The organism is Candidatus Thiodiazotropha sp. AKAK2, assembly GCF_058244685.1.
The window spans coordinates 1-49,850 of record NZ_JBSYOP010000019.1 but is presented as its reverse complement, the minus strand read 5'-3'; the positions used below and the strand labels follow the sequence as shown (position 1 = coordinate 49,850).

General features: G+C 53.3%; 48 protein-coding genes. 40 read left to right on the top strand and 8 right to left on the bottom strand.

The features are described 5' to 3' along the window. Nucleotides 1-337: 337 nt before the first annotated feature. The 4 genes from AC4IE8_RS07375 to moaA form a co-directional block, all read right to left on the bottom strand. Nucleotides 338-769: a hypothetical protein gene (locus AC4IE8_RS07375; RefSeq protein ID WP_068992863.1), complete on the bottom strand. Its 432-nt coding sequence runs from the start codon at nucleotides 767-769 to the stop codon at nucleotides 338-340. Between the two features lie 216 nt (nucleotides 770-985). After that, nucleotides 986-1,900: a substrate-binding domain-containing protein gene (locus AC4IE8_RS07370; protein WP_490790691.1), complete on the bottom strand. Its 915-nt coding sequence runs from the start codon at nucleotides 1,898-1,900 to the stop codon at nucleotides 986-988. Between the two features lie 15 nt (nucleotides 1,901-1,915). Continuing rightward, on the bottom strand, nucleotides 1,916-2,800 hold the full coding sequence (locus tag AC4IE8_RS07365; protein WP_068993022.1) for a formate dehydrogenase accessory sulfurtransferase FdhD: 885 nt from the start codon (nucleotides 2,798-2,800) through the stop codon (nucleotides 1,916-1,918). A gap of 10 nt (nucleotides 2,801-2,810) precedes the next feature. Next, nucleotides 2,811-3,833: a GTP 3',8-cyclase MoaA gene (moaA, locus tag AC4IE8_RS07360; protein WP_490790690.1), complete on the bottom strand. Its 1,023-nt coding sequence runs from the start codon at nucleotides 3,831-3,833 to the stop codon at nucleotides 2,811-2,813. Nucleotides 3,834-4,112: 279 nt separating this feature from the next. Here moaA and AC4IE8_RS07355 point away from each other — a divergent pair, with 279 nt between their 5' ends. The 11 genes from AC4IE8_RS07355 (at nucleotide 4,113) to AC4IE8_RS07305 (ending at nucleotide 15,586) form a co-directional block, all read left to right on the top strand. Continuing rightward, nucleotides 4,113-4,631: a DUF3305 domain-containing protein gene (locus AC4IE8_RS07355; protein WP_068992856.1), complete on the top strand. Its 519-nt coding sequence runs from the start codon at nucleotides 4,113-4,115 to the stop codon at nucleotides 4,629-4,631. Beyond that, entirely contained in the window at nucleotides 4,618-5,160 is a 543-nt protein-coding gene (locus tag AC4IE8_RS07350) for a DUF3306 domain-containing protein (protein ID WP_068992853.1), read from the top strand. The genes AC4IE8_RS07355 and AC4IE8_RS07350 overlap by 14 nt, the downstream gene beginning before the upstream one ends. Further along, nucleotides 5,157-6,767 carry a 4Fe-4S dicluster domain-containing protein gene (locus tag AC4IE8_RS07345; RefSeq protein WP_083226115.1) on the top strand — a complete coding sequence of 537 codons (1,611 nt, stop codon included), beginning with the start codon at nucleotides 5,157-5,159 and terminating at the stop codon, nucleotides 6,765-6,767. Before AC4IE8_RS07350 ends, AC4IE8_RS07345 begins: the two co-directional genes overlap by 4 nt. A 96-nt stretch (nucleotides 6,768-6,863) precedes the next feature. After that, entirely contained in the window at nucleotides 6,864-7,529 is a 666-nt protein-coding gene (locus AC4IE8_RS07340) for a molecular chaperone TorD family protein (protein WP_083226114.1), read from the top strand. A 47-nt stretch (nucleotides 7,530-7,576) separates the two neighbouring features. Then, nucleotides 7,577-7,789 carry a hypothetical protein gene (locus tag AC4IE8_RS07335; RefSeq protein ID WP_068992850.1) on the top strand — a complete coding sequence of 71 codons (213 nt, stop codon included), beginning with the start codon at nucleotides 7,577-7,579 and terminating at the stop codon, nucleotides 7,787-7,789. A gap of 18 nt (nucleotides 7,790-7,807) precedes the next feature. Further along, a complete protein-coding gene (locus AC4IE8_RS07330) occupies nucleotides 7,808-10,705 on the top strand; it encodes a formate dehydrogenase subunit alpha (protein ID WP_068992846.1) in 2,898 nt (965 codons plus the stop codon). 27 nt (nucleotides 10,706-10,732) lie between these two features. Then, nucleotides 10,733-11,362, top strand: coding sequence for a formate dehydrogenase FDH3 subunit beta (fdh3B, locus tag AC4IE8_RS07325; RefSeq protein WP_069002854.1), 630 nt, complete (start codon nucleotides 10,733-10,735; stop codon nucleotides 11,360-11,362). A gap of 370 nt (nucleotides 11,363-11,732) precedes the next feature. After that, the gene (locus AC4IE8_RS07320) at nucleotides 11,733-12,824 is read left to right on the top strand and encodes a formate dehydrogenase subunit gamma (RefSeq protein WP_068992843.1); all 1,092 of its coding nucleotides are present in this window, start codon (nucleotides 11,733-11,735) and stop codon (nucleotides 12,822-12,824) included. Then, complete coding sequence (locus tag AC4IE8_RS07315) at nucleotides 12,821-13,462, top strand: hypothetical protein (RefSeq protein WP_068992841.1); 642 nt, start codon at nucleotides 12,821-12,823, stop codon at nucleotides 13,460-13,462. Before AC4IE8_RS07320 ends, AC4IE8_RS07315 begins: the two co-directional genes overlap by 4 nt. An 18-nt stretch (nucleotides 13,463-13,480) precedes the next feature. Then, nucleotides 13,481-14,737 carry a (Fe-S)-binding protein gene (locus tag AC4IE8_RS07310; protein WP_490790689.1) on the top strand — a complete coding sequence of 419 codons (1,257 nt, stop codon included), beginning with the start codon at nucleotides 13,481-13,483 and terminating at the stop codon, nucleotides 14,735-14,737. 420 nt (nucleotides 14,738-15,157) lie between these two features. After that, nucleotides 15,158-15,586 carry a DUF4399 domain-containing protein gene (locus tag AC4IE8_RS07305; protein WP_490790688.1) on the top strand — a complete coding sequence of 143 codons (429 nt, stop codon included), beginning with the start codon at nucleotides 15,158-15,160 and terminating at the stop codon, nucleotides 15,584-15,586. A 360-nt stretch (nucleotides 15,587-15,946) separates the two neighbouring features. On the opposite strand, the gene AC4IE8_RS07300 is transcribed toward AC4IE8_RS07305, so the two are convergent. Next, nucleotides 15,947-17,092 carry a putative sulfate/molybdate transporter gene (locus AC4IE8_RS07300; protein WP_490790687.1) on the bottom strand — a complete coding sequence of 382 codons (1,146 nt, stop codon included), beginning with the start codon at nucleotides 17,090-17,092 and terminating at the stop codon, nucleotides 15,947-15,949. 229 nt (nucleotides 17,093-17,321) lie between these two features. Between AC4IE8_RS07300 and AC4IE8_RS07295 the strand changes: the two genes are divergently transcribed. Together AC4IE8_RS07295 and arsJ are read left to right on the top strand one after the other, a co-directional pair. Beyond that, nucleotides 17,322-18,320, top strand: a complete 999-nt coding sequence (locus AC4IE8_RS07295) for an ArsJ-associated glyceraldehyde-3-phosphate dehydrogenase (RefSeq protein ID WP_490790686.1) — start codon at nucleotides 17,322-17,324, stop codon at nucleotides 18,318-18,320. 1 nt (nucleotide 18,321) lies between these two features. After that, the gene (gene arsJ / locus AC4IE8_RS07290) at nucleotides 18,322-19,554 is read left to right on the top strand and encodes an organoarsenical effux MFS transporter ArsJ (RefSeq protein WP_068992823.1); all 1,233 of its coding nucleotides are present in this window, start codon (nucleotides 18,322-18,324) and stop codon (nucleotides 19,552-19,554) included. A 22-nt stretch (nucleotides 19,555-19,576) separates the two neighbouring features. Here arsJ and AC4IE8_RS07285 read toward each other — a convergent pair whose 3' ends face one another. Further along, nucleotides 19,577-19,999: an MAPEG family protein gene (locus tag AC4IE8_RS07285; protein WP_490790685.1), complete on the bottom strand. Its 423-nt coding sequence runs from the start codon at nucleotides 19,997-19,999 to the stop codon at nucleotides 19,577-19,579. Nucleotides 20,000-20,131: 132 nt separating this feature from the next. Between AC4IE8_RS07285 and AC4IE8_RS07280 the strand changes: the two genes are divergently transcribed. The 3 genes from AC4IE8_RS07280 (at nucleotide 20,132) to tsaA (ending at nucleotide 21,703) form a co-directional block, all read left to right on the top strand. After that, the gene (locus AC4IE8_RS07280) at nucleotides 20,132-20,710 is read left to right on the top strand and encodes a TetR/AcrR family transcriptional regulator (RefSeq protein WP_490790684.1); all 579 of its coding nucleotides are present in this window, start codon (nucleotides 20,132-20,134) and stop codon (nucleotides 20,708-20,710) included. After that, complete coding sequence (locus tag AC4IE8_RS07275) at nucleotides 20,703-21,248, top strand: GNAT family N-acetyltransferase (RefSeq protein ID WP_490790683.1); 546 nt, start codon at nucleotides 20,703-20,705, stop codon at nucleotides 21,246-21,248. The genes AC4IE8_RS07280 and AC4IE8_RS07275 overlap by 8 nt, the downstream gene beginning before the upstream one ends. Nucleotides 21,249-21,310: 62 nt before the next feature. After that, nucleotides 21,311-21,703, top strand: coding sequence for a tRNA (N6-threonylcarbamoyladenosine(37)-N6)-methyltransferase TrmO (tsaA, locus tag AC4IE8_RS07270; RefSeq protein ID WP_490790682.1), 393 nt, complete (start codon nucleotides 21,311-21,313; stop codon nucleotides 21,701-21,703). Between the two features lie 321 nt (nucleotides 21,704-22,024). Here the strand turns inward: tsaA and acuI are convergent, their stop codons facing one another. Further along, a complete protein-coding gene (gene acuI, locus AC4IE8_RS07265) occupies nucleotides 22,025-23,011 on the bottom strand; it encodes an acrylyl-CoA reductase (NADPH) (protein ID WP_068992809.1) in 987 nt (328 codons plus the stop codon). A gap of 48 nt (nucleotides 23,012-23,059) precedes the next feature. Further along, on the bottom strand, nucleotides 23,060-23,692 hold the full coding sequence (acuR, locus tag AC4IE8_RS07260; protein ID WP_490790681.1) for an acrylate utilization transcriptional regulator AcuR: 633 nt from the start codon (nucleotides 23,690-23,692) through the stop codon (nucleotides 23,060-23,062). 129 nt (nucleotides 23,693-23,821) lie between these two features. Here acuR and AC4IE8_RS07255 point away from each other — a divergent pair, with 129 nt between their 5' ends. The 24 genes from AC4IE8_RS07255 (at nucleotide 23,822) to AC4IE8_RS07140 (ending at nucleotide 49,122) form a co-directional block, all read left to right on the top strand. After that, complete coding sequence (locus AC4IE8_RS07255) at nucleotides 23,822-23,986, top strand: hypothetical protein (RefSeq protein WP_490790680.1); 165 nt, start codon at nucleotides 23,822-23,824, stop codon at nucleotides 23,984-23,986. Nucleotides 23,987-24,063: 77 nt separating this feature from the next. Further along, complete coding sequence (locus AC4IE8_RS07250; protein ID WP_490790679.1) at nucleotides 24,064-24,354, top strand: hypothetical protein; 291 nt, start codon at nucleotides 24,064-24,066, stop codon at nucleotides 24,352-24,354. Further along, the gene (locus AC4IE8_RS07245) at nucleotides 24,351-25,484 is read left to right on the top strand and encodes an ABC transporter permease (RefSeq protein WP_490790678.1); all 1,134 of its coding nucleotides are present in this window, start codon (nucleotides 24,351-24,353) and stop codon (nucleotides 25,482-25,484) included. The genes AC4IE8_RS07250 and AC4IE8_RS07245 overlap by 4 nt, the downstream gene beginning before the upstream one ends. A 6-nt stretch (nucleotides 25,485-25,490) precedes the next feature. Then, nucleotides 25,491-26,174: an ABC transporter ATP-binding protein gene (locus AC4IE8_RS07240; RefSeq protein WP_490790677.1), complete on the top strand. Its 684-nt coding sequence runs from the start codon at nucleotides 25,491-25,493 to the stop codon at nucleotides 26,172-26,174. 3 nt (nucleotides 26,175-26,177) lie between these two features. Beyond that, entirely contained in the window at nucleotides 26,178-27,185 is a 1,008-nt protein-coding gene (locus AC4IE8_RS07235; protein WP_490790676.1) for a hypothetical protein, read from the top strand. Further along, the gene (locus AC4IE8_RS07230; RefSeq protein ID WP_490790675.1) at nucleotides 27,182-27,682 is read left to right on the top strand and encodes a TlpA family protein disulfide reductase; all 501 of its coding nucleotides are present in this window, start codon (nucleotides 27,182-27,184) and stop codon (nucleotides 27,680-27,682) included. Before AC4IE8_RS07235 ends, AC4IE8_RS07230 begins: the two co-directional genes overlap by 4 nt. Further along, a complete protein-coding gene (locus AC4IE8_RS07225) occupies nucleotides 27,679-28,356 on the top strand; it encodes a sulfite exporter TauE/SafE family protein (protein ID WP_068992798.1) in 678 nt (225 codons plus the stop codon). Before AC4IE8_RS07230 ends, AC4IE8_RS07225 begins: the two co-directional genes overlap by 4 nt. A gap of 128 nt (nucleotides 28,357-28,484) precedes the next feature. Next, nucleotides 28,485-29,168, top strand: a complete 684-nt coding sequence (locus tag AC4IE8_RS07220) for a nitrous oxide reductase accessory protein NosL (protein ID WP_490790674.1) — start codon at nucleotides 28,485-28,487, stop codon at nucleotides 29,166-29,168. A 132-nt stretch (nucleotides 29,169-29,300) separates the two neighbouring features. Then, the gene (locus AC4IE8_RS07215) at nucleotides 29,301-29,813 is read left to right on the top strand and encodes a nitrous oxide reductase accessory protein NosL (protein WP_068992997.1); all 513 of its coding nucleotides are present in this window, start codon (nucleotides 29,301-29,303) and stop codon (nucleotides 29,811-29,813) included. 156 nt (nucleotides 29,814-29,969) lie between these two features. After that, nucleotides 29,970-32,099, top strand: coding sequence for an HAD-IIB family hydrolase (locus tag AC4IE8_RS07210; protein ID WP_068992795.1), 2,130 nt, complete (start codon nucleotides 29,970-29,972; stop codon nucleotides 32,097-32,099). Between the two features lie 338 nt (nucleotides 32,100-32,437). Further along, the gene (locus AC4IE8_RS07205; RefSeq protein ID WP_490790673.1) at nucleotides 32,438-33,337 is read left to right on the top strand and encodes a carbohydrate kinase family protein; all 900 of its coding nucleotides are present in this window, start codon (nucleotides 32,438-32,440) and stop codon (nucleotides 33,335-33,337) included. A gap of 24 nt (nucleotides 33,338-33,361) precedes the next feature. Then, nucleotides 33,362-35,341: an alpha-amylase family glycosyl hydrolase gene (locus AC4IE8_RS07200; RefSeq protein ID WP_068992790.1), complete on the top strand. Its 1,980-nt coding sequence runs from the start codon at nucleotides 33,362-33,364 to the stop codon at nucleotides 35,339-35,341. 155 nt (nucleotides 35,342-35,496) lie between these two features. Continuing rightward, entirely contained in the window at nucleotides 35,497-36,213 is a 717-nt protein-coding gene (locus tag AC4IE8_RS07195) for a response regulator transcription factor (RefSeq protein ID WP_068992787.1), read from the top strand. A gap of 51 nt (nucleotides 36,214-36,264) precedes the next feature. After that, nucleotides 36,265-37,728 carry a sensor histidine kinase gene (locus AC4IE8_RS07190; protein ID WP_490790672.1) on the top strand — a complete coding sequence of 488 codons (1,464 nt, stop codon included), beginning with the start codon at nucleotides 36,265-36,267 and terminating at the stop codon, nucleotides 37,726-37,728. Nucleotides 37,729-38,156: 428 nt separating this feature from the next. Beyond that, nucleotides 38,157-38,651, top strand: coding sequence for a peptide-methionine (R)-S-oxide reductase MsrB (gene msrB, locus AC4IE8_RS07185; protein ID WP_490790671.1), 495 nt, complete (start codon nucleotides 38,157-38,159; stop codon nucleotides 38,649-38,651). Beyond that, nucleotides 38,648-39,397 (top strand): DUF1223 domain-containing protein, encoded by a 750-nt coding sequence (locus tag AC4IE8_RS07180; RefSeq protein WP_490790670.1) that lies wholly within the window; start codon nucleotides 38,648-38,650, stop codon nucleotides 39,395-39,397. Before msrB ends, AC4IE8_RS07180 begins: the two co-directional genes overlap by 4 nt. 253 nt (nucleotides 39,398-39,650) lie before the next feature. After that, a complete protein-coding gene (gene rimP / locus AC4IE8_RS07175; protein WP_490790669.1) occupies nucleotides 39,651-40,139 on the top strand; it encodes a ribosome maturation factor RimP in 489 nt (162 codons plus the stop codon). A gap of 14 nt (nucleotides 40,140-40,153) precedes the next feature. Beyond that, on the top strand, nucleotides 40,154-41,647 hold the full coding sequence (nusA, locus tag AC4IE8_RS07170) for a transcription termination factor NusA (RefSeq protein WP_068992775.1): 1,494 nt from the start codon (nucleotides 40,154-40,156) through the stop codon (nucleotides 41,645-41,647). A gap of 65 nt (nucleotides 41,648-41,712) precedes the next feature. After that, nucleotides 41,713-44,358, top strand: coding sequence for a translation initiation factor IF-2 (infB, locus tag AC4IE8_RS07165; RefSeq protein WP_068992772.1), 2,646 nt, complete (start codon nucleotides 41,713-41,715; stop codon nucleotides 44,356-44,358). Nucleotides 44,359-44,452: 94 nt separating this feature from the next. Further along, nucleotides 44,453-44,812 (top strand): 30S ribosome-binding factor RbfA, encoded by a 360-nt coding sequence (gene rbfA / locus AC4IE8_RS07160; RefSeq protein ID WP_068992767.1) that lies wholly within the window; start codon nucleotides 44,453-44,455, stop codon nucleotides 44,810-44,812. A gap of 31 nt (nucleotides 44,813-44,843) precedes the next feature. Continuing rightward, on the top strand, nucleotides 44,844-45,767 hold the full coding sequence (gene truB / locus AC4IE8_RS07155; RefSeq protein ID WP_068992755.1) for a tRNA pseudouridine(55) synthase TruB: 924 nt from the start codon (nucleotides 44,844-44,846) through the stop codon (nucleotides 45,765-45,767). A 256-nt stretch (nucleotides 45,768-46,023) separates the two neighbouring features. Then, on the top strand, nucleotides 46,024-46,293 hold the full coding sequence (gene rpsO, locus AC4IE8_RS07150) for a 30S ribosomal protein S15 (protein ID WP_068992752.1): 270 nt from the start codon (nucleotides 46,024-46,026) through the stop codon (nucleotides 46,291-46,293). A 39-nt stretch (nucleotides 46,294-46,332) separates the two neighbouring features. Further along, the gene (pnp, locus tag AC4IE8_RS07145; RefSeq protein WP_490790668.1) at nucleotides 46,333-48,435 is read left to right on the top strand and encodes a polyribonucleotide nucleotidyltransferase; all 2,103 of its coding nucleotides are present in this window, start codon (nucleotides 46,333-46,335) and stop codon (nucleotides 48,433-48,435) included. A gap of 210 nt (nucleotides 48,436-48,645) precedes the next feature. Then, nucleotides 48,646-49,122 (top strand): DM13 domain-containing protein, encoded by a 477-nt coding sequence (locus AC4IE8_RS07140; protein WP_490790667.1) that lies wholly within the window; start codon nucleotides 48,646-48,648, stop codon nucleotides 49,120-49,122. Nucleotides 49,123-49,850 lie beyond the last annotated feature (728 nt).

Below are 49,850 nucleotides of genomic sequence, written 5' to 3'. Positions count from 1 at the left end.
CTTCCCACGGCATGACTCATCTCCCATTGAGAATTTGTCATACAGTTTATTTCAGGTGTTACCCATGTCTCCGAACATGTGTTACCTATGTCTCCGGTCTATACACCCATCAAGGGAGAGGGGCTTTAATGCATCGCTTCGGCTGATATTGAGTTAACCAGACAGCAGTGACTGGGGATCTTGAATTATGAGTTCAAACCATCCCCAGAGACTATTTCTATTCGCGTTCATTTGCGGACTGATTCTTCCTATCCATTGGCGATGACTGGCGTCCATTTGCGGCCAATAGCAGAAGAGAGCTATGGTTTATGCGAGTGTGTCTACAGGCCTTGGCAGACTAGACTCCACTGATGAAATTGAGGAACAAAAACAGCAGCACAAAAAAGCCGCCGACGATCATCCAGGTTCGGTTCCAGATGGCGTGGCGACGTTTGAATTGTGCTGTTTCCGCATCGATTGCGGCCCTTGTCTGAGTGTCTATGGTGGGATCGATCCACACCTGTTGATGGCGCAGATCATCCGATTCCACCGCAGAGATGGCATGGGAAACTTCGGTTTTGTAGAGTCGGCTGTCCAGATCGACCAGTCTGTTATGAAGCTGATTATGCAAGTGCATCAGACCCGCTTCGATATCATCAAAACGGGCGATGTATCGAATCTCGGAGCCCGCTTCAGATTCCTGGGTATTCGGCAGCTCATCTCTGATTCTGGCTCTGATCATGCCGACGTGATCAGGGTGGGTTTCCAGTACCAGATAACCTGTTTTCATATTAAGGCCTGTCGATTGTGAAAGCGGCGACGATAAGTGGATGAGCCCATCATACCATTGAGTGTTTTTTTGAGTGAAATCGTGATGCAGTGAGTCGCCAGGCCATGAAGACCTGGATTTATCTCTTCCTATTCATGTTTAGGATTGCGGGAGTTTGCGGAGAATGGCGTCCATTTGCGGACTTCTTTATTCTTAAGATGATAAGAAACTGACAGGCTACTCATCCCCCCACACAAGCTCACCCGCTTCGCTCAGATCATAGCCCCCAAGATGCTCACCCATGGCCTGGCAGTCGGCTGAGCGAAGACGATTGATCAGATCCTGGAACAAGCGACGGAACCAGATGTTTCTCGGTAGTGCCAAGTCGAAGGACTCCCAGCCGAAAGGTATGAAGTCGAGACCATACTCCTGCGCGGCCGCGCGCGCGCCTGGTGCAGCATCGGCCTGATCCATGGCGATACTGGCGGCTGCTTCCCGCTCTGATAGGGCAGTACAGACCGAGTTCAATCGCTCGATGTTGACACTGTATTGGCTGAGTACTTCGAGTAGAAAACGCTGTGCGCCAGCACCGGTTTGTCGCATTGCCCAGCGATGGTTGCCTTCCAGCAGGGTTTTGGTGTCCGGCCTGAGTTCACCCAGTGTGCGATTGACCATCAAGCCCTGTTCCCGGCGAAACAGACGAATCAGCACCCATTGCCTGAACTGGGGATATTGACGCAATAGGGCCGGGTGGCGGGTGTTGCTCTCCTGGTTGGGTCCCCAGTGTATCCCGCAGGCATCGATGCGGTTCGCTTGAAGTAGATCCAGGCCGAGTCGGGTACCGGTCGGAGAGTAGCTGATCAGGGCATGGGCACCGGTCTCTTGGGCAAAGTTCATGATCAGTCGATAGAGCAGGGGGTCGTCACTGCCGGCAATCACCAGCCGGTTGGTCATCAGGCCACCATGGGCGGAATCGAGCATCCAGCGATCTACCAGTTCTCTGGGAAACAGCCACTTGCCGGTGATCTTGGTTGCCGGAATACGCTCCTCGTTGACCAGAGAGTAGATCTTCTTCTCGTTAAGGTGCAGGTATTCGGCAACCTGTTTGACGTTCATGAATACATGCTGGTCTTGCGAGATCACTGCAGCCATATCCTCTCCTTAAATTCAACTCTTGGCGTGTTCCACCGGTTTCTTATGGTTGGTCTGATAACGCACCGGCGGTATGGCGTCAAAAGTAATATTCTCTGCACCGTTATAGATTAAAAAGTGCTTACCCTTGGCTCGTGCGATCAGGGTCACCCCGATCCGCTTGGCCAGTTCCACGCCCATCTGTGTGGCACCCGAACGGGAAAGCAGAAAAGGTATGCCCATCTGCGCGACTTTGATCACCATCTCCGAGGTCAATCGTCCGGTGGTGTAGAAGAGCTTGTCCCTGCCGGGAATATCATCAAGCAGCATATTGCCGGCAATCGCATCCACCGCATTGTGTCGTCCCACATCCTCGATGAACAGCAGGATCTCGGCACCCCGGCAGAGCGCGCAACCATGTACGGCGCCGGCTCGCTGATAGACTTCGTTATAGCTGCTGAGATTCTTCAGCAGGGCATAGACCCCGGATTGCCGATGGGTGGTTTGGGGTAGTTCGATTTTATCCAGATCCTCCATCAGATCACCGAAAACCGTGCCCTGACCGCAGCCTGTGGTCACCGTTTTGCGGGCGGTTTTCTGTTGCAGGTCCGGAATGCCGTCAAAGGTGGTGACGGCGGCTGATTCGGTCTCCCAGTCCACCTGGATGGCCTTGACCTGATCGATTGTCTTGATCAGTCTCTGGTTGTGCAACCAACCCAATACCAACATCTCCGGGCGGGTGCCCAGGGTCATCAGAGTCACGATCTCCTGTTTATCCAGATAGACGGTCAGCGCCCTTTCTGCGGCTACCCGGCCGCGGCGTATCTCACCGTATTCATCTACAGCTGTGGCAGGGTGGGCGGCACTCAGGCCGGCATCGGTAAGCTGCGGGCGATGAGTGTACTCATTTGCCTTGTTCATTGCGGTCACCTCATCCTCCGGTAACATTCATATGCCGGAACAGCACCGGCTGGCTGCTGAGGTCAAACTCATGTCCTTTGGGTTTGATCTCCATGGCATCGATGATGGCTTGACGCAAGGGGGCGTCATCAAGTGGATTGGCGCGTACCACACGGCGCAGATCCATGGAGTGCTCCTGGCCTAGACAGAGCAATAGCCGCCCTTCTGCTGTCAGGCGCACCCGGTTGCAGTGTTCGCAGAAATTGTGGCTGTGAGGTGAGATGAATCCCACCCGGCTTTGCGAACCATTCAGGCGATAGTAGCGGGCCGGTCCACCGGTGGTTTCAGTGGTTGGAATCGTTTCGTAGTGTTGCTGGATATCCTGTAGAACCTGGTCACTAGAGTAGTAGACCTGTTGCCGATCATGATCGCTGATCACCCCAAGCGGCATCTCTTCAATGAAGCTGATGTCCATACCGCGAGCTTCTGCGAAACGCACCAGGTCGACCACTTCATCATGATTGCGATCCTTGAGAATCACCGTATTGATCTTCAGCCGTTTGAAACCGGCCTCCAGGGCGGCGTCGATACCGTTCAGGGTGCGTTGTAGTTCGCCAACCCGGGTCATCTCGTGGAAACGATCCGCCTGCAAGGTATCCAGGCTGATGTTGATCCGGGTAACTCCGGCGGTCTTCAGAGCCTTGGCATAGCGGGGCAGCTGGGTACCGTTGGTGGTCAGGGTCAGGTCTTTCAGGCCGGGCAGTCTGCCGAGTGCCTGAAACAGCTGCATGATACCCCGTCGAGTCAGAGGCTCGCCGCCGGTGATGCGGATCTTATGCACCCCCATCTCAACGAAACTCCGGGCTACCCGATAGAGCTCTTCCAGGGTCAGCAGCTGCGACCTGGGGACAAACTTCATATCTTCAGACATGCAATAGACACAGCGTAGATCACAGCGGTCAGTGACCGAGATACGCAGATAGGTGATCTGACGATTGAAGCGGTCAGTCAGGCGATGGGTTTCAGCGGCCGGTTTATTATTTGTTTCGGACATGGATCAGGGTCTCTCAATAAGCGCTTGTTCTCTATGAGCAAGAGTCATACCGGATTCCTATACCCCATTTAAGGCCCATGCTACGTGGGGTGAGAGCAGGTGGTGGTATTAAATGTCTCACTCAGTGAATAAGAACGGGACATTTTGCCCTGTTTTGCCACAGCTCCAATTTTTGGATTATTTTCCGGTGCCGTGAATTCTCTGCCGATTTTCCACATCGGCTTTCTGGTACATAACTTGCGGTTCACTCCAGAAGGTTCCTATCAGGAGGTGTCGAGCATGTCTGCATCACAGAAGAGAATCGGTGACGACCTGCCCCGGGAGTTCTCGCTATCGGTGATTACGCAAAAGTCACCCAGCGCCAATCGATGGCAGCCCTATCAATGGGAAGCCGTGGGTGTGCTGGCAACCGGTACAACGGCCAATTCGAAACAGGCGGAGATGATTTACGAGCAGCAGGAGACCAGCCGTTACCTGCATGCCGGTTTCAAGCTCAGGCTGCATGAGGATGAGTGCGAAAGCTATTATCACAATCTGCTCTCTGCAAACCCCTGTTGTTATGTGGTTGCCGATATGTCGGATGACGGTACACCGACCCCGTTTATGGTGAGTTTCAGTTTTGATGAGGCTCACGCCTATCTGGAGGGTGATGAGGCAATCTACGCCGTTCCGGTTCCGGCCGAGATCTATCAATGGGCTGAGGCCTTTGTACTTGCCCACTATGTGCCAACCAAGCGCAGCAAACGCAAACGGGCGGATTGGCGAAAGTCTGAGAGGGACTCTCATGGAGCGGGATGAAAAAAAGCCTCTGAATGAGCTGCGAAACAGCCGTGATGAGAATTTTATCAGGCGCTGGTCAGATCGAAAACTGGCCTCTCAGCAGCCTCTGGTCGAGCAGGCCGAAGCGGAACAGCCGCTGGAACAACCCTGTGATGAGGATATGCCACCCCTGGAGTCGCTCAACGACTCTTCCGACTACAGCGGTTTTCTCTCTCCCAAAGTCTCAGAGCCGCTTCGTAAGATAGCCTTGCGCAAACTCTTCCACGGCAGTGATTTCAATCTCTGTGACGGCCTGGATGACTATGCGGAGGACTTTACCAAGTTCGAAGCCCTCGGCGATGTGATCACCGCCGATCTCAAGCATCAGCTAGAGGTGCAAGAGCAGAAAGAAGTGGAGCAGCAGGCCCTGGCTGAGGCGGAACCGGGTGAGTCTGCAACGGCTGCAGTGGAGAGCAAGGATGAAACCTCAGCGGAGGATCCGCATCCGCCTACTGACCAACAACCATCCGATGACGATGGCAATGACAACCGAGAGACCCCCGCATGAACGAGACGAACAACAACACCATTCAACAGATCAATCATCAGGCCCGGCGTGAGGCCCAGGCCGCCATGGGGCGGGTGAGAATTGAGGCCACAGGGCTGGTTAACTACCAGAGCCGCGGGCGTTTGGCAGTGATCGGTGATCACCGGGCGATGGAGGTTGCCCCGGGGCTGGGTGATCAGTTGCACCCCATGGTAATACTCACCGCTGGCGCCGAAGAGCCGGGGGCGCCGCTGGTGCCGCTTGGGGGGCGGGCGATTGAGATTGATGGCTATCTGGGAGATTTCAAGATCCATCTCGGAGAGGCCGGGCAGGCCAACTATGAGCTTCTGGCTGTGGATCTGGTTCTTGATCTATCCACTGAGCCCCTGTTGGATCGGGCAATGACACCGCCTGGCTATTTCCACTGTGCCGGGGATGATGCAGAACTGGATCAGGTGATTGGTGCAATGGGGGAGATGAAAGGGCAGTTCGAAAAGCCTCGCTATTTCGATTACGACCCGCAGATCTGCGCCCATGGTCGATCGGGAAAAACAGCCTGTAGCCGCTGTCTCGATGTCTGTCCCGCGGAAGCCATCAGCAGCTTGGCTGAGACCATCGAGGTGAACGCCTATCTCTGTCAGGGCGGAGGAGCCTGTGCCACAGTCTGCCCAAGCGGTGCAATACGCTATGTCTACCCCAGTGTAAAGGACACCCTGGAGCGGTTGCGAAAACTACTCTCTGTTTACCGTGACGCGGGAGGCGTGGATCCGCTGCTGCTGATCACCGGGGAGGGCGATCAATCCTTTGCAGAGCCAGCGCTGGGCAATCACCTGGTGATGCAGGTGGAAGAGCTGGCCAGTGTGGGGCTGGAGGTCTGGCTCTCGGCTCTGGCTTATGGCGCCAGGGCGGTCTGGCTGGTGGATCGTCAGCAGATGTCCGCCGGTGTGAGTGACGCCCTGCAGCAGCAATTGACCACCGCTGAAGAGATTCTGACCGCCATGGGCTATCCTGCCGGGGTGATCAGACTGGTCCAGCCAGACCAGGTTGAAGCCCATTCGCAGATGCCTGAGTTGGAAACAGCCGGTTTTTCCGGACTTGGGGATAAGCGTCAGACCGCCTATCTGGCAATCGACCACCTCTACAGCCAGTCAAAACAGGCGGAACCCATGGCCAGTCTGAGTCAGGGTGCTCCTTTCGGCAGTGTCACGGTCTCCAGCCACGCCTGCACCCTCTGTTTCTCCTGTGTCGGTGTCTGTCCGGGGAAAGCACTGCAGAGCGGTTCGGGTGAGCAGCCGCAACTCCGCTTTGTCGAGGCCAACTGCCTGCAGTGCGGTCTCTGCACCAGCACCTGTCCCGAGGATGCGATCTCGATTGCCCCCAGGCTGTTGTTCGATGCTGAGAGCAGAAAGCAGCCGCGTACCCTGCACGAAGAGCAGCCATTTCACTGTGTCTCCTGTGGCAAGCCCTTCGCGACCCATTCGGTGATCGAGAAGATGCGCAGCCGACTCAGTGACCACTACATGTTTCAAAATGAACGGGCAATCAGGCGTCTGAGTCTCTGTGATGAGTGCCGAGTGGTTGATATTGCCCAAGACCCGGACGCGATGGATGGACAGATTCGCCAATAAAACCACCGATGCTACGCCATTCAATTCCCCTTTTGTCATTTTTTTACCCGTGGATTTGGTCCACGGCTTGCAATTGCTTTATCCGAGGAGCGTGTGATGAATGACCTGAGCCCCAGGACGCAAAACAACTCAATTAACAACCAGTGGAGAACCGAAGAGTCAAGCTATGCCGGTGAGGTGATTGGTCTGGATGAAGAGCAGCAGTGTCGGGTCGGTGCCTATGGCATGTTGGCACAATTGCTTAGGAATCCACCGGATCAGCAGGTGCTGAGTCAGGTTTCCGCATTCACCGAGCTGACTTCGGAGGTTGATGAGTTGGCGTTGTCGATGACCATGTTGGGACTGTCGGCGGCAAGTTCGAACTGTGGCGCTGTTGACGATGAGTTTCACAATCTGTTTATCGGCATGGGTCGGGGAGAGCTGGTGCCATACGGATCCTGGTATCAGACTGGTTTTCTGATGGAGAGGCCATTGGGACGCCTGCGTGATGATCTGGTCCGTTTGGGCTTTCAACGCCAGCAAGGTGTTACCGAACCGGAAGATCATGTGGCGGCACTGTGTGAAGTGATGGCCATCCTGATTCAGGAATCACAGCCCTTTCAGTTGCAGGCAGAGTTTTTCGAAGCCCATATGGCCGGTTGGCTGGAGCGGTTTTTTACGGATTTGAGTGAAGCCAGGTCAGCTGTCTTCTATAAGGCCGTGGGACGCTTCGGATCCGCCTATATGGCATTGGAAAAGCGCTACCTGAATATGACCGTATGAAGTGAAACCAGTAATGATCGAATGACTATCCAACGGAGGAAGAGTCGATGAATAAGAAGTCCAGACAAACACCGGATAACCAACGCAGGGCCTTTCTGCGGGGTACCGCCGGAGCTGGTGTCGGTGTGGCCGCCATAGCCGCTCTTCCCGGTCTGACAGCCGCCTCTCTGGATGAGGCCAGTGAGGAGAAGTCGGAGTCTCAGAAAGGTTATCGACTGACACCTCATATTGCTGCCTACTACAAGACCACGATCCGTTGAGTCATCGAGGGTACCGGAATGAAACTACACAAGATCTCTGACTCTGTAACCGAACTCAACAAAGCCCAGGCGCCATCGAAGCAATCAGCTGCTGGCAAGACGATGAGTCGGCGCAGCTTTCTGCGTAATTCAGGTTTGATGGCTGGCGGTGCCGCGCTGGCCACAGGTTTTACCCCTGGGATGATCAAACGGGCTGAAGCCGCCACGGATACAGCAGGTGGCCAGGTCGAGCTGAAGAAGACCATCTGTACGCACTGCTCTGTGGGTTGCGGCATCATAGCCGAGGTGCACAACGGTGTCTGGACAGGCCAGGAACCGGCCTTCGATCACCCCTTCAATCTCGGCGCCCATTGCGCCAAAGGGGCCTCGGTCAGAGAACACGGTCATGGCGAACGTCGACTGAAATACCCTACCAAATTGGTCGACGGCAAATGGAAAAGGGTCTCCTGGGAACAGGCGATCAATGAGATCGGCGACAAGATGCTGGAGATTCGTGAGCAGTCCGGGCCCGATTCGGTCTACTGGTTGGGATCGGCCAAACACAATAACGAACAGGCCTATCTGTTCCGTAAATTTGCCGCCTTTTGGGGCACCAACAATGTGGATCATCAGGCGCGCATCTGTCACTCCACCACCGTAGCCGGTGTTGCCAACACCTGGGGTTACGGCGCGATGACCAACTCCTACAACGATATTCACAATTCCCAGGCGATTCTCATTATCGGCGGGAATCCTGCCGAAGCTCACCCGGTCTCCCTGCAGCATGTCTTCAAGGCCAAAGAGGAGAACAACGCACCGCTGATCGTCATCGACCCACGCTTTACCCGTACCGCAGCCCATGCGGATCTGTTTCTGCGTTTGCGTCCGGGTACTGATGTGCCGCTGATCTGGGGCATGCTCTATCACATCTTCAAAAACGGCTGGGAGGATAAAACGTTCATCCGTCAGCGCGTCTATGGTCTGGAAGAGGTGAAAAAAGAGGTGGCCAAGTGGACACCCGATGAAGTGGAGCGGGTAACCGGTGTGCCTGAGAACCAGGTCTATGCCGCGGCAAAGACCATGTCGGATAATCGCCCGGGCACCTTCATCTGGTGTATGGGTGGCACCCAGCACACCATTGGCAACAACAACACACGCGCCTACTGCGCCTTCCAGCTGGCCCTGGGCAATATGGGGGTTTCCGGTGGTGGCACCAACATCTTTCGTGGACATGACAATGTTCAGGGTGCCACAGACTTCGGTGTGCTCTCCCACACACTGCCCGGTTATTACGGACTCTCGAAAGGAGCCTGGGGCCACTGGTCCAAAGTGTGGGATGTGGATTACGACTACATCGCAGGGCGCTTCGATCAGGGAAGCTACGAACAGTCCAAGGGTAAGGATGTTCCAGTGATGAACACCAAGGGGATACCGGTATCCCGCTGGATCGACGGTGTTCTGGAAGAGAAGGGCAACATTGCACAAAAGGATAATGTGCGGGCGATGGTGCTCTGGGGACATGCGCCGAACAGTCAGACCCGTGGTCCGGAGATGAAAAAGGCGATGGAGAAGCTGGATATGATGGTGATCGTCGATCCCTATCCCACCGTCTCTGCCGTGATGCATGATCGAACCGACGGTGTCTATCTGCTGCCGGCGGCAACCCAATTCGAAACCTATGGTTCGGTGACCGCTTCAAATCGTTCCTTGCAGTGGCGGGATAAAGTGATCGAGCCGATGTTCGAGTCATTACCGGACCATACCATCATGTATCGGATGGCAAACAAACTCGGATTTGCCAACGAACTGTTCAAGAACATCAAGGTGACCAACGATGAACCGCTGATCGAGGATATCACCCGGGAGTTCAACAGAGGCATGTGGACCATCGGCTATACCGGTCAGAGTCCTGAACGGATGAAGAAGCAACAGCAGAACTGGGGCACCTTCGACTATACCTCACTGCTGGCAGAGGGTGGTCCCTGTGATGGTGAATTCTACGGTCTGCCCTGGCCTTGTTGGGGCACCGCTGAGATGGGTCATCCGGGAACACCGAATCTCTATGACACCAGTAAATCGGTGGCCAACGGCGGCCTGACCTTCAGAGCCAGGTTCGGGGTGGAGCGCAACGGCGTCAGCCTGCTGGCGGACGGTGCCTATTCCAGGGGCTCGGAGATCAAGGACGGCTATCCGGAATTTACCGATAAACTGTTGAAGAAGCTTGGTTGGTGGAACGATCTGACCCCCGAAGAACAGGCCCTTGCGGAGGGTAAGAACTGGAAGACCGACCGCTCCGGCGGCATCCAGCGGGTGGCGATCAAACATGGCTGCGCACCTTTCGGTAACGCCAAGGCCCGTACCGTGGTCTGGACCTTCCCCGATCCGGTGCCGATTCATCGGGAGCCACTCTATACCAGTCGCAGAGATCTGGTGGAGAAGTATCCCACCTATGAAGACCGCAAGTCCTTCTATCGTCTACCGGTGCGTTACGGATCGATCCAGGCGAAGGACTACTCGAAGGACTACCCGATCATTCTCACTTCGGGGCGTCTGGTTGAGTACGAAGGCGGTGGCGATGAGACCCGCTCCAATGCCTGGCTGGCCGAACTGCAGCAGGATATGTTTGTCGAGATGCATCCGAGGGATGCCAACAACGCCGGAGTCAAGGATGGCGATGATGTCTGGCTGGAAGGTGCCGAAGGCGCAAAGATCAAGGTGAAAGCCATGGTAACCCGCAGAGTTGGCTCCGGTGTGGCCTTTATGCCGTTCCATTTCGGCGGCCATTTCCTGGGCAAGGATCTGCGCGATAAGTATCCCGAAGGGGCCGATCCCTATGTGTTGGGCGAAGCCTGTAACACGGCCATGACCTATGGCTACGACTCCGTTACACAGATGCAGGAAACCAAGTGCAGCCTGTGTCGCATCACGAAAGCCTGAGCGCGGGTTTAACAGAGGATATACGACATGGCACGAATGAAATTCTATTGTGATCCTGAACGTTGCATCGAATGCAATGCCTGTGTGACTGCCTGTAAGAATGAAAACGAGGTGCCCTGGGGAGTCAACCGTCGTCGGGTAGTGACCATCAACGACGGGGATGAGGGAGAACGCTCTCTCTCAGTGGCCTGCATGCACTGTTCTGACGCCCCCTGTGCAACAGTCTGTCCGGTGGATTGTTTCTATACCACCCAGGATGGCGTGGTGCTGCACGATAAAGACATCTGTATTGGATGCGGTTACTGCTTCTACGCCTGTCCTTTCGGCGCACCTCAATTTCCGGAAGATGGCGCCTTCGCCACCCGTGGCAAGATGGACAAATGCACCTTCTGCGCCGGTGGTCCGGAGTCGGACAACAGCTCGGATGAGCATCGTAAATATGGCTCGAACCGACTTGCTGAAGGTAAGTTGCCACTGTGTGCAGAGATGTGTTCCACCAAAGCCCTGCTTGCCGGTGATGCGGATGTGATCTCCGACGTCTATCGCAGTCGCATCATCAACCGCAGTGCCAGTGTGATGGCCCGGGGTGTCTCCTATCGGGAGTCCTCATTCAGGGCGCCGAAAAACATGAGCGGTAAAAGCAGCTCGAAAGAGTGATAAGGATAAAGTCCTCAAACATATCGTAGGGTGCGGCCTCGCCGCACCTTGCAATATTGAGTGACTTGGCAGGGTTTAATCGTCAATTTGTTGCTTTTAAAACGCAGGCTCCAGGAGGTTCTGATTGATCTGAAGAGAGTTACCCCAAGCTAGGCCGGAATCGGGAAAATCGATCAGATGGATTCGGCGCTTTTTACAATGACCGATTTTCAAGAGACCACATAAACGGTTTTATTTAAAAATAACTGATGGGTGCAGGCTGGAGATGACGCTTCAATCACCTGCTTACCAACCATCAGTAAAAACAGATTTGTGTTTATTCACATTGATGAGCGGACTAAACAAAAACCAGGCCACCAGGATGAGGTTAATGATTAATAACAGTGAGAGGATAAGTCGCTATATGGGGCGCATCTCATTTACCGGATTACTGGTATTTCTGCTGCTCTACAGCCTGCCTCTCGAGATCATTGCAGAGACCAAGAGCGGCCGGGAAATGCCTTCCGTGATGGTACTTAACCCTGCTGCAGAGTTATGGCGGGATGTACGTCAGAGAGAGGGGGGTAATATCGGTAACTCCCAGGTGCGGGGTGTCGATAGCGGTGTTTTGATCAATGCCTATGGGGATACCTGGCGTAAGTTCCGTATGCAGCAATTGATACCGATCGGCGGTTCGATACTGGCTGGTGTGTTTATCCTGTTGGGTATCTTCTACATGATCAGAGGCAAGGTGCCAATCGAAGGCGGCCCATCGGATCGTAAACTGTTTCGATATACCACCTATGAACGGATGATCCACTGGTTTGTGGCCTCGATTTTTCTGTTTCTTGCAATCAGTGGACTGATTCTTCTGTTTGGCAGACCGGTGCTGATTCCGCTGATGGGCAAGGAGGCGTTTTCTATCTTGGCATCGGCCTGCAAAGAGGGGCACAACCTGATGGGACCCCTGTTTCTGATCGCCGTGGTACTGATCTTTTTCCGCTTTGTCAGACGCAATATCTACCAACGAGGCGATCTGAGCTGGTTGCTGCGGGGCGGGGGGATCATCGGTAGCAAACATGTACCGTCCAATTTTTTCAATATGGGCGAAAAAAGCATGTTCTGGTTGCTGATCCTGGTCGGTGGTCTGATCATCGCTTCAGGCCTTGTATTGGTGTTTCCACTGTTTGGTCAGGGAAGAGAGTGGATGGAACTCGCTCATGTGGCTCATGCACTTGGGGCACTGTTGATGATTGTGGTGATCATGGGACACATCTATATCGGTTCAGTAGGCATGGAGGGCGCATTGGAAGGCATGACTACCGGTTATTGTGATCTTAACTGGGCCAAGGAGCACCATGACCATTGGGCAACTGAAGTAATCGAGCGTGGCGAGGATCTCTCCAATGAGGCGGTGGAGCGATTAAGGCGTAGCGAACCCCCAGGCGGGGTCAAGCTGCATCTTCAGGAGCATGGCAAATGATCGGGGAATTCATCGATGGGCCACTTTGGACCTTCGCACTGACTGTGTTTGTGATCGGTGTGATCTGGCGGATTGTATCCATTCTGTTGAGTGGTGTCAGAAGCGATCTTGCTGTACCGAAAGGCAGTGCGGGCAATGGTGCTTTTCGTGCGATGTTCAGCCGTTTTGTTCCTGAGCGTACCGTGACAAAACGGGGTAAACTGCAACTGATCGCCGGCTATGCCTTTCATCTTGGGCTGTTCGCGCTGCTCTTTTTCGCACAACCCCATATCGATTTTTTTGCACAGCGGATTACCGGTTTCTCCTGGCCTGCAATGCCCTATTGGGCATTCATCGTATCGGCAGAACTGGCGTTCGCCGGTTTGATCTTTCTGTGGCTGTATCGACTGCTCAATCCAGTCACAAGGTTACTCTCCGATCTGGATGATCATGTGGGAGCCATACTGGTGTTTGTTGTGATGCTGAGCGGTTGCCTGGCACTCGCCCAGTCCTTCGAGGCATTGCGCCTTCTGCATCTGCTGCTGGCTGAACTGCTGCTGCTCTACTTTCCATTCAGCAAGTTGATGCATGCCTTTACCTTTGTCATGAGCCGGGGATATACCGGCGCGACCATGGGACGTAAAGGTGTAAACGCATAGAATTTGGGAGACCTGTCGATGAGTGAAACCTTTGACCTTGGTGTGGAAGCAATGAAGGCGCAGCTCGATGCGAAAGTCGCTTCCTACTTTTCCAGTTGTGTCCATTGCGGACTGTGTGCCGAGGCCTGTCTCTTCTATACGGAGACCGGGGATCCCCACTTTACGCCGATCTATAAGCTGGAGCCGATGAAGAAACTCTGGCGCCGTGAGAAGACTTTCTGGGGTAAGCTCGGTGCTTCACTGGGTATGGGTGAAGAACTCACCGAGCAGGATTTTGCCGACTGGGAGACTCTGGTCTATGACAGTTGCACCCTGTGTGGGCGCTGTTCCATGGTCTGTCCGGTGGGTAACGATATCACTTATATGATCCGTAAGCAGCGTGAAGCATTTTCTGTCGCAGGTTACGCACCGGAAGGAATGAAAGAGGCTTCCCGGCGTGCGCTGAAATTTGGCAGCCCAATGGGCGTTACCTTCAAGACCCTACAGGCCACCCTGTCCCATGTGGAGAAGGATACGGGGCTGACCATCCCGGTGGACCAACAGGGTGCCGATTACATGACACTCTTCTCCTCCATGGAGATTGTCAATTTTCCGGAGTACATCGAAAGCATCGCAAGAATTTTCAAGAGTGCCGGTGTCTCATGGACCATCAGCAGCAAAGCCTATGAAGCGACCAACAGTGGTATTCAGATTGGTAATAAAGAGATTGCAGCTGAACTGGTAGGCAGAGTGGTGGAGGCGGCGGAAGATCTGGGTGTGAAATATGTTGTCAGCCCGGAGTGTGGACATGCCTATACTGCGATTCGTTGGGAAGGGCCAAACCTGATCGGCAGGGCCTTCAATTTTGAAGTTGTACATATCCTGGAACTGCTGGAGCAGTTGCAATCGGAAGGGCGGTTGAAGTTGAAGTCCACCGAGCAGACCCCGATGACACTGCATGATCCCTGTCAGATCGTTCGTCGGGGTGGTGTGGTGGATCAGCCCAGGGTGTTACTCAACAGTGTGGCAGACAATTTCAAAGAGATGCCGGATCACGGAGTGATGAATTGGTGTTGCGGTGGTGGTGGTGGAGTGAGTGCCAATGAGCGCGCCGAAGAACTCAGGCTGGAGGTTTTCACCCGTAAAAAGAGACAGCTCGATCAGACCGGGGTGGATACCATGGTTACTGCTTGCGCCAACTGCAGGATCATCCTGGAGGAGGGTATCGAACACTATGAAATGGATGCCGAGGTGATCAGTCTGACCGAACTTTTGGCCGAGCACCTTGAAGAGTGAATAGTACCCAATTCGTGGAGAGCCTAAGATCGAAGCGCCATTGCAGTGAGTATCGGTGACATTCCATCGATTCTCATATGTCCTGGCCTTTGTCGGGGTGAAGAGGTGCAGCTGTGTGATAACTGACTGATCTATATGATGCAGAGATCCAAGGCCAAATATTTACCTAATTCTCAAGGGTTATCCTCACTCAACCATCAAGCTGAGTGACTGTCTTAATATCAGCCCGGGTAAACTCGAATCTCTACCTGGTGTGGGCTGGATGGGCTGCTGAAGTTTGGTGATCAATGGGGTTGGATCCGACTCATTGATGAGATCCCAGCAACAACAAACTTATAAGTAGGACTGTTAGGATCAAGCGTGCAAACATTAACAGGTCCTCAATATAAGGTACTAAAAAAATCATCCGAGGAGGAAACCATGATTTCAAATCTGACTAAAGTGTTCTCAGGACTCATTCTCATGCTGGTGGGGATGCCGCTTCTGTTGGCTGGTACACCGGCCCCCGAAGGTGCCCATCTCTATATCATTTCACCGAAGAATGGTGAAACCCTTTCCGGGCCGGTGACTGTTACCTTCGGTTTGAAAGGTATGGGAGTTGCTCCAGCGGGGATAGACAAAGCCAAGACCGGTCATCACCATCTGTTGATCAATGTGGATAAGATGCCGGCGATGGATCAACCACTGCCATCCGATGATAGGCATCGTCACTTTGGTGGTGGTCAGACCGAGGTTACTCTGGAGCTCCCTAAAGGCGAACACAGTCTGCAACTGGTGTTGGGCGATATGAACCATGTACCGTTTAATCCACCGGTTATCTCTGAAAAAATCATGATTATGGTGAAATAGGAATCATTGAGGATGATTGGTGTGGAAGAATCGCAATCACCATTTGTGAAATGTTATTTTAAACTCTGGTCATCCTCTTTGTACGGACTCTAACCAGTTCATTATCGAAACCGGGAAAATAACCCGGTCCCTATAGGCATGGCCGATAACGTCTGTTGGTTATACAATCGCTCTATTTCCTGAATACTTGCCTAATCGACACTAGGGTGCTACAGAGTCTATTGGATTCCCTTTCATACGTTATGTTGTTAATACCGTTCACCGGTATGCCTCGGCAGCTGTTGTTCACGACGCCCTAATTCTCCATCAACCTCCAGATCCATTGAATCGATGCTTCAATGATCTGCAGATCAAGTGGTGTCACTCTGTTCTATTCTTATTTAGGAATAGGGATCGACCGATCAGAAACCAGCCCCAGCCAATCAGTAGACCGACAGCCACATTGATCGTTGCGCAGCAGATTCCGGTCAGCAGTATGACGCTCAGATCGAGTGGCGTAGAGGAGGTGAGTGATTTGTGCCAGGCGAGATCGAGTCCCGCATAGATTAGCAGTGCACCTACCGCTGCCAGGGGGATCAGCAGGAGAATCTGCAGTGCCTGTGGGCCGAGCAATACCCCTAGGGTGATCATGGTGATGCCGAAAAGCGCTGGCGCCAGCCAGCTGCGGGCACCGAAGCGGTGTTGTACTACCAGCCCTCCGGCGCCATGGCACATGGGAAAAGCACCGAATGGGGCCAGCAGCAGATTCACCGCACCGGTGGTGAAACCGAGTCTGGTCGGGGAGATGCGTTGTTTATCCTCGGGGAAATAGTGGCCGGCGATGGCCGCTGTGGCCAGGATGGCATTGGTCAGTGTCAGGCTGAGCTGGGGGAGTAGAATGGTCTGTGCCGAGAGACCAAGTTGAGGCCAGCCGAAGCTGGTCCAGTTGGGGGTATGCAGAGCCAGGTGTAAGTCTGTCAGCGGATTCTGTGCGGTCGACAGGCTCCAGAGGCAGGCGCCGATGACAATCGCCACGGCGGCAATGGGCTTCAGGGGGGTGGCCAGCAGGAGAAACAGTAATCCTGTGGCGACGATTCCGGTCCAGGGGTCGGTAATGACCAGCCCGATACCGGCCCATGCGAGCATCAATCCGACGCCGAGCTGGATCCCGGTCATAACCGGGGTGGGTATTTTTCGTGCCAGCAGATCGAGAATGCCGAACAGCGAGAGCAGAACAACGGTAAGTCCCAATAGAAAACCGGTGGCCGCGATCGTCTGGGCATCCAGGCTCTGGGTGATGGCGATGGCGGCAACCACCTTCATCGGTTGGATTGGAATCGGGCGACGATAGACCGCAGCCACAACCAGGGCGAACAGACCAAAGCCGATCAACAACCCAGTGGGATCGACCTTTTGTAAGGTTAAAACGCCGATGACAATCGGCAGAAAGGTGCCAAGATCGGCAAACGCGCCGGACAGGTCTCCAAGATATCGATGTTTTGAGTGCGACTTGAAAGATTGAAACACTCTCCGAGTATAGGACACATATCAAAGTGGTGACCAAACAGTTAGCATATCCTTGTGATGGGCCTCAATGGTGTTGAAGGTCCTAATCGTCGATGGATGAGACTGGGGTTGTAAACTCCGCTCCACTCGAACAATCGGGCTATTTGTCATCAGATTGCAATAAAATCACGGCACAATCTGCCCGGTTCTGTTGATTTGTCTATATTCATGCTTAGTTGGGGGGCATATTTTGAAAGCACGCATCGGTATCAATGGTTTTGGGCGTATGGGTCGTTTGGGCCTCAGAGCAGGCTGGAACGACGCGAATCTGGCGTTCTGCCAAATCAATGAAATTGCCGGTGATGCCGGCTGTTCCGCCCATCTGTTGCAGTTTGACTCAGTGCATGGCGTCTGGGATCGCCAATGCCAGGGTGAAGGGTCAGCGCTGAGGGTCGATGAGAGCAGTCTCAGTTACTCATCCAATCCAACGATCGATGAGACCGATTGGTCCGGTTGCGATATTGTTATTGAAGCCACAGGCAAACATCACAAGAAACCGGAACGGCTTCAATCCTATTTCGATCAGGGGGTGAAGAAGGTCGTCGTTGCTGCACCCACCGAAGGTGCCTTGAATCTGGTGTATGGGGTGAATGACCATCTCTATGATCCGCAGGTCAACCATTTGATCACCGCGGCCTCCTGTACCACCAACTGTCTGGCACCTCTGGTGAAGGTGCTGCATGAGAAGATCGGTATCGTGCATGGCTGCATGACCACCATCCACGATATCACCAATACCCAGACCATCGTCGACAGAGGGCATAAGGATCTAAGAAGAGCCCGCGCCTGTGGTCAGTCGCTGATTCCCACCACGACCGGGTCTGCCAAGGCGATTACCAAGATCTTTCCTGAGCTGGAGGGGCGCCTCGATGGCCATGCTGTACGGGTGCCACTGTTGAACGGGTCATTGACCGATTTTGTCTTCGAGGCGCCCAGGGCGGTTACGGCTGAAGAGGTGAACGGCTATCTTCGTGAGGCTGCAGAAGGGGAGTTGAAAGGTATCTTGGGTTATGAGGAGCGCCCACTGGTTTCGGTCGACTATGTCAACGATCCACGCTCCTCGATAGTGGATGCCCCATCCACCCTGGTGATTGATGATCGCCAGGTCAAGATCTATGCCTGGTATGACAACGAGTGGGGTTATGCCAATCGACTGATCGATATCGTGCGTAAAGTGGCCGCAGGATAAGATGGATCAAGGTGTACGTAACTACCTGGTGGTGACCGGGGGCTATTGGGCCTTCACCGTCACCGACGGGGCAATCCGCATGTTGGTGGTGCTCTACTTCCACCTGCTGGGCTACTCCCCGTTTGAAGTAGCGATGCTGTTTCTCTTCTATGAGTTTTTTGGCATTGTCACCAACCTGGTTGGCGGTTGGTTGGGTGCGCGTATCGGCCTCAATCTGACCATGCATATCGGCATGGGGCTGCAGGTGGTTGCTCTGATGGCATTGACCGTACCCGATGCCTGGCTCTCGGTGGTCTATGTGATGATCGCCCAGGCACTCTCCGGGATTGCCAAAGATCTGAATAAGATGTCTGCCAAAGCCTCGGTCAAAACGATGGTGCGTGACGGCGGCGAATCCAAACTGTTCAAGTGGGTGGCGCTACTCACCGGTTCAAAGAATGCCTTAAAAGGGGCCGGTTATTTCATTGGAGCGGCGCTGCTTGAATGGATCGGTTTTCGCGGTGCACTGGCTGTTTTGGCCGGGATGCTGTTGCTGGTTTTGATTACGACTTCATTGATGCTTCCTGCCGGACTCGGGAAGATGAAATCGAAGCCGAAGTTTTCCCAGGTCTTCTCCAAGGTGGCAGCAATCAACTGGCTCTCCGCGGCGCGTTTTTTTCTGTTTGGCTCCCGGGATGTCTGGTTTGTGGTCGGTTTGCCGGTGTTTCTCTACGAAGTGCTGGATTGGAGTTTCACTCAGGTTGGTGGGTTTCTGGCACTCTGGATTATCGGCTACGGCTTTGTTCAGGCCAGTGTTCCCAAACTGCTTGGGCGGGTTCACCAGGGGCAGGGGCCAGGTGGGGGAACGGCGCGCCTGTGGGCTTTTCTGCTGGCACTGTTACCGGCTGCCATAGCCATGGCACTGAATCAGGGTTGGCCGGCGGAGCAGGTATTGGTCGTGGGTCTGGTTCTGTTCGGGATTGTCTTCGCCATCAACTCAGCGGTTCACTCCTATCTGATCCTGGCTTACTCGGATCATGAAAAGGTCTCCATGAACGTGGGTTTCTACTATATGGCCAATGCCGGAGGCAGGCTGATTGGTACCGTGCTGTCCGGTTTGATCTATCAGACGTATGGCCTTCAGGGGTGTCTCTGGTGGTCGGCGCTGTTTGTGATTCTGGCCGCTTTGCTCTCCTTCCGTTTGCCCGAGGTTGGGGCGGATGAAAATCAACCGCTGAAAGCCGACAGTCACTGATCCGCCGGTGCGCATGGTCTCTTTAACCCACCATCAGTTGCAATAGCAACCGAATCCAGATAATGAAAATCAATAGATAGCTGACAATAAAGGCATTCTTTCGATGCAGCACATTGTTGCTTCCCAAGTGTATCCAGCTGTGGATCATGCGTGAAGCGAGGTAGCACCATGCCAACCCCAGATAGATGGGATCTGATTTCTCCAGTAGCAGAATAACAATCGTACTCAGATAGAAAAGCGGTGGTGTTTCCAGCAGGTTCTGAAAATGGTGGCTGATTTTGATCAGATATTGCGGTGGTCGGCCACCCCGGTTGTACTTGAAGTAGGCAATGCTCAATGAGCCCTCTTTGACCGCCTTGTAGCGAGCAGCGATCAGGGCGACCCCCATGCCTCCGGTTATCAGTACCAGGCAGATCATTGGTAACAGAATTTGTGAATGATTCATGACTATCCTTAGGTTTGCATTGAAGTTGCATCAGGGATCCTAGTCAGTTCCTAAATATGATCAAGATAATATTATTGGCATGTGCTATTTTCATCTCATGATTCAGCCACTGATTAACAGGCCCTGATAACCATGCCTTATACCGCTGAGCACAAACAGCAGAGTCGTCAGCGTATTCTCGATAGTGCGGTACGATATTTTCTACAGCAGGGCTATGAAAAGACCGGGATCAGCGAGATCATGCAGGATGCCGGTCTGACTCATGGAGGTTTCTATGCCCATTTCAGCAGCAAAGGTGAGCTCTATATCGAGGCGATGACTCATGCCGCGAAACACGGTCGTTTCACTGCCCATTTGAGAAATGGCAAACAGGGGCAGGCGTGGTTTCAGGGAGTGCTGGAGGGTTATCTGAATCTGGACCATGTAGAAGGTGATGAGAGTCCCTGTCCGCTTGCCTTCCTGGTTACCGATATCGCCACCCGTGAATCTGACGTGAGACATGCCTATACCCGCATTTACAAGAGCATGAATCGTTACATCAGCCGTCAGGCTATGGAGGAGACAAAGAAGCCCAGTGATGATATCTACGCTGTAACCGCCATGATGATTGGTGGAGTGGCAATCAGTCGTGCAATCGATGATCCGAGGTTGGCCAAACGCCTGCTGCACAGTTGCAAGCAGATTGCAGAGAAATTGATAGCCGGTGACTGATTCCATTCCTGCCATTGAATTTGTCATGAAGAACGGTATCCAGTGCCGGGTACAACCCTGTGTGGAACCCAATACCCGACACACCGCGGAATTTCTGAAAAAGCAGATCGAGATCGGTTTCCAGCATATGTCCGCCCGTTCCCGTTTCAGCCGCTTTGCCACTGTACTGGATCATTTGACAGATCAACAGCTTGACTATCTGACTGATCTGGATGGTAAGGACCGGGTGGCCTGGTGCGCCTCAATAACCAGTAAGGATGAGGAGAGTGGTATTGGCATCGCCCGATACATCAACTTACCCAATGAAGCGAGGATGGCTGAATTTGCCATCACGGTGGTTGACGACTATCAGGGGCTGGGGGTTGGCTATCAATTGCTGAATAAATTGATCGAATCGGCAAAACTGAATGGTTTCCAGACATTGCGGGGATATATACTGATGAGTAATTCAGCGATGCTGGCACTCTGCAAGCGATTCGAAAGTAAAAAGACTTCGGTTGATGGATCTTTTGTAATTGTGGACATCATTGTGCAGTAAAATCTTTCCTTCTCTTGATGTGAATAAAAAGGGGAAAATAATCTGTTCGGGAGCACAGCCTGATGAGCGCAAACTTAAAATTTATTGGGCATATCAATAGCCCATACAGGACATTAGAGGATTGTCCGAACAATGTAAATTTGAATGGTCCGCTGTGCCAACTGGTGATTTATGATACCTACATAGATGGCCTGTCTGGTTTGAAGAAGGGACAGCAGATCCTGATTCTCTACTGGTTTGAGAATACTGACAGGGGCGCAATACAGCAGGAGAGTAATCAGGGTGGCGAGAGGATCGGTACCTTTGCTTTGCGTTCCCCCCACAGGCCTAACCCTATTGGCGCAGCGGTGCTGCCGATCGAGGCTATTGAAGATGGTGTGGTCTTTGTGAAGGGCCTTGATTGCCTGAACGGCACCCATCTACTGGATATCAAACCTGCCATTCCCCAGGAATAGCCTTAATAAAAATATGGAATTGTATGAAGATTAAATGAGGCTGTATGTGGTCCTGGCAATGATTATTCCTTTATCTTCAAATGCTCTGGATTTATCAGTACGCTTAATCGCCGCTTATCGGCCGGGGATTACAAACAGAGTAGCATTTTCGAACAGCTGACCAGCGGTATAGAGATTTTATCGGGCACTGAAGCAGTGCAATAGTTCGGTCAAGATCAGAGCATCTACTGTCACTGTTCTATTGCCAATGGCTTCATCAAGCCGTTACGAGCACGGTGAACGCTGATTGATCTGACACTTGCGTGTCAGATCAGCTCTCAATCACCGGTTCACATCGACAATTCTTCTACCCCGGATCTTCCTGGCAAGTAGATTGTCTGCCGTCTCAATCACTTCAGACAGCCCGATCTCTTCCGCAATATTGCTCAACTTACTGAGATCCAGGTCCTGCTCGAGGCGGTCCCAGGCCTGCTGGCGTGTCACTTTTGGACACATCACGCTGTCGATACCGATCAGAGAGACGCCTCTTAGGATGAAGGGGGCTACCGTTGCCGGAAAGTCCATACCGCCCGCCAGACCGCAGGCGGTGACCACGCCGCCATAGTGGGTGCTGGCACAGGCATTGGCCAGTACATGGGAGCCAACCACGTCGACCACCCCGACCCAGCGCTCTTTGGCCAGTGGTCTACCCGGTTGAGCGAGTTCTTCGCTTGCGATAATTTCTGTAGCACCCAGTTCCTTCAGAAAAGCCGACTCCGCTTCAGCTTTACCACTCAGGGCAATCACTGAGTAACCCAGTTTTGACAGTATCGCAATCGCAACACTGCCAACACCGCCCGATGCTCCAGTCACCAGGATATTCCCCATGTCCGGTGTGATGCCGTTTCTTTCCAATGCGAGGATACAGAGCATTGCGGTATAGCCGGCTGTGCCGATCGCCATGGCCTCTTTCGGCTGTAACGACTTTGGTAGTCGAACCAGCCAATCGCCATTCACTCTGGCTTTTTGCGCCAGTCCTCCCCAGTGCTTTTCACCCACACCCCAGCCATTCAGGATTACCTGATCACCGGCTTGGTAATCCCCGTGAGTGGTGCTGCTGACCGTTCCCACCAGATCGATACCAGGCACCATGGGAAAGCGTCTTACAACCGGTGACTGGCCAGTGATCGCCAGGGCATCCTTATAGTTGATGGATGAATAGTGCACATCGATGGTGACATCACCTTCCGGGAGCATCGCTTCATCGATGTCGGAAATCGTGGCTGTATAATTCTCGTCTTGCTTGTCAATCAGAACGCCTTTGAACATATCTGTGCCTCATTGGTTAGACAAACGTCAGGTAAAAACAATAAAAAATTATTTCAGACTGTTTATGAAAAAATCTGCATAACTTTGCAATGCACTAGGAGTGCGTTCGAGTTTTGCACGCAATACCGCTCCCTCCCAGCCTGTCCAGAACAGATAGGCTGACGCCTTGCAATCTGTTGTGGGGGAAATCTCGCCAGCCGCTTTGGCTTCCTCCAGGCAGGCTTCCAGTCGCTGCTGCCAGTCTTCAAAGACCTCGATCAGTTGTATGCGGAATGGTTCGGGCAGGGCGCCCATCTCCTGGCCAAGGTTGCCAACCAGACAGCCCCGCTTGAACTGATGCCGGGCCATGCCGTTTATCGCATCCTGCATGAATGCAATCAGACGCTGCAGAGGAGGGAGAGATCGATTGCCCAGTGATTTATCCAGCTTGTGCTTGAAAAATTTTGCATAGTTACTGATCAGTTCCGAGCCGAAGGCATCCTTATTTTTGAAGTAGTGATAGAACGAGCCCTTCGGCACCCCGACACGACGCAGAATTTCATCAATGCCGGTGGCGCTGTAGCCTTTTTCGGTGAGCAATTCCATACCTGAACGAATCAGTTCAGCTTTGGTTTGATTAAATCCGGCCTGGTCTTTCGGGGGCCGGCCGCGACGTCGTTTCAGAGGGATGGCAGAGCTCATGGGGAAATATTAGACCGATCGTCTATAAAAATCAAACAGCAGTAGCTCCGGTGACAAGGTCGGGGGCTCCTCTCAGCTGACCGGCGACAGCTAGCCAGTCTCTTCTGAGGAGAATTGAATGGATGATCCATGTCAGCCTGTGGACCTGTTTTGCGTTTCAAGGAGCGTATCGCTGTAGAGAAATTTTTGGCTGGAGATCTTAATTTTCTGGTATCGAGTGAAATGCCTTATTTTTCAAGCCCTGAATTGGGTCATATGACGCAAAAAAACGGTGAAAACTTGATTAATGATTGATGTCAATGAGAGATGGAAAGCGGGCCGGCTAGACTCTAGCCAGTTTCTGATTTTTGCATGGCGCTGTCATTTATTCGATGAAGAGATCCAACACCTTTTTTGTCTGTCTGCTGGTGTTGCTGACAGGTTTTATTGCAAGCCTTGTGGATGTTGCGATAGAGAATGGGCAAGTTTTACCGCAGGCAGCTGAGTCGGCTGAGCTGGTCAGCCGACTGGGTCTGACCGACCTGGCGCTGTTCACCGAGGCCCGCTATACCAGACATCCCTCGCAGGCCGATATCCACTCCGCTTTCCAGGATCATCCCGTCGCATTGGAGCATTTCCCCACAGGTTCGTTGCTACAACCATCGAACGGTTCCTTACCATGATCACCATACTGCGCAAGCAACGTTATTTTATCGACTATACCTTGGGCACAATGATGCGCCACAAGGGGAAGAGTCTCGGTCTGCTGTCAGTCTACACAATGATCATATTCATGCTGGCTTCAGTGATGTTGTTCAGTCATGCCATGCGCAGCGAAGCTGTTGCTCTGCTGGCCGACTCTCCGGAAATCATTGTGCAACGGATACAGGCGGGGCGAAGTGTCATGGTGCCGGCAGAGTATTTGCACAGAATCGGTAAGCTGCGTGGTGTCACTGAAAAGCGTGGCCGCTTGTGGGGCTACTACTACGATCCTGCGGTCAAGGCCAACTATACAGTGATGGTCAGTGAACAGGATAATCTATCGATTAACGATATTGTGATTGGTGCGGGGATAGCCCGAACCAGAGGTTTGTCAGTTGGTGACTATCTGACACTACGGTCACATGAAGGCAAAGCATTCTCTTTTCGGGTGGTAAGGCTGCTGGAGAGTGAATCAGAACTGATCAGTAGTGATCTGTTACTGATCAGTTCAGTGGGCTATCGGCGATTGTTCGGTATTGATGAGTCATATTACACCGATCTGGTGTTGTCTGTGAGAAATCCCCGGGAGATACAAAAAATTGCAGAGAAACTGACACGGTTATTGCCGGACAGCCGGCCAATACTCAGAGCGGAGATCCTGCGTACCTATGAGAGTCTCTTCTCCTGGCGGCAGGGTGTGATGTTGATTCTGTTGCTCGGCTCAGTACTCGCTTTTGTCATATTCGCCTGGGACAAAGCTTCCGGTTTGAGTGCCGAGGAACGTAAAGAGATCGGTATCCTGAAAGCGGTTGGCTGGGAGACTGGCGAAGTGATGCGGATGAAGTTCTGGGAGGGGGTGATCATCTCCCTGATGGCTTTTCTTATTGGCTATTTGGCCGCCTACTTACATGTGTTCTATACCTCGGCCGGTCTGTTTGAGCCTGTGCTAAAAGGTTGGTCTGTTCTCTATCCCAGTTTTCAGATAACCCCTTCAGTGGATGGTCTGCAACTTGCGACGCTGTTTTTCTTTACCGTGTTGCCCTATACCTTGGCGACCATCGTGCCTGTCTGGCGGGCCTCCATAACGGATCCTGATCTGGTCATGCGGTAGTTCGTGATGTTGATTGAATTAACAGATGTACGTAAGGCCTTCAATCAGGGCAAGCCGAATGAGTTTTGGGCGATACAGGGAATCACCACTCAGTTTGAGGTCAACCGAATCAGTTGTCTCAAGGGGGCCAGCGGTTCAGGTAAAACCACCCTGATGTCGATGATCGGCTGTCTGTCACGGCCAACCAGTGGCCGTATACGTCTACAGGATCGTACCATCTCCTCGCTTCCTGAGCGTTTTCTTACGCAAGTCCGCAGGCATACCTTCGGATTCATTTTTCAGCGTTTTAATCTCATTCCCGGGCTTAGTGTGGTGGAAAATATCATGCTGCCGGCCTACCCGTTGGGTTTGAAGGCCAGCAGCTTGAGAAACAGGGCGGATCGTCTACTCGAACAGTTCTTACTGGCCGATAAATCGGATAATCCTGTTGAATGGTTGTCCGGTGGTGAAGCTCAGCGGGTGGCGATCTGCCGTGCACTGATCAATGATCCGCAAATTCTGATCGCCGATGAGCCGACCGCCAATCTGGATAGCCGGCTCTCCCGTGAGTTCATGGCTCTGCTCGATGAGCTGTCGAAATCCGGCAAGACGGTTCTGATCAGCAGTCATGATCCGGTTGTCTTCGATTCGCCTGTTGTCGACCGGGTGGTGGAACTTGAGGATGGTGTGATGGTTGCCGGGGAGACATAGCCTGTGATGTTGAATCCTGCCATTCTGGCACTGCTGATGGTTTCGATAATAATTTCCACGATGCTGTTGGTGGCAGCCACTTTTGCTTTCAGAATCTTACGTCACTGGGATATTCAGAGCGGCAGTGAGTTGCAGCTTCGACTGGAAAGGCGTACCTATCTGGTCTCAACCCTGTTGATCTGGGCTTTCCTGTTTGAGTTTCTCTCGCTGTTGCTGTTCATCTACAACGCAGAATCCTTGTCGGGACAGTTTGTTGGCGCCATGTGCGCAACCGGGGTATTGAATCTGAATCCCTGGGGTTGGCCCACACTGTTCTTGAAGATTGCCATGTTCTTTGTATCAGCCATTTGGCTGGTGCTGAACTATCTCGATAACCGGGGCTATGACTATCCGCTGATCCGTTTCAAATATGCTCTGTTACTGTTGGCACTGCCGCTGGTTGTTGCCGAAACAATTGTACAGTGGCTTCATTTCACTGAGATGGAGCCAAACCTGATTACCTCCTGTTGCGGAACGCTCTTCTCCGCCGATGCGCAGGGGATCTCCGCTGAGGTAAGTGGTATCACTCCGGCAAAATCGATAGTCACTCTGGCTATCTCGGCGATACTGGTTATTGCCGCTGGGGTATGGGTGGCGTTACGTGGACGGAGTGGCTGGTTGTTATCGATCATGGGGGCTGCAGCCTTTGTGATCGCACTCCTGGCTATTATCTCATCCATCTCGCTCTATATTTATGAGCACCCTCATCACCACTGTCCGTTCTGCATTCTCAAACAGGGGCACGGCTATGTGGGTTACTTTCTCTACATACCTCTGTTTCTAGCAACCGCACTCTCTTTAAGCGCCGGGTTTGTATCACCTTGGCGGAAGATCGTCAGTCTGAGTCAAACGGTGGCGGAAATGCTGCCTGTTATAAGCTGGTTGGCGCTGTTCTTTTTTATACAGTTCTACCTTACCGCAGCCTGGTCGGTCTGGGTTTCAAGGCTCACCATGATGGAGGTCTGGTGGTGATTAAACAGACAATATCCATCTTATTTGTTGTATTGAGTCTGAGCAGTCTCAATGGCTGTCAGTCAGAGAGTTCAGCTCTGAGCAAAGGGGTGCCGCCACCCGCTTTTCAGTTACAGGATCTCAACCAAGAACGGCTGAATTTTCCACAGGATTATGCGGGAGAGGTTGTTGTGATCCGCTTCTGGGCCGATTGGTGTCCCTTCTGTGAGTCGGAGATGCAGAGCATTGAGCCGGTCTACCAGGCATACCGTTCAAAAGGATTGGTGATCCTCGCGGTGAATGTGCGGCAGGATCGTGAAACAGCAGCCGCTTTCATAGAAAAACTGAATATCAGCTATCCGGTACTACTCGATCGGGAGGGGGCGGTGGCGAGAGAGTATGGGGTAATCGGTCTGCCCACCACCTTCATTCTTGATCGCAAGGGGCGCTTGCATACCCGTATCATCGGTGAGTCCACAGCGGAGCTGTTTGCCCGGATAGTGGATGAGTTGATATGAATGCTGAGCTGACCCTCGGAGTGGCCTTTCTAACCGGCATTCTCGGTAGCTTTCACTGCCTCGGAATGTGCAGTGGAATCAATGCAGGGTTCTTTGTCCGTTTTGCACCCAGATTGCGATTAAGCCATCTGCTTACCTATCACTCACTGCGGATTACCGTTTATGCGTTACTCGGTATCGGTGGTGCTGTCGTCGGTCAGGTGTTGGTGCAGAGTGGCATTGTCGGAAAAGCACAGGGATTGCTGATGATTCTTGCCGGTGGTTTGGTTGTGTTACTGGGATTGAATCTGTTGGGTGCATCACTTAACAGACCGGTGAAGGCCAAACCGATCGCACATGTCGTTCCAATAGCCAATCTGAGCAGACCGATCTCAGTTCCAACCGTCGCGGTCGGCCTGCTCAATGGCCTGGTACCGTGCAGTCTGGTGTTCTCCGTTGCCGTGAAAGCGGTATCCACTGCCGATCCGTTGACTGCGGGGCTGCTGATGTTGAGTTTCGGTGCTGGAACCCTGCCGTCCATGGTAACGGTCAGTCTGCTGGGCGGTTATGTCGGCAAGACCTTGCGTGGCACGCTTGCCCGGTTGGCTGGTCTGCTGGTGGTCGCGCTTGGGCTGTGGACAGTTTATGAAGGGGTTGTTTTTTACGACATTATGCGTGGATTGGCCAATTGGTAGATCCGCCAGTCGGATGCGTACTGACAAACCTTGAATCGGCGCATTATTTAGGGGTTGTTGAGCGGTTCAATCTCAGTACATGGTTCAAACCGCCGTTTATGTTTGAGTAGAAGAGGAGTAGTAAAACGATGAGTGAAACGAAAAACAAGGAACGCAGAAATCTGTTGAAGCTGCTGTTGGCAGCTGGATTGACCGGTCTCTCCGGTGGTGCGTTGGCAGGCCAGGGTGTCGGTGTCATGGTGCCGGGTAAAGGCTGGGTCGAAGCAACAGGGGTCAGTTGTGATGGGGATGGTACGCCATTGCAGTTTATTCCCAAGACAGCAGCAGACGCCAATCCCCTGGAGAATGAACTGGAGAAATATGCCAAGTGTCCCTATTGCGGAATGGATCGCACCAAGTGGCACCATAGCCGTCATCTGGTCCACTACGATGATGACCTGGTGGATGCCACCTGTTCGATCCACTGTCTGGCGATCAGTCTCTCCCTGAATATCGATCGTGGTCCGAAGGCGATCTATGCGGCAGATTTCGGTGCCGATGGTGAGATCAAACCGTTAGTCAATGTGGATGAGGCGAGTTATCTGATCGGTGCCAAGCTGAAAGGTACCATGACCACCCGAAGCAAGATGGCCTTCGCTTCCGCTGATGCGGCAAAAGCGACTCAGTCGGAAAAGGGGGGAACTCTGGCAAATTTCGATGAGGCTTTGAGCGAAGCCTATGCAGGAATGGCAAAGGACACCATGATGGTTCGCAAAAAGCGTGCGGAACGGCGCAAAAAGATGATGCAAAAGATGAAGCAGCAAAAAGGTTGATGGGAGACATGCTGTGCCAAGTAATACTTGGCACAGCGATGTGATTTTCGGAGTTGAATTCATGATTCTCCGCTTGAACCACATAATCTGGGAGTCGTGAGAATGATCTCTATTTCGATGAATGACAGATCGATGAGTATGAAAAAAAACGGGCTGAAACGTCTGCGCGCCAGTCTGCTGATAGTTGCGTGCTGGTTATTGCATTTACCGATTCTGCAGGCTCAGCAACTCCCTAACCCCGGTCCCAAGGATACCTGCCCGGTATGTGGCATGTTTGTCGCAAAATACCCTGAATGGATCGGCACGGTACTTTACAAGGATGGTCATGCCCACCATTTCGATGGTGCCAAGGATCTTTTTAAATATCTTCTCGATCTGCAGAAATGGGCGCCTAATCATCAGGCCAGTGAGATCGACCGTATCGCAGTCACTGAGTACTACAGCCTGGCCCGTATCGATGCCAGGAGTGCCTATTATGTGATTGGTTCGGATGTGCTGGGTCCAATGGGGCATGAGCTGATCCCCCTGGAGAGTCAGGCCGATGCCGAGGAGTTCCTGAAGGATCATCAGGGGGTAGCCATCCTGAAATTTGATCAGGTTGATAAAGGACTGCTGTTGAATCTGGATGTAGGTGTTTTTGAGTAGTTCTGCACCTTACTTGCAGCCTTGTGCTGCCGCATGATTTAACTCTGGTCTGTAAGCCTGGGAGAGAGAAAGCGCCACGATTTTTCGCGCCTGTTCTGATATGATGATCTGACATGATACAGGGTTGATACGGTTCCCAACCAGGACGATCCCACTATGTATATCTGTCTGATAAGTGTTCATGGTTTGATACGCGGTCACGATCTCGAATTGGGACGTGATGCCGATACCGGTGGTCAAACCAAGTATGTGGTGGATCTTGCCAAAGCGCTTGCTGAGCGGGATGGGGTCAGCCGGGTCGATTTGGTGACCAGACGCGTGGTCGATGCGGAAATCAGCGACGACTATTCAGAACCCCTCGAACTGCTGTCGGAAAAGGCCAAGATCGTAAGGATCGATGCCGGTCCTGAAGGTTATCTGGCCAAGGAGACCCTGTGGGATCATCTCGATAGCTTCATGGACAATCTGCTCAATTGGCTGAAGTCTCAGCCGCGCATGCCCGATATCGTTCACACCCACTATGCGGATGCGGGTTATGTCGGTGTAAGGCTTTCCCATCTGCTGGGTGTTCCGTTGGTGCACACCGGCCACTCCCTGGGGCGGGATAAACAGCATCAACTACTCGCCAAAGGTTTCAGTCGAAAGGAGATCCGCGAGCGTTACAACATGGATCGTCGGGTGGAAGCGGAGGAAGAGGTGCTGGCCAATGCGGATCTGGTGATCACCAGTACCCACAATGAGATCGAAGAGCAGTACAGCCTCTACAATCACTATCAGCCGGACAATATGGCGGTGATCCCACCCGGCACCAACCTGACTCAGTTCTACCCCCCGTCCCGTGGGGATAAGGTGCCTTTCCGTAAAACCCTGTCACGATTTCTGCGCGATCCCGACAAGCCGATCATTCTCGCCCTCTCCAGACCCGATGAGCGCAAGAATATCCTCACCCTACTGGAAGTCTATGGCGAGTCGAGTCAGTTGCAGAGTGCCGCCAATCTGGTGATTGTGGCGGGGAACCGGGATGATATCCGGGATATGGAGAGTGGTCCGCAGTCGGTGATGACCGATATTCTGATGACCATCGATCTCTATGATCTGTATGGTCGGGTTGCCGTACCTAAACGCCATCTGGCCAAAGAGGTGCCGGAGATCTACCGTCTGACTGCGCTCTCTGAAGGGGTATTCGTCAATCCAGCGCTGACGGAGCCCTTTGGTTTGACTCTGCTTGAAGCGGCAGCCAGTGGATTACCGCTGATTGCCACGGAGAATGGCGGGCCGGTGGATATCATCGGCAACTGTAACAACGGACTGCTGGTAGACCCGCTGAATAAGAAAGCGATCCGTCGCAGTCTGCTGAAGGTACTGCATGATAACGATTTGTGGCAGAAATTTGCGCGCAACGGATTGAATGGCGTTCGCAAGCACTACTCGTGGAAGGCGCACGCCAAGAAATATCTGGCAATGATCAAACCGATGCCCGCAGAACATGAAAGGCTGCCCACCAAGCCACCGAAACATGTCAAGTATCGCTATCGGGATCGGGCCATATTTACCGATCTGGATCAGAACCTTCTGGGTAATCCCACCGGCCTGAAACGTTTCATACAGGTGGTGCGTGAAAACCGGAAATGTGCCGCCTTCGGTATCGCTACCGGGCGTCGCCTCGATGACGCCCTCTCCATCATGAAGAAGTTCTCGATTCCGATTCCTGACGTACTGATCACCAGTCTGGGTACCAAGATCCACTATACACAGGGTCTTTCGATGGATGACTACTGGGGCGAGCATATCGATAATCTGTGGCAGCCAAAAGGCATACGCCGGGTTCTGGCCGATCTTCCCGGGATCAAACCGCAGCCCAAACAGGATCAGAGTTTTTTCAAAATCGGCTACCACTACGACCCCAACAAGGCACCCTCCGTTGATGAGATCAACGCACTGCTGCGCAAGGAGGAGTTGACCTGCAATGTGATTCACGCCTTTGGGCAGTTTCTCGATGTGTTGCCATCCCGGGCCTCCAAAGGGCAGGCGCTGCGTTATGTGGCGCAGCGGCTGGACGTGCCCCTTGAACATATCCTGGTCGCGGGAGGCTCCGGTTCTGACGAGGATATGATGCGTGGCAATACTCTGGCCGTGGTGGTGGCCAACCGCCATCATGAAGAGCTCTCCCATATGATCGATCTTGAACGGATCTATTTCGCCAAGCAGTCCCATGCGTTGGGGATTCTTGAGGCGATCGATCACTACGACTTCTTCAGAAGCTGCCATGTACCTGAAGAGCCATGAAGCTCAATCTGCTACTCTGAATAGACTTGGACAGAAGTCTGATCATGCTACAAGCAGTCTGTCGTGATTTGCTATCCTTAACACGAATGGCGCTTAATAAAGCACTAAAACCCATTGCATCCAGTTTTATCAATGGATTTTGGTGGGGCATGGCCCCACCCTACTGTTGAATTCATGGTGTAGGGTGGGGCCATGCCCCACCAAATAACGCTAAAGTAAGTGTTATTCATCCTTAACCCCAATAAGCTTATTCTTTAAGCAGTCGGGTTGATCAAGCTTTGTGTAACTGAAACTCAACTCGTTGTTCGATGAATTCGTCTTAACAGGCCAAGATAACAATGAATAATAAAAAACTGATCATTTTTGGGGAAGTGCTCTACGACTGCTTCCCAAATGGAGAGCAGGTACTCGGAGGCGCACCGTTCAATGTCGCCTGGCATCTCCAGGCGTTTGGCCAGTCCCCCTATTTCGTCAGTCGTGTCGGTCGGGATGCGGACGGGGAGCGGATCCTCCAGGCCATGGCTGACTGGGGTATGGAGACCGCCGGGGTGCAACAGGATGACGAGCATCCCACAGGCCGGGTCATGATCACCCTCGAGCAGGGCGAACCGAGCTATGAGATCATGGCCGACGCCGCCTATGACTTTATCGCCCCGGCCGCGTTGAACTCTCTTAATTGTGAGATGCTCTATCACGGCAGTTTGGGATTGAGAAACCGGATCGCCCGTAGTGCACTTGAGCGACTGAAGCAGAATGGTACAGCGAGCGTATTCCTCGATGTCAATCTACGCCCACCCTGGTGGCAGCGGGAAGCGGTAATGCTCTGGGTCAATCAGGCAGACTGGCTTAAATTGAATCAGCATGAACTTGATCAACTGGATGGCGGTGCCGGGGATCTGCATAAACAGGCGCTGGCTTTCAAGCAGAAACATGACCTGACCGGTTTGATCGTCACAATGGGGGAGCAGGGTGCATTTGTACTGTCGGATCAACCATCACCCCTGCAAGTGGTCCCCGAAGCGAGTCAGGAAACCGTGGACAGCGTCGGTGCAGGTGATGCTTTCACGGCGGTGATGCTGCTTGGCCTGAACGCCCGCTGGCCGCTGAACCTTACCCTGCAAAGGGCGCAATCCTTTGCTTCAGCGATTGTAGGCAAGCGTGGTGCTACCGTATCATCAGCAAAATTCTATGCAGACTTCATGTCACAATGGGAGAGTGAGGAGAGGAGCGCTGGTTAGTGCTACAGGTTCCGGTATCGCAATATGTATGAACAGGTTTCACATTCACTGCTGAATCATATCCTCGACGAACTCAAAACCGAGATTCGTAAACGGGATCTGCGCCATTTCTATACCCGGCTCGGGGCCAATTTCTATGGCATTCATCTGCTGTTCCACCACCTCTACGGAAAACGGGATGATTTCAAGGAGCAGCTGATTCATCTGGTGGAGGTCATGGCGACCCGCTATGTGCAGCGCCATGTCACCCTCAAGCAGTTGGACAGCGAACGGGAGAAGCATCACAACTGGTTCCTTAGTCAGGAGTGGGTCGGTTTGGCCCTCTATGCGGATGGATTCGCCGATAATCTGCAGGGGGTGGAGGAGCGTTTACCCTATCTGCAGGAGCTGGGCGTCAACATGCTGCATGTGATGCCGGTGATGGTCTGTCCCGATGGCGCCAGCGATGGGGGCTATGCGGTCAGTGATTTCCGCAATGTGGATGAGCGTTTCGGCACCCTGGAGGATATCAACAGACTGGCTACCTCCACCCGTAAACGAGGCATGCTGCTGGTGATGGATATGGTGCTCAACCACACCTCGGATGAGCATGAGTGGGCGCAACGGGCCCGTGCCGGAGAGCAGAAGTACCAGGACTACTATTACAGTTTCGATAACCGTGATATTCCGGATATGTTCGAAGAGACCATGCCGGAGATTTTTCCCGAGACCTCACCCGGTAACTTTACCTGGGATGAGCAGATGAACAAGTGGGTGATGACGGTCTTCAATCACTACCAGTGGGATCTCAACTACAACAACCCGGCTGTATTCATCGAGATGCTGGATAACACCCTGTTCTGGGCCAACCAGGGAGCGGATATTCTGCGTCTCGACGCGGTGGCCTTTCTCTGGAAGAAAATCGGCACCACCTCGCAGAATGAACGTGAGGCCCATCTTCTACTGCAGTTGATGAAGGATTGTTGTCAGGTCACCGCACCGGGTGTTCTGTTCATCGCCGAAGCGATCGTTGCACCGGTGGAGATCACAAAATACTTTGGTGAGGATGCGGTGATCGCCAAAGAGTGCGAGATCGCCTACAACGCCACCTTCATGGCCTTGATCTGGGATGCGGTTGCCACCAAGAACACCAAGCTGCTGCGCCAGGGTATCCAGAGTCTGCCGACCAAGCTCGACCGGGCCACCTGGCTCAATTATTTGCGCTGTCACGATGATATCGGTCTCGGTTTCGATGATGCAGATATCCAGCGGGCCGGTTACCAGCCGCTGGCCCACCGTAAGTTTCTGGTCGATTTTTTTACCGGTCAGTACGATGATTCACCGGCACGTGGCGCACCCTTCGGAGTGAACCTGAAAACCGGGGATGCCCGAATCTCCGGATCTCTGGCCTCCCTGGTGGGGCTGGAGGCTGCGATTGATCAGGGTGATGCTGAGGCGATTGAACAATCGGTCAAGGTGATCCTGTTGCTGCACAGTCTGATCTGCTCCTTTGGCGGTATGCCACTGCTTTACTATGGGGATGAGATCGGCACATTGAATGACCGGGAGTTCCTCAACGATGAAAACAAGGCGGGGGATAACCGCTGGATGCAGAGACCGAAGATCGATTGGCAGCGGGCGGAACGCCGCCATCAGCACGGCACCCCTGAACAGCAGATCTTCGATGGCCTGAAAAAGATGATTGCCGCCAGAAAGGGGATTCCCGCATTTGCCGATTTCAACAACCGGGAACTGATTGAAGTGGATAATCCTCATCTGTTTGTCTTCTGGCGCAGTGACCCATTCATGCCGCTGGGTTCGGTTCTGGTGGTCTGCAATTTCGACAGCAGCCCTCAGTACATGGAGCTTAGCGCGTTGGGCAACCGGGGGATGTTTGAGTATGGTAATCTTAAGGATCTCTATTCCGGGGAGAGTCCGCGACTGTTCAAGCAGCAGTTGGTGGTGCCTGCCCACCAATTCTACTGGTTGACCGATCAGCGGCCTGAAACAGGACTCAGATTGTAAGGTGTCGACTGCAGTTGTGATTGTTTTGTGATAATTACGTGAAAGTCGCGCTATAGATTTTTGATTCAATCGCTAGTTAAAGAGGATTAGTGTTAACAGGCCCTAAGATAAAGACCAACCGCAACCTATACCTATAACTGGAATTGATTGATTAAATGCAACGTAAGTTACTGATCGTTGAAGATGAGCCGGATATTGCCCATCTGGTGCAAAAACATCTGCAGGATGCTGGTTACGACGCGGATATTGCGAGTAACGGTGCAGCAGCCATGGAGCTGTTCAGAAAAAACAGCTATCAATTGGTGATACTCGATTTGATGCTGCCCGATACGGATGGTTTGACCCTGTGCCGCAAGATGCGTAGTGCCGAAGAGTATGTGGCGATTCTGATGCTGACGGCCAAGTCGACCGAGCTCGACCGGGTGTTGGGTCTGGAGATGGGAGCGGATGACTATCTGACCAAGCCGTTCAGCGTGCCTGAACTGATGGCTCGAATCAAAGCTCTGTTCCGGCGTATTGATGCCTTGAAGGAGGATACTAAAGGCATCACCGAGCAGGCGAGTATTGAACGGGGCGGTCTCTACATCGATGTCAACAAACGCTCGGTTCAGGTCGAAGGCGAACTGGTGGATCTGACCGCCAGAGAGTTCGATCTGCTGCTGTTTTTTGCCCGCCATCCCGGTCGTGTTTTCAGTCGCATTCAACTGCTCGATAAGGTTTGGGGCTACAACCACGACGGTTACGAACACACGGTGAACTCCCACATCAATCGGTTACGCTCAAAGATCGAGCAAGATCCCTCTGAACCGCAGTATGTGTTGACGGTTTGGGGTGTGGGTTACAAATTTCGCGATCAACGGAGTGACGCGTGAACGGTCGAGATCAGTTTACGCTCCGGCTGCCGCCGGGTTTGTGAGGTGCGCATGTTTCAATCCCTCTATGCCCGTCTCTCGCTTGCCCTGATCGGCCTGTTTCTGGTAACCGGGCTTCTCTATACCCTGATCACCCTGGTCACCACCAATCGCTATATGCAGGAGATCACTCAGCACTTCAACCGGGATCTGGCGCAACGCATTGTGGCGGATCGCCGCCTGGTGATCGATGGGGAGATGAACGATCTGGCGCTGAAGAAAACCTTCAGTGACTACATGGACATCAATCCGAGTATCGAGATCTATCTGCTGGACAAGCAGGGGACGATTCTCGCCTTCTCGGCGGATGCGGGGAAAGTAAAACGCAAACAGGTCGATCTGGAGCCGATCGATGCCTTTATGCGGGGTGAAGGCTTTCCTCTGTTGGGAGATGATCCCCGTTCCCATGAAAGGCGAAAAGCTTTCTCTGTGACCGAGGTGCCGGCTGGTGATATGCCTGACGGTTACCTCTATGTGGTGCTTAGGGGTGAAGAGTACGATAATGCCGAGCAGGCGGTATTGGACAGCTATGCGCTGCGCTACAGTGCCGGCGCCGTAGCGGTCAGTATGGGCTTTGGTCTGCTCACCGGACTGTTGCTGTTTCACTGGCTGACGCGTCGCCTGCAACGACTCTCCAGTGTGATGACGGCATTCCAGCAGAGTGGTTTTACCCGCCATCAAGAGCTGCCGGAGAGTTTTGATCCTGGCGGAGATGAAGTCGAACGGCTGGGTGCTGCATTCGAGAAGATGGCACAGCGAATTGCCGATCAGTGGGGCCAGCTGAAGCAGCAGGACAAGCTGCGCCGGGAGTTGGTGGCCCAGGTATCCCATGATCTGAGAACCCCACTGGCTGTGCTGCACGGTTATCTTGAAACCCTGCATATGGAGCAGGGAGAGCGTGATGGTGAGTCGCAACAGGATTATCTGAATATCGCCCTCAAACAGAGCGAACGCCTGAAGGAGATGCTTGAGGATCTGTTTGAGCTGGCCCAGCTGGAGGCGAGAGAGACCAAACCGGTGTGCGAACCCATGGCGTTGGCGGAGCTGGTTCAGGATGTGATTCAGAAGTTTCAGCTGCCAGCGCAGCAGCATCAGGTCGAGGTGAAATGGCATCTGCCCCAGTCACCGCCTCAGGTGAAAGCGGATTTCGCCATGACCGAACGGGTGCTGGACAACCTGATTGGCAACGCGATTGATCATTGTGAAACGGGAGGCAGCGTCACGCTGAACATTTCTCAGCAAGCAGAATTTGCCCTGGTGGAGGTCATGGACGATGGGGAGGGTATCGATGAAGCGGAACTGGCGCACCTCTTCGATCCATTTTTCCGTAAGCGCAAGCAGGGTAAGGAGGGTGGACATGCCGGTCTGGGGCTTGCGATTGCCCGCCGCATGGTGGAGTTACAGGGTGGCACCATCTCTGCGTCCAATCATCAGCATGGCGGGGCCTGTTTCAGCTTCACCTTGCCGCTAGCCTAAACCAGCCGCCAACCCCACAAACCCACTTGTGATTCATTTGTGATAATTGCGTGAACCTCTGAGGAGGCTTGCCCGCTAAGCTCTCACCATGCGTTGGCGAAAGCGAGGTTTTACTGCAAAAAGCACCGAGTTATTCCGAGTGAATCTGCTGGGATAATTTCTGTCTTAACAATCAGGCTCCATCGATTCAGAGCAGCCAAGAACTAACAGTTATTCCCGCAGTTGTCGGATTGACTTAAGGTGAATTGGTCAGAGATCCCCTCGGGTATCCAAGCCCTGATATCAGCAGATTGTGCAGTGACGCTCAAACCGATTTTAGCGCGCATGCCTGATTGGTCTGAAAGGTTTCCGTGTGATGACGGACGTTACCAGCTATCCCACTTTGGACTCTCCAGCGCGTCCTTGGTCTATGTAACAGGAGATATAGAATGAAGCGAAGAAGTTTGATCAAACTACTGGGTGTAGCAGCGGTGATGCCGGTCGTCGGTCATTCGGTGTTTGCCAGACAGGGTGAAGAGATGACTAAAATAGGTAAACTTGATCTGAGCAAGGAGGAGTGGCGCGAGCGCCTGACCCCTGAGCAGTTCCGGATTTTACGCGAGGAGGGAACCGAGATGCCCGGCAGCAGCCCGTTGCTGCATGAAAAGCGCAAAGGCACCTTCGTCTGTGCAGGTTGCGAGAACCCCCTGTTTGCCTCCAGCACAAAATATGAGAGTGGTACCGGTTGGCCAAGTTTTTATGACCATCTGCCGGACGCCCTGGGCACCAAAAAAGACTTTAAACTCATCTGGCCCCGTACCGAGTACCATTGCGCCCGTTGTGGCGGTCATCATGGGCATGTCTTCAATGATGGACCGAAACCTACCGGTCTGCGCTACTGTAACAATGGGGTTGCACTGAAGTTTGTGCCGGATGTCTCATGATCTCCCGGCAAGCATTGGCCCTGTTGCTGGGGATGACTCTGCCGCTCGGTATGACAGCTCAAGCCTTGACACTTGAGAGTCCGGAAGAGCGGGTGCAGCTGGTCGAGCTGTTTACCTCCCACGGCTGCAGCAGTTGCCCGCCGGCGGACCGCTGGCTGGGTAAACTGGAGAGTCATCCCGGGCTCTGGCAGAAGCTGATTCCGATGGCCTTCCATGTGGACTACTGGGACTACCTGGGTTGGCAGGATCGATTTGCCTCCTCGGCCTACAGTCAGAGGCAGCGGCAGTATCGTCAATCGGGCGCCATCCGATCCGTCTACACACCAGGGTTCGTGGTTAACGGCAAGGAGTGGCGGGGCTGGTTTCGTCATCCGAAGCTTGAGCTTGGCGAGGCAAAAAAGGTCGGTCGGTTGACCTTGGATGTGCAGCCCGGTGTTGCTGTTAAGGCCGAATTTTTCCCCCAGGCCGGTATCGATCAACAGGGTCTGGAGGCGAATCTGGCCATTCTCGGTTTTGATCTACAGAGTGAGATTGGCGCCGGTGAAAATCGGGGCAGGACCCTCAGCGAGCATTTCGTGGTGTTGAGCCACAGCCGCTCCCGGGTTCAGAGCGGACCAGGCCAATGGTCCCTTCCCTGGCCTGAGTTTTCCAGATCCGGCAGCATGCGCCTGGCGGTTGTACTCTGGTTGAGCAACCCTGAGAATGGTGAGCCGGTTCAGGCGGTGGGCGGATGGCTGCCTGGATAGGCCCAATTCTGCCATACTCCCAAGAGTTGATCGGAATATCGGAGCCACCAACAAGATACCATCCTGAAATTGCGTGATGTTGGGCGCTATGCTAGAATTCGCACCAGAATTTTGCGATAGCTGTCGGTTGTCAGCCGCGGTGAATTATAATAAAACCCCGATAGCGGGGTTTTTTTATTTTAGAAAATAGGTGGTTACCAACGCGGCGGTGCGTCGCGTGAATTGCCTGTTTTCTGCTACGACAGGATGGGCCATGTGCCCATTTTTTATTGCGGTGGAAAAAATGAGGTCTGCGCCAGAAAAACTGAAAACGCTTATACGTCAGGAGGTCGAACTTCTGGGCTATGAGTTACTGGGCGTGGAGCTGACCGGGCAGGGCAAAGGTGGGTCTCTGCTGCGGGTCTATATCGACCATGCGGAAGGCATCTTGCTGGATGATTGTGTACAGGTCAGTCATCAGATCAGTGGTGTGCTTGATGTGGAAGATCCAATCAAGGAGCGCTATCAACTTGAGGTCTCGTCACCAGGTATGGACAGACCCCTGTTTGAAGAAGCGCACTTTGATCAATTTAAAGGTAGCAAGGTGCGCCTTAAGACCCGTACCAAGATTGATGGCCGACACCGATTCACTGGTGAATTGGGCGGTGTGGAAGATAGTCAGGTTTTAATTGAAGAAGACGGGACACTCTATCGAATACCGGTCGAGATGATCGATTCGGCTCGAGTCATACCGGAATTTTGAATTGGGAAACATTGATGAGTAAAGAGATATTACTGGTCGTAGACGCGGTCTCCAATGAAAAAGATGTGGAAAAGTACATCATCTTTGAAGCCATTGAAGCGGCGTTGGCGTCTGCCACGAGAAAACGTAATGGAGATGACATTCTCGTTCGGGTCGCGATCGATCGTGCTTCCGGAGATTACGATACTTACCGCCGCTGGGAAGTTGTCGAGAGCTATGCGGAAGATGAGCCGGACGCACCACTGAGGCAGATCATCGTGGATGCTGCCCGGGAAGAGGATCCGGATGTACAGATTGGTGACTTCGTTGAAGAACCGATCGAGTCCATTGAGTTTGGACGGATTGCCGCACAGGCCGCAAAACAGGTGATCGTACAGAAGGTGCGTGAAGCTGAGCGGGCCAAAGTGGTCGAGGCCTTCAAAGGGCGTGAAGGTGAACTGGTCACCGGTGTGGTGAAACGCATCGACCGGGGTAACATCTTCATGGACCTGGGTGGTAATGCGGAGGCCTTCATCGGACGTGAACACATGATCCCCAAGGAGTCGATCCGGGTGGGTGATCGGATTCGCGGCTATCTTTATGAAGTCAGATCGGAACCGAGAGGTCCGCAACTGTTTATCAGCCGCACCATGCCTGAACTGCTGATCGAGCTGTTTAAGCTGGAAGTGCCTGAAGTGGGTGAGGGGCTGATTGAGATTCGCAGTGCAGCGCGGGATCCCGGGTTACGTGCCAAAATTGCTGTTAAGGCATTGGATCAGCGCATCGATCCGGTTGGCGCTTGTGTCGGCATGCGTGGTTCACGGGTGCAGGCTGTCTCCAACGAGCTGAATGGTGAGCGGGTCGACATCATTCTGTGGAATGACAACCCGGCACAGTTTGTGATCAATGCCATGTCACCGGCAGATGTGGTCTCCATCGTGGTTGATGAAGATACCCATGCCATGGACGTGGCGGTCAGTGAGGAGAATCTCTCCCAGGCAATCGGACGTGGTGGACAGAATGTTCGACTGGCCAGTCAGCTGACCGGTTGGGAGCTGAATGTCATGGACGAAGCCCAGGCCTCCGAGAAGAGTGAATCGGAAACGAAAGGCTATATGGACTCCTTTATGGAACAGCTGGATGTGGATGAGGATGTAGCAGCGATTCTGGTACAGGAAGGCTTTACCAGTGTCGATGAAGTCGCCTACGTACCAATTGAAGAGATGCACTCCGTTGAGGAGTTCGATGAGGAGCTGGTAGAAGAGCTGCGCAACAGAGCAAAGGATTTTCTGTTGACGCGCGCGATTGCCAATGAAGAGGCTTTCCGTGAACCTGCCGAAGATCTGCTGAATATGGACGGCATGGATCAGCAGCTCGCCTTTACCCTGGCCGGCCGGGGTGTGGTGACCATGGAGGATCTGGCGGAACAATCCATCGATGAGCTCATGGAGATTGACGGCATGGATGAGGAGCGGGCAGGCCAGCTGATCATGACAGCGCGTGCTCCCTGGTTTGAAGAGGCAGAATAGGTCACTCCGGTTTCTGGGTGAAGACAAAGCAACAGATGGAAAAGGCAAATTCGAGAGGCTGATGAATGAGTGAAGTAACGGTAGCACAACTTGCAAATGTCGTTGGCATTCCTGCCGATCTGTTGATGGAACAGTTGGCGGACGCCGGCATTCAGGCGAAAAGCCCTGAAGATAGGATTTCCGATGATGAGAAGGCGAAACTGCTGCTGCATCTGCGTGAGAGTCATGGCAAAAAGAAGACCTCAACGGTTACCGCACCCAGCAAGGTGACACTCAGACGTAAAACGGTCAGTGAACTGCGCCAGCCCACCTCGAGTGGACGCACGCTGAGTCGTGCATCGGCCGCATCGGCAAAAACGGTGAGCGTGGAAGTGCGAAAGAAACGCACCTACGTGAAACGCACCAATGTCGAGTCGGATGAGAGCAAGGTCAAGCAGGCTGAAGAGGCGCGGAGAGCGCTGGATGATCAGGCGAAAGAGCGTGCCGCAATCGAGGCGGAAGTAGAGGCTCGTAAGGCGGCCGAAGCTGCCAAGCGCCAAGAACAGGAAGACGCCGAGAAAAAAGCACAGGAAGAGGAAGCTGCCAGAGTTGCAGCCGAAGAGGAAGCCAAACGCCTGGCTGAAGAAGAGGCCGCAAGAGAAGTGGCAGAGGAAGTGAAACGTCAGCAAGAGCTGTTGAAATCAGAAGCCCCTGCAGAACCTGAGCCGGTTGTTGAAGCGAAACCTGCTGCCGAGGCCAAGGCCGAACCGTCCCGCGGTAAGAAAGGTCGTAAAGACAGTCGTCGCGATGAGAAGGGTTTTAGCGATGACAAAAAGGCTGACCGTAAAGAGCTGCACGTAGCGGAAGGATTGCGTGGAAAGCGCAAGAAAAAGCCGGGTAAACAGCGCAGAGCAGCGGCAGCGGCTGCCAGCGATGCCCAGCACGGCTTCCAGCGCCCAACCGCTCCGGTTGTGCATGAGGTCAAGGTTCCCGAGAACATTACCGTTGCCGATCTGGCGCAGCGCATGACCATCAAAGCCGCCGAAGTGATTAAGGTGCTGATGAAGATGGGCATGATGGTAACCATCAATCAGACCCTGGATCGGGATACCGCCATTCTGGTGGTCGAAGAGATGGGCCATGTGCCGGTTGCGCAGCGTGACGAGGATATCGAAGCCGATCTGCTGAGTGAGGAGGAGGATGCCCATACTCAGGGAGAGCAGGTTAACCGTCCTCCGGTGGTCACCATCATGGGCCATGTCGATCATGGTAAGACCTCTCTGCTCGACTACATCCGCACCAGCCGGGTGGCTGCCGGGGAGGCGGGTGGCATCACCCAGCATATCGGCGCCTATCATGTGGATACCGACAAGGGCACGGTCTCATTTCTCGATACCCCGGGCCATGCGGCATTTACCGCAATGCGTGCCCGCGGCGCCAAAGTTACCGATATCGTCATTCTTGTGGTGGCCGCCGATGACGGTGTGATGCCTCAAACCAAGGAGGCGATCCAGCACGCCAAGGCGGCCGAAGTGCCCCTGATCGTGGCGATCAACAAGATCGATAAGGAGGAGGCCAATCCGGATCGGGTGATCCAGGAGCTCTCCCAGGAAGAGGTCATCCCCGAAGACTGGGGTGGCGATACCATGTTCGTCCGCGTCTCGGCGAAAACCGGCGCCGGTATCGATGATCTGCTCGATGCGATTCTGCTGCAGGCCGAAGTGCTTGAGTTGCAAGCGGTTGAAGATGGACCGGCTACCGGTTCCATCGTTGAATCCTCACTCGACAAAGGGCGTGGCCCGGTGGCTACCGTGCTGGTTCAGTCCGGCACCCTGAACCGGGGCGATATGATCGTCTCGGGTAAGGAGTTCGGCCGTGTACGGGCGATGTTCGATGAGGCCGGTCGCTCCATCAAAACCGCCGGTCCTTCCATTCCGGTGGTGGTGCTGGGCCTCTCCGGCACCCCGGAAGCCGGTGACGATGTGCGTGCGGTCAGCGATGAGCGCCGCGCCCGCGAAATCGCCGAACTGCGTCAGGACAAACAGCGCTCAACCCGTCTGGCCGCTCAGAAGGCCGCCAAGCTGGATGAGATGTTCACCCAGATGGAAGAGGGTGAGACCCAGACCCTGAATGTGATTGTCAAAGCGGACGTGCAGGGTAGTGTGGAAGCACTGAAGGAGTCTCTGGTGAAGACCTCCACGGATGAAGTTAAGGTGCGCGTTGTGGCGTCCGGTGTGGGCGGAATCAATGAGTCTGACGCCAACCTGGCGGTGACCTCGAATGCGATCATCATCGGCTTCAATGTGCGTGGTGACGCCGGAGCCCGTCGAGTGGTGGAAGAGCAGGGCATCGACATGCGCTACTACAGCATCATCTACGAAATCATCGATGATGTGAAAAAGGCGATTTCCGGTATGCTCTCTCCCGAAATCAGGGAAGAGATCATCGGCCTGGCCGAAGTGCGGGATGTGTTCCGTAACTCCAAGCTGGGTGCGATTGCCGGTTGTATGGTGCTCGAAGGGATGGTCAAGCGTAACAATCCGATCCGTGTGCTGCGGGACAATGTGGTGATCTACGAAGGTTCACTCGAGTCCCTGCGTCGCTTCAAAGATGACGTCACTGAGGTGAAGAGCGGCATGGAGTGCGGCATCGGTGTGAAGAACTACAACGATGTGCAGTCTGGTGATCAGATCGAGGTCTTTGAACGTACCGAAATCGCACGTACGGTATAAGCTTGATTGAGACTATGCATTCCATCAATCCGAACAACCACGGTCTAACCGAAACAGTCTGCACCAGCAGGCTGTTTTTTATGGGGCATGCTGCATGAGCCGGGATTTCAAACGTACCGACCGGATCGGCGCTGAACTGCAAAAAGAGTTGGCCGAACTGATCCGCGAAGAGATCAAAGACAAGGCGCTTGGCATGGTGACCATCCAGGAGGCCCGTGTTGTCCGGGATCTATCACAGGCCAAGGTGTTTTTCACAACCTTGGGCGCAAGCTTCTCTCATCAGGAGAGCGCAAAACATCTCAACCAGGTGGCCGGTCATCTGCGCTGGTTGCTTGGACAGCGTATGAAGATACGCACAGTACCCAAACTTCAGTTTGTTTATGACGTTTCGGTCGAGCAGGGGGAGCATCTCTCCAACCTGATCGAAGAAGCGGTAACCGAGAAACAAACCTGATTCCAGTGATAATGTTTTTTAGAGATTAAGTATGGGACGTCGTCGTAACAGAGGGCGCAATATCAATGGGGTATTGCTGCTCGACAAGCCGCAAGGCATGACCTCCAACAAAGCGTTGCAAGAGGTTAAGTTTCTTTACAAGGCCGCCAAGGCCGGCCATACCGGCAGCCTGGATCCACTGGCCACCGGTCTGTTGCCGATCTGTTTTGGTGAGGCCACCAAACTGTCGGCCTTTCTGCTCGATGCGGATAAGCGCTACCTGGTCAAGGTCAAGCTGGGTGAAACCACCACCACCGCGGATGCGGAGGGTGACGTGGTTGAGACAAGTGATCCGAGTGGCGTGACGGAAGACGCACTGCGCGAGACCATGGCGGAGTTCCTTGGGGAGCAGCAGCAACTGCCACCGATGTATTCAGCCATCAAGCACAATGGCGAGCGGCTCTACAAACTGGCCCGTCAGGGCATTGAAGTGGAGCGGGAGCCCCGCACCATCCATATTCACGGCATCGATCTGCTGAGCTTTGATCTGCCTGAGTTCGAGATGGATGTGCGTTGCTCAAAAGGCACCTACGTACGCACCCTGGCTGAGGATATCGGCAAGCGCCTGGGTTGCGGCGCCTATGTCAGCGGTCTGCGTCGTACCGGCGTGGGTCCTTATGACGATCAGTCGATGCTGACCCTGGAACAGGTCCAGGAGGCCTTCGGCGAGAAGCGTTTTGCTGAGATGGATGAGTGGATGCTGCCTTTGGAGAGTGCTCTGGCCGACTGGCCTGAAGTTGCCCTCAGTGCCGATGCCGCTTTCTATATGAAGCAGGGTCAGCCGATACTGGTGCCGAATGCGCCGACCAGCGGCTGGGTCAGGCTCTACGCCAATAAAACCGATTTCATCGGGGTTGGACAGATCCTTGATGACGGGCGGGTGGCCCCCAAGCGGCTGATGCAGGCGGTGGACTGATTCTGAGCGCAGAATTGAACCGTTCGTCATTCCTGCATGCTCGAAATAAGGGAATTCAGTGGAATAATCAGGGCTTAGCCAAGCATTTGAAGTGGGTGACTTGCCGTCGCAGCGGAGAACGCGCATACTACGCGGTCTTCCTGGCTTTGCCTGAATAGATTTGATGAATTAAACCGGTCCGGTCAGCCTGAACTCATTGTCGGGTTGGCCTGAAAAGTGGCCATTTTTCAAGACGTAACCTATAGGAGTACACGTCATGTCAATGAGTGCAACAGAAAAGAAATCCATTGTCGAAGAGTATCAGCGCGCCCCTGGCGATACCGGTTCACCTGAAGTGCAGATTGCACTGATGACCGGCCGAATCACCCAGCTGACCGAACACTTCAAAGATCACAAGCAGGATCATCACTCCCGTCAGGGTCTGGTGCGTCTGGTCAACTCCCGCCGCAAGCTCCTGGACTATCTGAAAGGCAAAGATCAGCAGCGTTATAAAGACCTGATCTCCCGTCTGGGCCTGCGTCGCTAAGCCTCCCCCTTAATACACAGAGTATCCAAGGATTCAAACGTGACATTAATAAAGAAAGAATTCCAATGGGGAGACAACAAGGTCTCCATCGAGACAGGTGAGATCGCACGGCAAGCCGATGGCGCGGTCATGGTCAACATGGACGACACCGTCGTCCAGGTCACCGTGGTCGAAGCGAAAAGCACTGTGCCCAGGGACTTTTTCCCTCTGACCGTTGACTACCAGGAAAAAACCTACGCCGCCGGTATGATCCCCGGCGGTTTTTTTCGCCGTGAAGGTCGTCCCAGCGAGAAGGAGATCCTCACTGCGCGTCTGATCGATCGTCCGATCCGTCCACTTTTCCCAAAGGGATTCACCAGTGAAGTTCAGGTCATCATCACGGTGATGTCACTGAATCCTGACGTAGATCCTGAGATCCCGTCTCTGATCGGTACTTCTGCCGCGCTGGCCATCTCCGGCCTGCCGTTCCAGGGTCCGGTTGGTGCAGCCCGGGTCAGTTATAAGGATGGGGAGTACACCCTCAACTCACCCTCAACCGGTCTGAGTGACAAATCCGATCTGGATCTGGTGGTCGCCGGTACGGAAGAAGCGGTACTGATGGTGGAGTCGGAAGCCAACCAGCTCTCTGAAGAGGTGATGCTCGGTGCGGTGCTGTTCGGACATGAAAATATCCAGGTCGTGATTCAGGCGATCAAAGAGCTGGCTGCGGAAGTCAACAAGCCGATTGAAGCGTTCAATCCGCCTGTGGTTGACGAAGAGCTGAAAGCTGCGGTTGCAGCCGAAGCCGCAGAAGGCATCGGTAATGCTTATCGGATTGCCGACAAACTGGATCGCTATGCCGCCATCGATGCAACCGTTGCCGCTACCGTGGAAAAGCTGACTGCCGTTGAGGTGGATGGTGAGCAACGCTGGAGCAAAGATGAGATCTACGGTCAGCTGGAGAAGCTGAAGAAAGTGACCGTTCGCGGCCGCATTCTGGACGGCGAGCCTCGTATCGACGGTCGCGACACCCGCACCGTCCGCCCGATCGCTGTACGCACCGGCGTACTGCCCCGTACTCACGGTTCAGCCCTGTTCACCCGTGGCGAGACCCAGGCCCTGGTGGTCACTACTCTGGGTACTGAGCGTGATTCACAGATCATCGATGCACTGGACGGTTCACGTCGTGAGCACTTCATGCTGCACTACAACTTCCCGCCATTCTGTGTCGGTGAGACCGGTCGTGTGGGTAGCCCCAAGCGTCGTGAGATCGGTCATGGCCGTCTCGCCAAGCGTGGTGTGCTGGCCTGTATGCCGACCATCGGTGACTTCCCCTACGCGATCCGTGTGGTCTCCGAGATCACCGAATCCAATGGTTCCTCCTCCATGGCCTCCGTCTGTGGTACCAGCCTCTCTCTGATGGATGCGGGTGTGCCGATCAAAGCACCGATCGCCGGTGTCGCCATGGGTCTGATCAAGGAAGAGGACAAGTTTGCCGTCCTCACCGACATCATGGGTGACGAGGATCACCTGGGTGACATGGACTTCAAAGTGGCCGGTACCGCCGAAGGTATCAACGCCCTGCAGATGGATATCAAGATCAACGGCATCACCAAACAGATCATGGAGATCGCTCTGGATCAGGCCAAAGAGGGTCGTCTGCACATCCTGAATGAGATGAACAGCGTCATCGATACCCATCGCAACCAGATGTCCGAGCATGCACCGCGGATCATTGAGTTCAAGATCAACCCGGACAAGATCCGTGACGTGATCGGCAAGGGTGGCGTGACCATCCGCTCCATCACCGAAGAGACCGGCGCCACTGTGGATATCACCGACGATGGCGTGGTGAAGATCTTCTCCGTCGACAAGCATGCCGGTGAAGAGGCACAGCGTCGGGTTGAGCTGATCACCGCTGATGTGGAAGTCGGCACCATCTACGAAGGCAAGGTCGCCAAGCTGATGGACTTCGGTGCCTTTGTCACCATCCTGCCCAGTAAGGATGGCCTGGTGCACATCTCCCAGATCTCCAACGAGCGTGTGGAGAAGGTCAGCGACAAGCTGGCGGAAGGGGATGTTGTGAAGGTCAAGGTGTTGGAAGTCGACAAGCAGGGCCGCATTCGTCTCAGCATGAAGGCGATTGATGAAGCCGACGCCTGATCAGCAAGCTGATCGGTAGATGAAAAAGGGGCCTGACGGCCCCTTTTTTTATGTCCTGAAAATCGACTTAAATCTGCTCTAAAAAATCAGGGAGCTGCAGATTATGTGATATTTTGGTGATAGGCTTGATGTAGAGTCAGCTGGCATTGATAAACGATCCCGACAGGGTATTGCCTAAGTCAGTACATAAAAACAGATCCAGGTCCTAGCATGAAAGCACGCACAATACTGATACTTCTAATCACCCACGGCATCGTTGGCATAGCCGGTTTTGCCATAGGCATCTTTGTGCTTCCCATACTGGTGGCGCCACCGGCTCCCACTCAAGCCGCCGTTGAGGAGATCGCCGCACAAGCCAGCTATACCGCTGAGTTTCGCAGAGACCTGCAGGATAGTGATGCACTGCACTGGGGTGAGGGACAGGTTTCCGTGAGCTCAAACTCCATTACCCTGATGGGAGAGCTGGCGCCTGGGCCGGATTACAAACTCTACCTCTCTCCGAAGTATCTGGAGACAGAAGCGGAATTCAATCGTCTGAAGCCCGAGATGGTCCGGGTGGGGGATGTCAGGACATTTGATAACTTTATTGTCGAGGTGCCATCGCATATCAATCCATCCGATTTCACGAGTGTGATTGTCTGGTGTGAATCGTTTGGGCAATTTATTACGTCTGCCAAATACAAGTGAGTGGTTTCTCTGTCAGTATTGGTCAGGGTGCTAATATGGTCTGCCCACTCTGATCTATAGGTTTTTGGAAACCCATCAATTGTTTTGACTCATTGTTAAGCAAATATTTCTGTATCTGTTGGGCTGAAATGGTTGGTAACCACGTATCAAATTATTGTGTGGTCTTACTGATTAGAACTCAGACGAATAACGCCATCTCATAGTTACGTTTACTAAGCTCAGTCATGTGGAAGATTCCGCAACTCCTATGTGTGTACAAAATAATAAATACAGATTCAATTTAAGCCGCGAAAATAACAGTGATCAAATAATTGTTCAGATCGATTAGTCCTCAAATTCGCTGGATGTTATCGGTCTCTTGTATGAAATGCTGTTGAAAGGTTAGTATTGAAAACTCTATATGGGCAATATTTACAAGGATTTGTTTATGAAAATTCATCACCTTTTCCTGCCTCTCTTTGCAGTCGCAAGCTCCGTACTCCAAGCTGAAACCACAATCACTCTCAACAGTGATGTAGGCGACTATATTGGACAGGGAGAAAGTTATGTTTACACAGACGAGAATTCGGTTATCCAGTACTCTAGAAATTACGATAATGGGGATAACGTAAAATTTCTTTCGCACATTTGAAGAGGCGGTGGCCTTGTTGATTAAATGGTAAGTGACCAAACGAACCAACAATCAACAGAAGGACCACCACCATGAATAAAGATACCAAAACTTTGGG

Excerpts from the sequence above, each read along its gene's own strand:
- AC4IE8_RS07205 (WP_490790673.1), top strand. The coding sequence starts at position 32,438 with ATGAATAATAAAAAACTGATCATTTTTGGGGAAGTGCTCTACGACTGC.
- rpsO (WP_068992752.1), top strand. The coding sequence starts at position 46,024 with ATGTCAATGAGTGCAACAGAAAAGAAATCCATTGTCGAAGAGTATCAG.
- AC4IE8_RS07370 (WP_490790691.1), bottom strand. The coding sequence starts at position 1,900 with ATGGCTGCAGTGATCTCGCAAGACCAGCATGTATTCATGAACGTCAAA.
- AC4IE8_RS07285 (WP_490790685.1), bottom strand. The coding sequence starts at position 19,999 with ATGAATCATTCACAAATTCTGTTACCAATGATCTGCCTGGTACTGATA.
- AC4IE8_RS07190 (WP_490790672.1), top strand. The coding sequence starts at position 36,265 with ATGTTTCAATCCCTCTATGCCCGTCTCTCGCTTGCCCTGATCGGCCTG.
- acuR (WP_490790681.1), bottom strand. The coding sequence starts at position 23,692 with ATGAGCTCTGCCATCCCTCTGAAACGACGTCGCGGCCGGCCCCCGAAA.
- AC4IE8_RS07340 (WP_083226114.1), top strand. The coding sequence starts at position 6,864 with ATGAATGACCTGAGCCCCAGGACGCAAAACAACTCAATTAACAACCAG.
- AC4IE8_RS07330 (WP_068992846.1), top strand. The coding sequence starts at position 7,808 with ATGAAACTACACAAGATCTCTGACTCTGTAACCGAACTCAACAAAGCC.
- msrB (WP_490790671.1), top strand. The coding sequence starts at position 38,157 with ATGAAGCGAAGAAGTTTGATCAAACTACTGGGTGTAGCAGCGGTGATG.
- moaA (WP_490790690.1), bottom strand. The coding sequence starts at position 3,833 with ATGTCCGAAACAAATAATAAACCGGCCGCTGAAACCCATCGCCTGACT.
- nusA (WP_068992775.1), top strand. The coding sequence starts at position 40,154 with ATGAGTAAAGAGATATTACTGGTCGTAGACGCGGTCTCCAATGAAAAA.
- AC4IE8_RS07310 (WP_490790689.1), top strand. The coding sequence starts at position 13,481 with ATGAGTGAAACCTTTGACCTTGGTGTGGAAGCAATGAAGGCGCAGCTC.
- AC4IE8_RS07255 (WP_490790680.1), top strand. The coding sequence starts at position 23,822 with ATGTCAGCCTGTGGACCTGTTTTGCGTTTCAAGGAGCGTATCGCTGTA.
- AC4IE8_RS07335 (WP_068992850.1), top strand. The coding sequence starts at position 7,577 with ATGAATAAGAAGTCCAGACAAACACCGGATAACCAACGCAGGGCCTTT.
- AC4IE8_RS07210 (WP_068992795.1), top strand. The coding sequence starts at position 29,970 with ATGTATATCTGTCTGATAAGTGTTCATGGTTTGATACGCGGTCACGAT.
- AC4IE8_RS07345 (WP_083226115.1), top strand. The coding sequence starts at position 5,157 with ATGAACGAGACGAACAACAACACCATTCAACAGATCAATCATCAGGCC.
- AC4IE8_RS07280 (WP_490790684.1), top strand. The coding sequence starts at position 20,132 with ATGCCTTATACCGCTGAGCACAAACAGCAGAGTCGTCAGCGTATTCTC.
- AC4IE8_RS07305 (WP_490790688.1), top strand. The coding sequence starts at position 15,158 with ATGATTTCAAATCTGACTAAAGTGTTCTCAGGACTCATTCTCATGCTG.
- AC4IE8_RS07245 (WP_490790678.1), top strand. The coding sequence starts at position 24,351 with ATGATCACCATACTGCGCAAGCAACGTTATTTTATCGACTATACCTTG.
- fdh3B (WP_069002854.1), top strand. The coding sequence starts at position 10,733 with ATGGCACGAATGAAATTCTATTGTGATCCTGAACGTTGCATCGAATGC.
- infB (WP_068992772.1), top strand. The coding sequence starts at position 41,713 with ATGAGTGAAGTAACGGTAGCACAACTTGCAAATGTCGTTGGCATTCCT.
- AC4IE8_RS07250 (WP_490790679.1), top strand. The coding sequence starts at position 24,064 with ATGAAGAGATCCAACACCTTTTTTGTCTGTCTGCTGGTGTTGCTGACA.
- acuI (WP_068992809.1), bottom strand. The coding sequence starts at position 23,011 with ATGTTCAAAGGCGTTCTGATTGACAAGCAAGACGAGAATTATACAGCC.
- AC4IE8_RS07315 (WP_068992841.1), top strand. The coding sequence starts at position 12,821 with ATGATCGGGGAATTCATCGATGGGCCACTTTGGACCTTCGCACTGACT.
- AC4IE8_RS07140 (WP_490790667.1), top strand. The coding sequence starts at position 48,646 with ATGAAAGCACGCACAATACTGATACTTCTAATCACCCACGGCATCGTT.
- AC4IE8_RS07375 (WP_068992863.1), bottom strand. The coding sequence starts at position 769 with ATGAAAACAGGTTATCTGGTACTGGAAACCCACCCTGATCACGTCGGC.
- AC4IE8_RS07320 (WP_068992843.1), top strand. The coding sequence starts at position 11,733 with ATGATTAATAACAGTGAGAGGATAAGTCGCTATATGGGGCGCATCTCA.
- AC4IE8_RS07225 (WP_068992798.1), top strand. The coding sequence starts at position 27,679 with ATGAATGCTGAGCTGACCCTCGGAGTGGCCTTTCTAACCGGCATTCTC.
- AC4IE8_RS07200 (WP_068992790.1), top strand. The coding sequence starts at position 33,362 with ATGTATGAACAGGTTTCACATTCACTGCTGAATCATATCCTCGACGAA.
- AC4IE8_RS07215 (WP_068992997.1), top strand. The coding sequence starts at position 29,301 with ATGAGTATGAAAAAAAACGGGCTGAAACGTCTGCGCGCCAGTCTGCTG.
- AC4IE8_RS07350 (WP_068992853.1), top strand. The coding sequence starts at position 4,618 with ATGGAGCGGGATGAAAAAAAGCCTCTGAATGAGCTGCGAAACAGCCGT.
- AC4IE8_RS07180 (WP_490790670.1), top strand. The coding sequence starts at position 38,648 with ATGATCTCCCGGCAAGCATTGGCCCTGTTGCTGGGGATGACTCTGCCG.
- AC4IE8_RS07365 (WP_068993022.1), bottom strand. The coding sequence starts at position 2,800 with ATGAACAAGGCAAATGAGTACACTCATCGCCCGCAGCTTACCGATGCC.
- AC4IE8_RS07240 (WP_490790677.1), top strand. The coding sequence starts at position 25,491 with ATGTTGATTGAATTAACAGATGTACGTAAGGCCTTCAATCAGGGCAAG.
- AC4IE8_RS07195 (WP_068992787.1), top strand. The coding sequence starts at position 35,497 with ATGCAACGTAAGTTACTGATCGTTGAAGATGAGCCGGATATTGCCCAT.
- rbfA (WP_068992767.1), top strand. The coding sequence starts at position 44,453 with ATGAGCCGGGATTTCAAACGTACCGACCGGATCGGCGCTGAACTGCAA.
- truB (WP_068992755.1), top strand. The coding sequence starts at position 44,844 with ATGGGACGTCGTCGTAACAGAGGGCGCAATATCAATGGGGTATTGCTG.
- arsJ (WP_068992823.1), top strand. The coding sequence starts at position 18,322 with ATGGATCAAGGTGTACGTAACTACCTGGTGGTGACCGGGGGCTATTGG.
- AC4IE8_RS07220 (WP_490790674.1), top strand. The coding sequence starts at position 28,485 with ATGAGTGAAACGAAAAACAAGGAACGCAGAAATCTGTTGAAGCTGCTG.
- tsaA (WP_490790682.1), top strand. The coding sequence starts at position 21,311 with ATGAGCGCAAACTTAAAATTTATTGGGCATATCAATAGCCCATACAGG.
- AC4IE8_RS07355 (WP_068992856.1), top strand. The coding sequence starts at position 4,113 with ATGTCTGCATCACAGAAGAGAATCGGTGACGACCTGCCCCGGGAGTTC.
- rimP (WP_490790669.1), top strand. The coding sequence starts at position 39,651 with ATGTGCCCATTTTTTATTGCGGTGGAAAAAATGAGGTCTGCGCCAGAA.